The organism is Streptomyces longisporus (assembly GCF_039532765.1).
Classification (GTDB): Bacteria; Actinomycetota; Actinomycetes; order Streptomycetales; family Streptomycetaceae; genus Streptomyces; species Streptomyces longisporus.
The window spans coordinates 394,941-451,891 of record NZ_BAAASG010000002.1 but is presented as its reverse complement, the minus strand read 5'-3'; the positions used below and the strand labels follow the sequence as shown (position 1 = coordinate 451,891).

The following is a 56,951-nucleotide window of genomic DNA, read 5'->3' as shown; positions in this document are numbered from 1 at the left end:
GTGACCGCGGATGATCAGGATTCTGGTGGTGGACGACGACTTCCGGGTCAGCGACATCCACCGCGACTACGCCTCCCGCGTCGAGGGCTTCGAAGTGGTCGGCCGGGCGGCGACGGTGGCCGAGACCCTGGAGGCGGTGCGCACCCTGCACCCCGATCTGCTGCTGCTCGACATCTTCCTGCCGGACGGCAGCGGACTGGATGTGCTGCGGCAGCTCAGCGGGGACGCGGGCGGCGCCCGGCCCGACGCGATCATGATCACCGCCGACCGGGACATCACCTCGGTGCGGACCGCCATGAAGCTCGGTGCCGTGGGCTATCTGGTCAAGCCGTTCGGCGCCGCCGACCTGGCGGAGCGGCTCACCGCCTACCGCGAACTCCAGCACCGCGTGGACGCCCTGGGCCTCGCCCCACGGACCGACCAGGCCGACGTGGACGCCCTGTTCAGCGCCGCCCGCCCGCCGGCCGTGCCGCGGATTCCGGCCAAGGGTCACTCAGCACCGACCCTGGCCCTTCTCCACCAGGTGCTGCGGACCGCCCAGGAGTCCCTGTCCGCGGCCCAGGCCGCCGAACTCACCGGCGTCTCCCGCGCCACGGCCCAGCGTTACCTCTCGTACCTCGTACGGGAGGGTATGGTCCGGCTCGAACTTCGCTACGGAACCACCGGCCGTCCCGAACACCTCTACCGGATCGTCCGCTGAGCCGGGCGCCCGGGCCTGCTCACGTCCCGGGCAGCGGCCTGACCGTGAGGATCTGCTGGGCGTGTCCGACCGGGCCGTTGATGTCGTGCAGGACGCTGCTGGTCAGGCCCTGGCCCGACGGGCCGAAGGCGACCGTGGTGTCCAGCCCGGTCCAGGGTCCGCGTGGTTGGCGGTGCAGATGGACGGTCAGGTCGACGTTGGGGAACATCCACGCGGTGGGCGGCTGCCGGACGGCGATGCCGTTGGCGGTGTCGACCAGGGCGAGATACGACGCCAGCGGCGTGACCGGAACGCCGGCGACCAGGTCCAGCGGGGTGGAGATCCAGGCGGCCGTACGCCCGGGCCGGGGCGGTGCGACCGGGCGGACCTCCACGGAGTTGATGTAGCCGCCGGGCCAGACGTCGGCCATCGGCCACGGGGAGAGTGACTCGGGCGGGGCGAGACGGTCCTCGGAGCCACCCGCGACCGCGGAGGTGTCGAGGGCGGCCAGGAACCAGGCACGGGCCCGGACGACCGGGCGGCCGGCGATCCGTACGACGGCTTCGAGGAGCTCGATGGTCCGGCCGGGGCGGAGGGTCTCCACCTCGATCTCGCACTCGTCGAGGGCGAGGCGACCCAGGATGTCGTAGCTGATCCTGGAGAGCACCAGCCCGTCGTCCGGGCGGCCGGCCCGGTGCCGGTCGAGGGCGTGGACCACGAGCCCGCCCAGCGGACTGAAGTGCTGCTCGTCCGGCGCCCACGCTCCGCCTGCATGCGTCGTCGGCTTGTAACGATGATCGGCGATGGGCTCGTAGTAGCTGTCGGGGCTCAACGGGTGTTTCTCCTCAATGGGATTCAAGGGTACGGCGGGTTCAGAGGGTGTTGAGCAGTACGACGTACATGGCCGTGCCGGCGCCGACACTGAGGATGGTGCGACGGCCGAAGCCCAGATGCACGCCGACGGTGACGGCGACGGCGAGCAGCGCGTACCAGGCGCCGTGCGCGTCGCCCGTGATCGTGCCGTGCAGTGCGCTCACGGCCAGGACGGCGAGGATGCCGACGGGCATCCACACCGCCAGTCGCTGCACGATCGCCGAGCCGCGCAGCCGGCCCAGCCCGGCGCGCAGGGCGAGCGTGATGCTGAAGACGATCGCCAGGACGGCGACGAGATACGAGGTGCTGAGCACCGGCGGCCTCCCGTACCGTGCGGCGGGCGGTGACGGCATGGCGGCCCAACAGCAGGCCCACGAACAACAGCGGCGCGGTGAACATGGCCATGCCCGGCGTGACGACCAGGGCGACGGCGGCGCTCGCTCCCGCCAGCAGCAGGGACGGCAGCTCCTTGCGGGAGTGGAACGCGTCTACTGTCAGAACGGTGAACAGCGCGCACAGCGCGCACTCCAGGCCCTTGATGGGTGCCGGGAGCGCCGCGCCCAGGGCGACGCCGACCCAGTACGTCTCGCAAGCGATCTCCATGGCCAGCAGCCGGGGCGCCGACCGCTCGTGCTCGGGCAGGGAGGCGTTGATCGCGTACGCCTCGTCGATCATCGCGTAGACGGCGTACGCCTTGGCCACCGGGCGCCTGACGAGGTGGAGCGGGAACGAGAAGGCGTAGAAGACATGCCGGAGGGAGCTGGCGAAGGCGGCCAGGGACAGGGCGGGGGCGGGCCACCAGCGCAGTCCGGCCTGGATGATCAGCAGGCCGAGGGCTGTGCCGGAAGATGCCGAGGCCCGCGGAGAAGGAGTCACGGACGCCCTGGACCATCTGCGTCAGGCGGGCGCCCGGCGCCTCTGGTGTGCTCATTGCGCGCAATATCATGTCTGTGGATGCGATCGGCAAGGCAGTCATGTCGCCCGGCACCTGGTGGCCACCGGCCGCGCCGCCGGCGTGGTGCGCCGAGCTGGAGCGGGGCGGGCGGCTGACCGGCGTGGAGCTGGTCCAGCGGGTCGGGCTGACCACCGGGCCGTGTCTGCGCCGGGTCCAGCGGCTCGAGGCCGGTCCTGATCGACCTCAGCCTCGAAGCGCAGGACGCGGAGACGGTCGAGCGCTTCGAGGAGACTTTGGCACAGGCGGGGAAGTACGGGAGCGGCGGAGGCCGTTCGGCAGCCCCGACTACTTCGTCCGGGTGGCCGTCACGGATCTGGCCGGCTACGAGACCTTCCTGAGCCGGCGGGCATGACCATCCCCCGGATCAAGAACGTGACGTCGCATTTCACGATGAGGACCGTCAAGCCGGGACCGTAGTGGGGGCCGGCACCTTCGGAGGGGGACCCTGGGTCCACACCACCCGCAGGCTCGAGGCGGCTATCCGCCAGCCCTCGGCCGTTCTGACCAGTTCGGTGTCGGCATGGCCCGCCGAGATGAAGACGCTGCCTGTGCCGTCCGCCAGGACGTGGGTGCTCAGCTGCGCGCCACGGGTGATGGCCCGCTCGCCGTCGATCTCGATGACGGCGTTGGTGCCCATATGCACGGTCCGTTCGAACAGCGCCATGCCCTGCCGGACGCGGGCCAGCAGAGCATCGCGACCGTGGACGGTGCCGATGGGCATCTCCGCGGTGACGTCTTCGGTGTGGAACGCGCGAGCCCATTCCTCGTCGAAAACCCCCTCGTCCAAAGAACGCAGGTAGCGGTCCAGCAGATCGGTGATCTCGGCGCGGTCGGTCAAAGCCTGCAGCTGTCGCTGCATCTCTTCGATGTCCATGCCTGAAGACTGCTCCCTCAAGCGCACTTGAGGTCAACGTGTCTGATGGGATGCCGTGATGACGAGTTCTTCCCCCCGCATGAGTCCTTCTCCCCAAAGGTGGGCGCATGCCGAGCGGCTCGATGCCGCCCGCATGGTGGACGCCCTTGATGCGCAGGCCGGTGTCCGTTTGACTCTCGAAGGTGCCTGCCCGGGCGGACAGGTCGGCGCCGCCTACGTGCGCTGGACGGACGGTCACCGGTCCGTTCTGAAGTGGCGGCCCCACAGCAGCGCTGAGGAACTGCGGGCGGGACCGCTCGCCGTGACCGAGGCGCTGCGGCTGGCGGGTTATCCGGCTCCGGCCACCGAACTGGTCGCCCAGGTCGGCCATGCGGTGGTCATGGTGCAGGAGCTGCTGCCGGGCGGGAAGATCGACCGTCTGGACCACCGGAGCCTGGACCAGGTGCTTCAACTCAACGAGTTGCAGGCGGGCCGGCTCTCCGGGCGCACGGACATCCCCGCAGTGGACCTCCACTTGAACGAAGACGGTGCCGGCTACTGCCTGCACGGGCCGTTGCGCGAGCACAACCGCCGCAGTGCGGCGCTGGAACGCTGGATCGCCGCCGTCGGTGCCGACAGCCGGCCACGGTTGGCCGGGACCGACGCGGTGCACATGGACTTCCACCCGGGCAACATGCTGGCCGGCGGCGGGGCGATCACCGGGGTCGTGGACTGGGACGGCGCCGCGCGCGGTGACCGTCGATTCGACCTGGTCACCCTGCGCTTCGGCATCCATGCGCAGGAAACCGACCCGGGGGTGACACAGCGTCTCGACGCCGTCCTCGACTCGCTGCCCGAGGACGTCCTGCGGCCCGCATGGGCGCACATGAGCCTTCGCATGGTCGACTGGGCCATCAGGCACTTCACCCCCGGCGACGTGGAGCACTGGCTGGACCTGGCCGAACAACGCGTGAGCTGACGCCCCGAGGTGGGCCTGCGTAAGATCACGAAGGTCTGATTTCCGGTTGATGAGGAGGCCCGACGGCCATGACGGACAAGCGTGTTGTGGTGGTCACCGGCGGAGGCACCGGCATCGGCGCCGCAACCGCCCGGCTGCTGCGGGCCGGCGGACACGAGGTCGTCATCGCCGGCCGACGGCCCGAGCCGCTGCAGCGCGTCGCCGACGAGACCGGCGCGCTGCCACACGCCGCTGATCTCACGGACGCGACCGCCGTGGATGAGCTCGTCGAGGCCACGGTCTCCCGCTACGGCAGGCTCGACGGACTGGTCCTCAACGCAGGCGTCGGACGCAGCGGCGCGGTGGGGGATCTCTCGGACGAGACATGGGAGTTGGTGATGCGCACCAACCTGACAGGCCCCTTCCTGCTGCTGCGCGCCGCACTCCCGCACCTGCTCAAGACCCGTGGCTCGGTCGTTGCCGTCGCCTCCGTCGCGGCGTTGCGCAACGGGGTCGGCAACGCCGCGTACGCCACCTCCAAGGCCGCGCTGCTTCAGCTGTGCGGCTCGCTGGCCGTCGACTACGGCAGCCAGGGGCTGCGCGCCAACACGGTGTGCCCCACCTGGGTACGCACCGAGATGGCTGATCGTCGTATGGCCCGCTTCGCAGAGGAATCCGGACTGGGCGACGGCGTGGACGAGGCCTACGAGGAGGCGACGAAGCTGGTGCCCGCGGGGCGCCCCGGCGACCCGTCCGAGGTCGCCGAGGCGATCGCCTGGCTGCTCTCACCCGCGGCGTCGTTCGTGAACGGCGCCGTACTCACGGTGGACGGCGGGGTCTCGCTACGCGACGCGGGAACCCTGGCGTTCGACTTCAGCGTCGAGCGCCGCGACGCTGGTCGCTGACCGGCAGCGCTTTCGCGCCGGCGGTCACCTGAGCGGGGCCGATCAGAGGAGGAGCGTGCGTGAGCACTGAGGACAACGCGCCGGACGGACGGTCCGGCGTACTCGGCGGAGCTGCGCGGGGCGCGCTGGCGGGTCTGCGCATCGCCGACTTCTCCCGGGTCCTCGCGGGGCCCTACGCCACCATGCTGCTCGCCGATCTCGGCGCCGACGTGGTGAAGGTGGAGCGGCCGGGCACGGGGGACGACACCCGGGCCTGGCTGCCGCCGGCGGACCGGGACGGCACGTCGACGTACTTCCTGAGCGTCAACCGCAACAAGAGGTCCGTCACCCTGGACCTCGCGACCGAGGCCGGCCTGGAGCAGGCCCGTGCCCTGGTCGCCGAGTCCGACGTCCTGGTGGAGAACTTCCGTCCCGGCACGATGGAACGGCTGGGGCTCGGCCATCGCGAACTCCTCGCCCGGCACCCGGGGTTGGTCTACTGCTCGATCAGCGGCTTCGGGGCCGGTGCCGGCGCGGCGATCCCCGGATACGACCTGCTCGTGCAGGCCGTCGGCGGTCTGATGAGCGTGACCGGGGACGCGGCCGGGGAGCCGACCAAGGCAGGCGTGGCACTCGTCGACGTGATCACCGGTCTGCACGCCACGCTCGGCATCCTTGCCGCCGTGCGCCACCGGGACGCCACGGGGGAAGGGCAGCGCGTCGAGGTCAATCTGCTCGGCTCGCTGCTGTCGGCGATGGTCAACCAGGCGTCGGCGTTCGCTGTCGCCGGTGTGGTTCCGGGGCGCCTGGGCAATGCGCATCCGAGCATCGCGCCGTACGAGACCTTCCCTGCCGCGGATCGTCCCCTCGCGATCGCCGTGGGCAACGACCGGCAGTTCGCGGCGCTCGCCGGGACCGTCGGCGAGCCCGCTCTCGCCCTCGACGACCGCTTCCGCACCAACGCCGACCGGGTCGCCCATCGCACCGAACTGAGGGACATCCTGAGCGAACGGCTGGCCACGGCGGGCGCGGACCACTGGTCGTCGGTCCTGCTGGCCGCGGGCGTGCCCGCCGGGCCGGTCAACACCCTCGGGGAGGCCTTCGACTTCGCCCGGAAACTCGGTCTTCCCGGCATCGTCGACATTCCCGCCGCACCCGCCGACGGAGCCGAAGGCACGCCCTCCCGTCAGATCGCGAACCCCATCGCGCTGAGCGGGACACCGGCCCGGTACCGCCTGGCGCCGCCGCGCCTGGGGCAGCACAACGAGGAAATTCTCCACCGCACTGCTGACGAGGCCGCAACGCCGGACGAATCGGCCACCTGATTGTTCCCGACGCGGGCACCTCCGACAGCGCTGGGACGTGGCAAGCCACGGAATACCTGGCGGGTGTGCCAGGAGCGGTGTGCCGCCGCGACCGGCCGGACGCCGGGCCGCGGGCCGATGAGCGGACGGCCGGCGAGCTCGGTGACGTGTTCAGTAGCCGCAGAAGGCGCACTGGTAGTCGTAGGCGGTCAGCACCAGCTCCCCATCCGCCGGCCCCGCTGCCGCCGCCCCGGCGCCGTCAGGGCCTTTGTCTCCGCCGGCCGCCCGGTGGGCCCGGCCCGCCCGCAGTCCCCGCACTCCGGTGCCAGGGCTGCCGGTGCCGTGATCGATCCGTACCTCTGCCCGGGGTGCGGCTCCGCCTTCACTCGCCACGAGACCATCGGTCGGGTCGCCCTTGCGGTCAAGTGCACTCCAAGTCCTAGAGTCACGCTTCCGACCTGTCCCCGCCTGCGACGGAGCACCGCAATGCGCTATCGAGTCCTCGGCAAGACCGGCATCGAGGTCAGCACGCACTGCCTCGGCACGATGATGTTCGGGGCCGTCGGCAATCCCGACCACGAGGACAGTGCCCGCATCATCCATGCGGCCCTGGATGCGGGCATCAACTTCGTGGACACCGCCGACATGTACTCGGCGGGCGAATGCGAGGAGATCGTCGGCAAGGCTCTCAAGGGCAGACGCGACGACGTCGTGCTCGCCACGAAGGTGCACTTTCCGCTCGGGGAGGGACGCAACCGCAGCGGCAATTCGCGCCGCTGGATCGTGAAGGCCGTCGAGGACAGCCTTCGGCGGCTGGACACGGACTGGATCGACCTCTACCAGGTGCACCGCCCCGACCACACCACCGACATCGAGGAGACGCTGTCCGTCCTGACCGACCTGGTCAGGGCGGGCAAGATCCGGACATTCGGCTGCTCCACGTTCCCCGCCGAGGACCTCGTCGAGGCTCATCATGTGGCGGAGCGGCGCGGGCTGATGCGGATGCGCACCGAGCAGCCGCCGTACTCGATCCTCGCGCGCGGCATCGAACGGGCCGTGCTGCCCACCGCCCAGCGCCTGGGCATGGGTGTGCTGACCTGGTCGCCGCTGGCCTCGGGATTCCTCTCCGGGGCCTACCGCGCGGGCCGGCCCGTCGACCTCACCGCCGGCCGCGCCAGACTCACCCCGCACCGCTTCGACCCCGACGCCCCGGGCAACCCGGCGAAGTTCGCTGCCGTCGAACAGCTCGTCTCGCTCGCGGAGGAGATGGGCCGGACCGTGCCGGAGCTGGCCGTCGCCTTCCCGCTGGCGCATCCGGCCGTCACATCGGTGATCATCGGTCCGCGCACCATGGACCAACTCACCTCCTTGCTCAAGGGAGCCGACCTGCTGCTCGACGACGCGGTGCTCGACCGTATCGACGAGATCGTGGCACCCGGCACCGATCTCTACCGGGCCGACGGCGTGTGGCAGCCGCAGTCGCTCACCGAGCCCGCGTTGCGCAGGCGCCCCGCCGGGGAGCGGGCCGCCGCGGATTGAGAGGGCCGGACGTGGGTCGAAACCGCGTCATCGCCCCGGCGTACGCGGGCCTGCACACCGACCCGGGAGTCGTCGGGCCCGCACAGCGAGGCGTACTTGCGGCGGCGACCGCAACCGGCCCTGACGGTGTGGACGTCGGCACAGGACGCCGACTGGCTCGGGCAGCGGTCTAGGCGGTCCCGGCCTGCGACGTATCGGGAAGTCGGATCGTGACGACGAGGCCGCCGGTGGGGCGGGGCGTGAGGTCGAGGGTGCCGTCGTGTGCCCGGACGATGCTGTGCACGATGGCCAGGCCGAGACCGACGCCGGCGTGTTCGTCGGTGCGTACCCGTTCCGTTCCGCGCTGGAAGGGCTCGGTGAGGGTCGGTACCAGCTCCGAGGGGAGTGGCGGGCCGGTGTTCTCGACCCGCAACACGCCGGCGTCGTCCTGCGGTTCGGTGTGGACCGTCACGGTCCCGCCGACGGGCAGATTGTGCACGATGGCGTTCTGGACCAGATTCGTCACCATTCGCAGGATGAGCGCCGCGGAGCCCACGGTCCGGGCCGGCTCGCCGGTGACGTCGAGCGTGATCCGGCGCTTCTCTGCGAGAGGGAGCAGCGTTTCGGCGGCTTCTTCGGCCATGAGGGAGAGATCGACGGGTTCGGGGGTGAAGCTCCTGGCGTCGGCACGGCTGAGCAGCAGAAGGGACTCGGTGAGGTTGATCGCCCGCGTGTTGACGGTGTGGAGGCGCTCGATGAGTTCGCCCTGATCCCGGGCGGGGTCGTTGCGGGCGGCGTCGAGGAGTGTCTGGGAGATCGCCAGCGGAGTGCGCAGTTCGTGGGAGGCGTTCGCGGCGAACCTCTGCTGTTCGCCGACGTGGGACTCGAGTCGTTCGAGCATGGTGTCGAAGACGTCGGCGAGCTCGCGGAACTCGTCCTCGCGGCCTTCCATGCGGATCCGGTGGGACAGCGATCCGTTCGCGGCCGTCCGTGCCGCGTCCGCGATCCGGGTCAGTGGTACGAGCATCCGGCCGGCGAGGATCCATCCTCCCACCAGGCCGAAGACAAGGAGGAAGGCCAGTGCCGCGGCCGCGGCGGGGACGAAGCCACGCAGGGCATCTGAGCGGTTGAACCCGGTGATGATGACGACGCCGACCCGGTGCTGGATGGCTTTGGGGTCGTCGGTCCGGAGCCAGCGCAGCACGAACACCCACATCACGGCCAGCAGGAGAGCGCCGGCGAGGAGGAGGAATCCGGCGTAGCTGAGGGTGAGTTTCAGCCGGGCGCTGAGCCCTGGGCGTCTATTCATGAGTGCAGTCGGCCGGGGTGCCGGTGTCGATGCGGTAGCCGACGCCGGGCACCGTGGCGATGAGCCCAGGTGCGCCGAGTCGTTTGCGCAGGGCGGAGACGGTGATGCGGACGGCGTTGGTGAAGGGATCGGCGTTGTTGTCCCAGGCCCGCTCCAGCAGCTCTTCGGCGCTGACGACACCGCCTTCGGCAGCGACGAGGACCTCGAGCACCGCGAACTGCTTGCGGGTGAGTGCGACATAGCGTCCGTCGCGGAAGACCTCCCGGCGGAAGGGGTCCAGCCGCAGGCCCGCGATCTCGCGGACCGGGGGCCGGGCGTGCGCGCGTCTGCGGTCGAGCGCCCGCAGCCGCATCACGAGCTCGCGCAGCTCGAACGGTTTGGTCAGGTAGTCGTCGGCGCCGAGCTCGAATCCGGAGGCCTTGTCGTCGATCCGGTCGGCAGCGGTGAGCATGAGGATCGGGATACCGCTGCCGGAAGCGACGATGCGCCGGGCGACCTCGTCACCGGACGGGCCGGGGATGTCGCGGTCCAGCACCGCGAGGTCGTAGGAGTTGACGCTGAGCAGCTCCAGGGCGCAGTCCCCGTCGCCGGCGATGTCGGCGGCGATCGCCTCCAGCCGCAGACCGTCACGGACGGCTTCGGCCAGGTAGGGCTCGTCCTCCACGATCAGCACACGCATGGGTGCAGCCTAAGCAGCGGAACATATCGCCGACGTATGCAACGGTCCGCATACCGCTGTTCCGGACCTCAGGTGAGTTCCGGCAGGCCCCGGCGGACCGCCTCGGCGACCGCGGCCGCCCTGTTGTCGACACCGAGTTTGCGGTAGATGCGGACCAGATGGGTCTTGACGGTCGCCTCCGCCAGGTACAGAGCATCCGCGATGGAGCGGTTGCTGTGCCCGCCGGCCATCAACCGGACGACCTCTCTCTCCCGCTGCGTCAACTCCGGCGCGGGGCTGACGACCTGCCCGACGAGGTCGCCGACCACCTCCGCCGCGAGGCCCAGGCCGCCCTCGGCGGCGCTGCGCACGGCCCGGAACAGGTCCTCCGGCGGCCCCGCCTTGAGCACGTAGCCGCGCGCGCCGGCCTCCAGCGCACGCACGACGTCGGCCCGTCCGGAATAGCTCGTCAGCATCACCACCGGCATGCCCGGAGCCTCGGCGGCCAGCCGGCGGATCGCCTCGACCCCGTCGATGCCGGAATCCGTCCCCGCGAAACGCAGGTCCATTGCACGGCGGCACTCGGTTCGGACGTGCAGCTCTGCTGTAGTCGACGATCAGCGTCAGGTCGATGTCGGGGAAGCGGTCCTTGAAGGCGGCCTTGGTGCCGTCCTGCTGAGTCGGTGTGTCACCGCCGGCATAGACGACGAGCTTTCCGTCCTCCGCCAGAGCGGCCCGGTAGAGCTCGTCGAGCGACCTCGTCTCCTCCCGCCGGGACGATCGCCCCGACGCGGCGGCGGGAGAGGCCGACGCCGGAACCGCCGAGGCTCCGAAGGCACCGGCGCCTAGGGCGGCACCGGCACCCACGGCGAGGACACGTCGTCTGCTGGGGAAACTGGGCATGCCAAGAGACCTCTCTCAGGGGGTGGCGTGAAGGCCCGGTGCGCGCCACGGGCGTCGTCATTCTCGTGGGGCCCGATGGTGCTTCGCGTCGTCCGTGCGGAGCGATGAGGTCTCTCAGAGATGGAAGCCGTGTTCAACCGAACGGTTGAACACGGCTTCCAAGGCCTGCGGTCGGGAACGGCACCTCACCGCTGAGGGTTGCAGTCGTAGAGCGCGAAGGTGCCCGCGGTGCGGCGTCCGTAGGCGGTGGGCCGGATGCGGGTGCAGTGGGACTTCACCCAGGTGGTGGCGGGAGTGGTGGGGCGCTGGGTGGTGAGCAGCGCATAGCGCAGCTGGTCGGTGGTGACGAGGCTGCCGAGCTGCTGGGTGGTGGGAAAGGGGGTGCTGCCGGTGAAGCCGCCCATGACGAGGATGGGTTCGGACTTCGCGCGCAGCAGGGGCTCGGCGGTGTAGGCGGCCTGGGTGGCGAGCAGGTACTTCTCGCCGTGGCGGTGCGTGGTGAGGTAGTCGAGCAGGGCGGTGTCCCGGGCGTTGGGCTCACCGAGCCCTCTCCTTCGCGGAGCGTGGCGGGGATGCGCGTAGTACGACTTGCCGACCGGACCGGCCATCGGCGAGGTGGCCGCGCCCGCGTAGAGCGGGTTGAGGCCGGAGACGGCCCATCCGGCCGGTACGACCAGGGTGGCCGCGATCCCGGCGGTGAGGGCGGCGTGGACCCTCCGCGGGGAGGTGCGCGGCCCGCGGCTTGACAGGCCCACCACGCCGCACAGTGCGAGCATCACGGCGACCGGCAGCAGCCAGGAGACGAACCGGGTCGGCCAGTCGAGCACCAGCGCCCACGCCGCCGTCAGCGCGATCGCCGCCGGGAGCGCCAGGTGCCGCCGGCCGCCCACCTCGTGCTCCGCCTCCGGCTCCCATCCGGTATGCGCCTCAGGCTTGGGCTCGTGCTTCGCCTCGTACTCCGCTCGGAAGAGCGCGAGCCCGCCGCCGGCCAGCGCGGCGAGCGCCGGGGCGATGACGGCGGTGTAGTAGGCGTGGTTGCCGTTGGAGGTGCTGAACACCAGGGTGTGTACGGCCAGCCAGCCGCCCCACATCACAAATCCCGTGCGCAGCAGGTCGGTTCGCGGTTGGCCGGCGCGCCAGACGATGCCCAGGACCGCGGCGAGCACGGCGAGCGGCAGGAACCAGGCGACCTGCGGGCCGACGGTGTGGTTGATCAGCATGTTCCAGCCGGTGTTGCCGGTGGTGCGGCTGGCGGCGGTGCCCGCGACGGCACCGAAGGCGGTGGCATCGCTGCTGAAGCGGCTCAGGCCGTTGTAGCCGAAGACCAGGGCGAACGGATCGTTGTTGGACGTGCCGTCGAGGTAGGGGCGGCTCGCGGCCGGCGTCACCCAGGCGATCAGCACCCAGGAACAGGAGACCGCCAGGGAGACCGCACCGGCCAGCAGGACGCGCAGCGCCCGGTTCAACCGGGTTCCGGGCGCGGCGAGTTGGTAGACCGCGGCGAAGACCGGCAGCACCAGCCATGCCTGCAGCATCTTCGCCTGGAAGGCCAACCCGACCCAGACGCCGCAGGTGATCAGCGGCAGCAGCCGCTCGGTGCGCACCGCCTTCTGCAGCGCCCCGGCGGCCGCCACCAGGAGCAGGGTGAGCGCGGTGTCCGGGATGGTGGCACGGTTGAGCACCACGGTGACCGGGGTGAGGGTGAGCGTCAGCGCGGCGATCAGCGCGGCGAGCGGACCGGCCCAGGCCCGTACGATCCGGTGCAGCAGCCATACGGTGACGACGCCCTCGACGACCTGCGGAAGCGCGGCCGCCCAGGTGTGCGGGCCGAAGAGCCAGACGGAGACGGCGTCGGGCCAGAAGGCGCCGGGCAGCTTGTCGATGCTGATGGAGCCGCTCGCGTCGAGCCCGCCGAAGAAGAAGGCACGCCAGCTCTCGGACATCGACCGTATCGCCGCGCCGTAGAAGGGGTGGAGTGCGGCGTTCCCGATGCCCCAGGCGTACAGGACCGTGGCGACGACCAGCACCGCGGCGAGTGCCGGGCGCTCCCAGCGCGGGGTGTCTTCCGGCAGGCCGGAGCGGCGGCCGGGCTGCCGGCGGCCTCGGTGTGCTCCGGTGGGCCGGGCGGCGGGGATGGCGGTCATGGCAGTGGTCCTCGGATCAGCTGGTCAGGTGAGGCGGCGGTGCACAGGCGGCGGGATCAAGGCCGCGGGATCACAGGCGGCGGGCCGCCCGGAAGCCGCGGGCGTAGAAGTCGGTGCCGTCCAGCAGCGCGTGGCCCGACATGTCGCCCATGGTCGGGCCGTTGGCGGCGGAGCGGCTGGAGTAGAAGCGGTGCCGGCCCTGGTCGTCGAGGCCCATGTACATGCCGCAGTGGTCGATGAAGTCCGGCCGGTCCTTGATGATCGCGAAGAAGACCAGGTCGCCGGGTTGCAGGGCGCTCAGGTCGGTGGCCTGCTGCTTTCCGGTGTGCGCGATCACCACACGGCCGGGCCCGTGGGCGGCGATGGCGTACGCGCGGCGCGGCAGGCCGGGGCCCTTGGTGTTGGTGTTGTGCAGGGGGATGCCCATCCGGTAGCCCCACACCAGCCGTTGGAAGCCGGAGCAGTCGGCATCGCCGTAGCGGTCCTTCTCCGGCTGCACGCGCGTGCCGTCCGGGAAGGTCCAGGGCAGGCCCAGATAGTCGTAGAAGTCGGACTGTTCGTCGTGGAAGGCGAAGTCCAGCGGGTTGTTGACCGCGGCATTGCGCGGGCCGAAGTGTGCGGTGCCCGCGTAGCGCACGCCGGCGGCGTTGTGCTTGTCGGGCGCCCCGGCGCTGCTGTACTGGAACGCCACCGCGAAGACGTCCGGGCTGGTGTCGCCGAGCGCCTTGCGGAACCAGCTCCGGAACGAGGCGGACTTCTCCGTGCCCCGCTGCCACTCGTGCGGCAGCACCCGCACCCAGGCGTCCGTGGTCACCTTGGCCTCGGTGGTCCGCGGCTCGCTGAAGGTGCGGGTGGGGCCGGTGAGGACGGCCGTACGGGCTCCGTCGGTGAACGTGGCGAGCGTGCTGCCGTCGGCGGCGCGGACCACGGTGCGGGCGGGGGCGGACAGCCGCTCGAAGGTGTGGGCGCCGGTGGCGTGGGCGCTCGGGCCGGTACCCGTCTGGTCGGCGACCGTACCGCCGTGGTCGTCGCCGCCCTGCCTGAGGTGGTCCCAGGCGTACCCGCCCACCACCCCGGCGGCCGCGACGCCCGCGATCGTTCCGAGCACATTGCGGCGAGTGGGGTTGCTGCGTCGGCCGACGGGTTTGGAGTGCATGGCGATCCTCCTTGAAGTGTGAGGTGAGAGGCGGCTGGGCAGGTCAGCCGGTGGGCAGGGCGCCCATCAACAGGCCGGAGACCAGCACGACGTACGTGGCCAGCGTCACCGCCGTGGTCGAGATGACCGTGGCCGCCATGGGCTGCCGGACCATCTGGTAGGAGATCAGGCCGGGGACGATGAAGCCAAGGGTCTGTGACGTGTACAGCAACGGGAACTCATGGCTGAGGGCGAGCATCACGGTGGTCTGCATCACCACCGCGCACAGCACCACGGCGGCGAACAGCCGCTTGCCGTAGAGGATCACCGTGCGCTGCAGCAGCTTGGTCATGAAGTACGTGGCTCCCGCCACAACGACCATCAGCCCGGCCATCCGCACATCGGTGACGAGCGTGAGGGCGATCCAGCCCGGGGTGATCATCCCCCCGGGGGACAGGTTGGTGGTCAGATAGCAGACGAGCGAGAAGACCAGCCCGAGGGCGATCCCGAGTGCGGCGGTCTGCGGGGTGAGGTTGGCGGGGATCACGGGTTCCTCGTGGACTGGGGCGGATCGTAGGAGTGGTACCGGTCGTCGTGGGAGTGGTGCGGGTCGTCCGCGGTGCTCCGGTCCTCGGGCCGGCCATGGCGCGCGGCGAACCGGCGCGCGAGTTCGCGTTGCTCGGGGATGCGGAGGGCGTACGTCGGTGTCTCCAGCGGCGCCACCCAGCTGTACGGCTCCGGCTCGGGCGGCCTGGCCACCGAGACCCGCGGCCGCGGCAGGGCGATCTGCATCGTCTCCTGGTCCAGGCCGTCGCCGTCGGGAACGGCGTCGAACGGGTCCTCGGAGTCGTCCAGCGGCAGCTCGGCGAGGCACTCCAGGAACAGCTCGCCCTGACCGTGGATGTTGCCGATCGCCACCAGCGAGGACGCCGGGCCCAGTTCGGCGAGCATCGCCGCGGTGAGCTCCTCGGGGTCCCGGCGGTCGCCGCCGAGATCCACCACCCGCCCGGTGAAGCCGGCGGGAATCGCATCCCGGGCGCTCCGGGTCGGATGGCCGATCAGGAACACCGTCTCGGCGGCGAGGTCGGGGACGATGGCGCCCATCTGGCCGTTGCGCTCCACCCGGTCCGGGCGGCAGTTGATGACCACGCTGATCGGCCGTCTGATCGCGCCCAGATCCTCCAGCTGCTTCACGTTCATCAGCGTCGACTCGGGGTCGTTGGCCGCGAAGACGTTGGCGAACCGCAGCTTCTTGCCCTCGGGGGTGACGTAGCGCTCCACCGACAGCACGCCCGGGTCGGGGGGCGCGTCCCACATGCCCTGCATCGCGGTCTGCCGCTCCACGCCGAGCAGTTCGGCGACGGCGAGCGCGATCGCCACGTTCTCCTTGAAGGTGAACCAGCTGAAACCGCGCAGTTCGGCGTCGGTCACCGACTCCGGATCGACCGCGATCAGACGGCAGTTCCGCTTGTCGGCCTCTTCCTGGAGGATGTGCAGCCGGTCCTTCTCCGCCGTCACGCACACCCCGCCGACCGGCATCGAGCGGGAGAGCGAGCGGGCGACGTCGTCCAGCGTCGGCCCCATCTCCTCCAGATGGTCCTCGCGGACATTGCACAGCACGCCGATCGTGGAACGGATCAGCTTCTCCTGATTGGTCTCCTGCAGCGCCGGCATCACCGCCATGCACTCGATGACCAGCGCGTCCGGCCGGTAGGTCGCCGCCCGCCGTACGATGCCGATCTGCTCGACGATGTTGGAGATGCCGAACTTCCGGTAGACCGGTTCCTCGGTGGCATCCGGATGGATGAACCGGGCCGCGGTGCCGGTGGTCTTGGCCACCGTGACCAGGCCGCCGCCGCGCAGCGCCCCCGCACACAGCCGGGTGATCGAACTCTTGCCGCGGATGCCGTTGACCAGCACCCGCGTCGGTATCTGCTCCAGCGAGGCGAAGTGCCGCCGCTGCTCCAGGATTCCGGCGATCCACAGGCCGACGCAGCACAGCAGGACGATGACATAAAGGAAGAGCACGCCGATTCCGTCCTTCTACCGCTGGAGGGTGTTCTCACGCAGGGGCTGGGAGGGCACGGCGGCGGGGCCGGACCTGGCCGCCCGGTCGCGCTCCGCCAGGGCCTGGCGGATCAGCTCCAGGCTGCGGGTGACCGAGCCGATCTCGTCGTGGTTGACCGGATGCAGCACGGTACGGCGGTCTCCGCCGGCGAGCCGCTCGACGAGGACGGCGACCGCGCGCAGCGGCCGGACCACCACGACATGCAGCCAGCCCAGGCAGGCCGCGCCCACGGCGAGCCCCAGGATGCCGGCGAGCATGGTGCGCTGCTCGGCCTGCACCGCGGGGATCTGGAGCGCTGCCGCGGGCTCCGCGGTCACCACGTGCCAGCCCAGGCGGGCCGTCGGACCGCTCTGCGCCAGCGGCGCGGCGGCGTCGACCGAGGGACCGGAGGACGTCAGGTGCACCGCCGAGGTCGCCGTGCCCGCGGTTCCCGGGGCGCTCTGGGTGGAGCGGGCGAGACGGGTCAGGCCGGGGTCGGGCAGCGACTGGAAGGCCTGGTAGCCCACGCTGGCCGCCAGCACCTTCTCGTGGCTGTCCGTCACCCAGACGCTGCCCAGCTTCGGCCTGGGCAGCACGGAGTTGAGCGCCTTCACGTCGATCTCGCCGAACAGGACCACCCCGGCCGCCCTGGTCTTGCCCTTGACGGCCCGGACCTGCGTGTAGGCGGCGATCGCCGGGATGCGGCCCGAGGTGTTGACGGTGGTGATGCCGCCGCCGTCGGGCACGTGGACGAGGGTGCGCAGCGGTGTGTCGCCCACCCTCAGCGTGATCCCGCCCGAGCGGTCCAGGAGATACAGCGAGCGGTACTGCTTGTGATCGGCGAGGGCGCGCCGCAGGACCTCGGCCTGGGCGGCCCGGCTCCTGCCCGGCAGGCCCCCGGCCGCGGCGGTCAGGTCGGTGTACGACTGGTCGAGGGACTGCCGGATCCGGTTCGTCGCGATCTCGGTGCGTGCCTGCTGGTCGGCGAGGACCGGAGCGGGAACCGCGGTCGTGGTGTCCGCCCGGTTCAGCAGGGTGATCATCGGCACCGCCCAGAAGCCGACCACGACGACGCCGACCACGGCGAGCGCCCGGTAGCCCGGTCCGCGCCGGGCCGGGAACTCCTGCGGGCCGCTCTCGCCGAGCAGTTGCCGGCGCAGTGCGTCCAGCGCCCGCCCGATGCGGGCCAGTTCCCCGAAGCCATGCACCGGAACCGGCCGGGACAGCTCCTCCGACGCGGACGGCCAGTCCTGGGTAGCACCCCGGGCCAGGCGGCCGGCGGACAGATACAGCCGCAGCAGTGGCCGCTGCACGGAGAAGTACAGAGCGAGGCCGAGCAGCAGCGCGACACCGGCCAGCGATGCGGCGGCCTCGAGCGCGAAGCGCGAGTAGTCGGCGGTGGTGGTCGTGGCGGGCACCGTGTGGGAGGTGAGCACCACCAGACCGAGGCGGTCGGTGTCACCCGGGCCGGTCGTCGAGGCGACCTGGGCCCAGCCGGCCACGGTGCGTCGGCTGCCGGTGGTGGCACCCTGCAGGCTTCCCGAGGCGTCGGTGGCGGCCCCGGATGCGTGTGCCGCGCGGGCCGCCGCCGTGGACAGGCCGCTGTCGGCGGTGACCGACGACGCCTTGCCGTGGACGGCAGTGGCGAGTGCCGTTCCGCTCGCGTCCAGCACCTCGGCGGTGCGTCCGTCGCCGTAGGCCGCGACGGAGGGGAGCGCCTCGGAGACCACCAGCAGCCACTGCCGATCGGGCCGGTTCGGGGCCTGGTAGTCCTGGTCGGGGTCCTCCTGCTGGGCGGGCAGCGTGACCCTGGCGAAGTACAGCAGTTGCGGACTGCCGCCTGACGTCACCAGGCGCGGCGGAACCGTCCCGGACGCCGTCCTGGCGGCGTCCACCCCGGCCAGCGGCACCGTCCGGCCGCCGGCCGCCAGCAGCGTCCCGGTGTGCCGGTCGAGCAGCGCACTGCCGAGGACCGCTTTCCTGGCCGAGGTCAGCGCCTTGAGCGTGGTCACGGGGGTGGCTGTGCTCGTCGCCGGGTACGCGCTCGCGGTACGGCGCACCGTGCTCGCCTCGGCGTCGATCGCGGTGCGCATCGACTGCGCGGTGTCCGCGGCGATCTGCTGCTCGCCGTTCAACACGGCCTGCGGGACGGGCTCGGCGTGGACGCCGCCGAGGCCGATCACGGTCAGAACGGCGACGACGAGCAGAAGTATGACAAGTGAGGCGATGGGCGGGCGCACCCCGCCAAGCATCGGCATATCGGCGCGGCGGCGGATGCGGTGTCGGCGCGGCGCCCGGGGTGCGGAGGGCAGGGGAACGGGTCCTTCCTCAACTGGCGTCGAGCGCCCAAATGTTCGAGAGAGCGAACATCCTAGCTCCCGCCTGTCACGTAACCATCACACTTTCGCCCCATGTGACGTACGTGTTAATTCGAATTCACGGGAACGCCGAACGGCGGCCGTGCATGCCATCTCGGCACGCGGAAGGGCGGACCTGCAAGCAGGCCCGTCCTTTCGAACGCGTGCTCAGCTGTCCGGTCGACTCTCCGCTCAGCGGACGAAAGAGATCTCCGGGTACTTGGCGGTCGGCCCGTCGAGCAGGGTGCTGTGCTTGTGGCGCAGCGTCTGGTCGAAGAAGGCGGCGAGGTAGTCGCGCTGGACCTGGACCGCCCGGGCCGGGTCGATCGTGCCGTACTGCTGCTGGATCTGATCCTGGGAGAGGCCGAGCAGGCCCGCCTCCTGCGGCACCATCCACTCCTGGTCGCAGAACGACAGGTGCGCTGCGCCATGGAGCTTGATGTCGACCTTGTACCCCTTCAGATGCGACCACAGCGTGCGCCACGAACCGTCGTTGTTGCGGTTGTGGGTGCCGGAGCTGAAGAGCATGAAGGGGCGGTCCAGGTCCTTGCTCGGCGCCGTCCCGAAGAACTGGCCGTCAAGGTCTGCGCCGGCGGCGATGCGCTTGTCGAGCTGCATGGCGGTGTCGACCGCCCCGCCGCCCAGCGACCAGCCGAACATCCCGATACGGGACATGTCCACCGATTGCGTCAGACCGGCGGGGAGCGTCGCATGGCCGGCGTCCGGATTGCCGCCACTGCTGATCTTGCCGAGCGCGTTGATGACGAACTTGATGTCGGCCGCGCGCACCTTGAGCGTGTCGGAGGAGTGGGTGCCCGCCGGCATCGCGTTGAGTTCGAGCCGGTTGCCGGGGAACTGCACCTCGTTGGCGTCGTGGGTGTGGTCGACGGTGACGACGAGGTAGCCGCGGCTGGCCAGATCCTGGGCGAGCGCGGTGCCCTGCGCGCGGTCCGAGTGCAGCCCGGTCGAGTAGAGCAGGACGGGCAGCTTGCCGAGCGAGGTCTTCACCGGGGCGAGGACATGGCCCGCGGTCGTCGGCAGGGTGACCTGCTGCGGCGACATCCCGTGCGTGGTGAGGTAGTGGTTCCCGGAGATCGACGGCATCCACGGCGCCTGGTAGTGCCCGGACGTGGCGGTGGCCGGATACCAGAGCGAGACCATCACCTCGCGCTTGCCGCCCACATACGGATCCGTACGGGACGAGTCGACGAGATGCAGGCCGACCATGCCCACGCTGTTCGGCCCGGTCGGCGCGGGCATCTTGAGCTGCAGGGCGGACGCGGCCGTGCGGTTCGACGTGAACGCCTCCGGGTGTACCGACTTCTGGGCCAGCGGCCCCTCGTCGTTCTCGGGCGCCCAGTCCGGTTTCGAATTCGGCTCGGGCTCGTCGGGTGAGAACCCGGTGGCCGTGGGCGTGTCGGACGTCTTCCCGGCGGCCATCGCCGGCGTTATCCCCACACCCAGCGCGACGGCCAGTGCACCGGCCGAACCGACCGCTCTGGCGACGGCTCTGCTACGGGGCCGCGGGCGGCGGTGTTTCATGGAACCCCCTTGTTCGTCAGCGATCGTAGAACGCGCGATCGACTGCCGCATACCGTACAGCCACGGCCAGGGGTGTATTCACGCGCCCGGGTCACTGCCAGGCAGCAGGGGGAGCCTCACTGCGCGGCGACGCTCCCGGACGCCAGCACGTTCTGGTCGGCGGCCCAGGAGGCCAGGAGGCGCAAGCCGTCGTGGGAAGGGGTTTCGGGTGCGGCGGTCCACACGATGATGTGCTGGTCGGGGTCGGTGGCGCAGGTCAACGTGTGCCAGTCGAGGGTGAGTTCACCGACCACGGGATGGCGCAGCCGCTTGGTCCCCGTCGTCCGCAGGGCCACGTCGTGGGCGGCCCACCACTGGCGGAACTGCGGGTCACGCGCGGAGAGTTCCTCGACCAGGGCGGCAAGCCGCGGGTCGTCGGGATGGCGGGCGCTCTCCATGCGCAGCTGCGCGATGGCCAGCCGGGTGACCTCTTCCCAGTCCGCGTACAGCCGGCGCATGGCGGGCTCGGTGATCAGCAGGCGGAGGTAGAGCCGCTCCGGCTCCGGGATCTTTCCGAAGTCGGCGAACAGGGCGGCGGCCAGACGGTTCCAGCCCACCACCTCGGTATGGCGGCCGATCACGAACGCGGGGGTGTTGCTGAGATCGTCGAGCATGCGCTGCAGCTGGGGGTCCACCTGCCGGCGGTCGCTGCCGCGGTGGCGCACGTTCTTGCCCGCGAGCTCGAAGAGATAGGCGCGCTGGTCCTCGCTCAGGCGCAGCACCCGCGCGAGCTCGCTCAGCAGCGGGACGGACGGCTGCAGGCGGCCCTGCTCGACCCGGGTGTAGTAGTCGGTGCTGATCGCTGCCAGCACGGAGACCTCCTCGCGGCGCAGGCCCGGTACCCGCCGCGACTGACCGCTGTGGGGCAGCCCCAGCTCGGCGGGGTTGATCTCGGCACGGCGAGCCTTGAGGAATTCCCCGAGTTCGTTCAGATGAGGGTCCCTGCTCATGGACGACAGCCTGACACGGAATCGTGGACCATGGGGAGAGACGGATTCCTCCCTGGACAAACCCCGCAACGCCCTCCGGCGGTCCGAGGAGCAAGGCCCCTGGACCACCGTGGGCGCGCCACCGTCAGCTCAAGGCTTTGGTCACTTCCCGGGCCAGCGGGACGGCCGAGTACGGGTTCTGGCCGGTGTAGAGGGTGCGGTCCACCTCGACGTGCGGGGTGAACGGCTCGGTCTCGCGGTAGTCCGCGCCCAGCTCGGCCACCAGACGGTCCTGGAGCAGCCACTTCGCCCGGTCGGCGAGGCCGTTCTGGGTCTCTTCGGCGTTGGACAGCCCGGTCAGGCGGTAGCCGTGGAACGGGGACCTGCCGTCGGCGTCCACGGTGGACAGCAGTGCGGCGGGGCCGTGGCACACCAGCGACACGGGCTTGCCGGAGGCGAGCCACTCGATCAGCAGCCGGCCGGTCTCGGCGTCGTCCGACAGGTCCTCCATCGGGCCCCAGCCACCGGGGACGAAGACGGCGTCGTAGTCGGCGATCCCGACGTCCTCGATGCGCATCGGGTTCGCCAGTTCCGTCGCCTCGCGCAGCGCGCTCCGCATCCGCTCGGCGCCCTCCTCGCCGCCGTTGAACTCCGGCGTCAGGCTGAGCGCGTCCGCGGTCGGCGGGACGCCGCCCGGCGTGGCCGCGGCGATCTCGTACCCCGCCTCCTTGAAGACGGCGTACGGGCCGAGGGCCTCCTCGGCCCAGAAGCCGGCCGGCTGCCGGTGTCCGTCGGCCAGGGTCCAGTGGTCGGCGGCGGTGACGAGGAAGAGGATCTTCGCCATGGTTTCTCCCCGGGGTGGGCGCGGTCAGGCGGTCAGGGCCCGCTGGACGGTGTGGCTGTCGGCGGCCTGGAACAGGTGGGTGAGCCTGCCGTCGCGCACGGTCCACAGGTGGATGAAGCGGGCGTCCGACTCATGACCGGACTTGGACACGGCGTGGTAGTGGCCGCGGACGAAGACGTGCTCGCCGGCGTCGTAGAACTCCTCGGCGACCCCGCCGAAGGAGGTGAACTCGGGCGCGAGCCGGCCGAAGAAGTCGCTGCCGGCGCTCGCCCAGGTGTGGTAGACGCCGCCGTAGGGGAAGCCGGGGGTGATGTCCCAGACGATGGCGGGGTCGATGACCTCGGCGACCACGTCCGGTGCCATGCCGGAGTCGTAGAGCCGGCGGACGAGGGCGACGTTCGGGGATTCGGGCATGACGGGGCTCCGTAAGTGGTGGGGTGGGTCGGGACAGGTTTTCGGTCAGGCCGCGAGGGCGGCGCGGCCGGCGCGGAAGAACGCGGTCTGCCGCGCGACGCGGGCGCCGAGGCCCTCGGCGGTGGCGATGTCGGACTTGTGGACGGCATCCGGGCCGGCGTCGACGGGCGTCTGGGCACCGGCCCCGACGAAGTAGCCGAGGCGGTTGATGTCGTGCTCGCTGCCCGCGGTGGAGGCCCAGCCCGGCTGCACGCCCAGGCTGATCCAGTGCATCCCGTGCTGGGCGGCCATGGTGAAGAAGTAGCCCAGGGTGGAGGACTTGTCGCCGTTCTTGGCGCCCGAGTTGGTGAACCCGGCGGCGATCTTGTCGGCCCAGGTCTGGGTGTACCAGCGCTTGCTGGAGGCCTCGGCGAAGGCGTGGAAGGCCGCGGATGCGGTGCCCATGTAGGTGGGCGCGCCGAAGATGATCGCGTCCGCGGCGTCGAGCTGCGCCCACTGCTCCTCGGTGATGGCGTCCACGGGGACGGAGATCACGTCGGCGCCCGCGTCCGCCGCGCCGCGTGCAACGGCCTCGGCGATGACTGCGGTGTGGCCGTAGCCCGAGTGGAAGGCGACGGCGACAGTGGGTCGGCCGGAATCGGACATGGTGGTGGTGCTCCTCGAAAGGCGAATACAGGGGGATGGCTGCCAGCATGGCACCGGATGCGCACCTTGTGAGGGGGAGGAAAATTGCCCCGGTACGGGATTCTCCGAGGTGAACGGCCATGCCACCCCACGAAGAACCGCCAATGTTGTGCATTCCATTGACGGCAGCAAAAAAAGGGCCCTACATTCCTCGGCGTGTTCGCTCAGTGCACTGAGCATCTGTCCCGAGGAGCCGCACCATGCCTGCCGGAACCCGTACCCGCATTCCCCGCACCCGTCTGCGCATCGCCCTGACCGCCCTGGTCACACTGGCGTCCGCGGCGCTCACCACTCTCCCCTCACCGGCCGCCCAGGCCGACGCCCCGGCCGCCGGCCAGCTCACCGGCACCCTCTCCGACGGCGCCACCTGGATCGCGGACGTACCCGACCACTGGAACGGCACCCTGCTGCTGTTCAGCCACGGCTTCGGCCCCACCGTCGCCAGGGACGCCCCCACCGACGCCGTGCGCACCGAGCTGCTCGCCGAGGGCTACGCCATGGCCGGCTCGTCGTACGACCCCCATGGCTCGATGTGGGCCCTGAACAGCGCCGAACGCGACCAGTTCGCCACGCTCGGCGCCGTCACCGCGGAGATCGGAACGCCGCGGCGCACCCTGGCCATCGGCCAGTCCATGGGAGGGCTCGTCAACGCGCAGCTCGCCCGGGACGGCGGCGGGCGCATCGACGGTGCGCTCGGCCAGTGCGGTCTGGTCGCGGGCGGCACGGATCTGGACAACTACCAGCTGGACGCCGAGTACACCATCGCCCGGCTGCTGCTGCCCGGACAGGACGTGAAGCTCGTGCGGTTCGGCACCTCCGCCGAGGCGTCCGCCACCGCCGACCTGCTCACCAGGGCGGTCACCGCGGCGCAGTCCACCCCGCAGGGCCGGGCCAGGGTCGCGTTGGCCGCCGCCTTCCTCAACCTGCCCGCCTGGTCGCCCGGGAAGGACCGGCCCGCCGCGACCGACTGGGCGGGCCAGGAGGCGCAGCAGTACGACTGGTTCGCGCAGGGCATCCTGTCGTTCGTCGAGGGCGGCAGGTACGCCGTAGAGCAGTCCGTCGGCGGCGACAACTCCTGGAACCTGGGCGTGGATTACGCCCGTCTGCTGGCCGGCTCGGAACATGCTTCCCAGGTGCGTGCCCTCTACCGGGCGGCCGGTCTCGACCTGCGGGCCGAACTGCGCACGCTGACCGAGGGCGCCGCGATCACCGCCGATCCCGCCGCCGTCCGCACCGCGCAGCGGACCTCCTCCGCGGGCCAGGGCCTCGAGGTGCCCCTGCTCGACGTGCACACCACCGCCGACAACCTCGTCCCGGTGCAGCAGGAGAACCGCTTCGCCGCCCGCGTGCGTGCCTCCGGCGACGGCGCGCTGCTGCGCCAGGCCTACGTCGAGCGGCAGGGCCACTGCGCGTTCACCACCGCCGAGACCGTGGCCGCCCTGCACGCTCTCGAACACCGTGTCACCACCGGGCGTTGGGACGATGCCGCGACCCCGGCAGCGCTCCAGCGGTCCGCCACCGCGCTCGGTCTGGACGGAGCGGCGTATGTCCCGTACCGTCCGGCCCGCTTGACGGTCGGCCGCGACCGCCCGGCGGACCCCACCGGGCGCTGAAGCCGGAACCGCTGATGCCGCTCGGGGCACTGTCCCGAGCGGTCGCGGACTCTCGGAGGCGAGGCGGCCGTGCTCCCCAGCGGCTGACCATATCGATGTCCTGCTCCCGTTTGTGGTGGAGCCGTGATGGTCGGGTCCGGGTGGGCGGACCGACCGGACGGGTCACTACCTTGGTAACCAAGGGACAGGCCGTCCGCCCTGTGTGGGACGGCGCAGCCTTAACGGGGAGCAGGGATATGAGCAAGCGCGGCACGTTAGGCGGCAGCGCGCACGCCGACCGGGTGTTCCGGGTCCAGCGGGCGTTCACAGAGGTCGAAGGGCAGATGCACGGCCCCGGTGAGTTGGCGGAGGTGACCGGGCTTGACGACTCCACCGTTCACCGCATCCTCCAGTCGGGCGTCTATGACGGCATCTTCGCCCGCGAGGGGCACGGTCTGTACCGGCTGGGGGCCGGCGCCGCACGGCTTGGGCTGAAGTCCCTCGCGCACGCGCCCAACGAGCGTGTCGTGCACGCCGTTCTGGAGGATCTGCACGCGGCCACCGACGGAGGGCTGGCGTTCCTGTTCGCCCTGGCGCCCTTCGGAGGGGCCGGGAAGCAGTGCCTGGACATGGCTGTCGGCACGTCGGACCTGTCCGAACTCGGGATCACCCACAGGGCGTTCATGGAGGTCTGCCGGTCGCTGCGGACCGGAGCCGCAGGGCGGGCCATCCTCGCGTTCCTGCCGAAGGTCATCCAGGACCGGGTGCTGGCCGAGCCGGTCCCGGACGGGGCGGGGCCGGGCGCGTACCGCGACAACGCGCGGCTGCTGGCCTCCCTGGAGTCCGTCCGCAGGGACGGGCTCGCGGCCGACGTCGAGGAGTGGGCGGCGGGCTGGGTAGGCTGCGCGGCGCCCGTCCGGTGGGACGGGCTGATCATGGGGTCCGTGGCCGTGCTGAAGCCCGGGCACGACATGTCGGCGTGGCCCGGGCCCGCCGTACGGGCCGTGCAGCGGGCCGCCGCGCGCTTCACCCCTGCGGACGACGACGGGCCCTGGTCGGCGGAGGCCCCGGGCTCGTACTGAGCATTTCATTGTCCGACGTCCATTGAACGGTACGGCCGCGCAAATTCGCCGTACCGGAAATTCACCGGGCCTCGACCTCGGCGTACCCGCGACGGCTGCTCCTATTCGGGCGGATCCTCTTCTTCTCGCGTCGCGGGATTTCGCACCCGCCCGGGTGTTTCTCGCCCTGCGGGAGAGTCGCGGATTTCCTTGACATGGCACCGAGCGACCCTCGAATAATCGACAGCGAAAGGAGATCCCTGAAGAGATCCCAAGAGATCCGCCGAAACGGAGGAATGACATGCGGGACAGCGTCGCCCTCCTGCACGCCACCCGACGCGACGTGGAGCGCGGCCCCGGCTCCCGCGGTACCGAACAGCAGCACGCCCGCGGCAAGTTGACCGCGCGGGAACGGCTGGATCTCCTCTTCGACGCGGGGTCCTTCCACGAGGTCGAGCGGTTTCGGCGGCACCGGGCCACCGGGTTCGGACTGGAGCACCGCAGGCCCCACACCGATGGCGTCGTCACCGGCTGGGGCACCGTGCACGGGCGGACCGTGTTCGCGTACGCCCACGACTTCTGCATTTTCGGCGGATCGCTCGGCGAGGCCCACGCCACCAAGATCCACAAGATCATGGACATGGCCGTTTCGGCGGGCGCACCGCTGGTCTCCCTCAATGACGGCGCGGGCGCCCGTATCCAGGAGGGCGTCTCCGCGCTAGCCGGATACGGAGGAATTTTCCGCCGTAATACCAGGGCCTCCGGAGTGATTCCGCAGATCGCGGTGATGCTGGGCCCGTGCGCGGGCGGCGCCGCCTATTCGCCGGCGCTCAACGACTTCGTCTTCATGGTCCGCGGCACAGCCCAGATGTTCATCACGGGACCCGATGTGGTGCAGTCGGTGACGGGTGAGGAAATCACCCACGAAGAACTCGGCGGCGCGGACGTCCACGGCAGGCTCTCCGGCGTCGCCGGCTTCGTCCACGACGACGAGGCCGAATGCCTCGACGAAGTACGGCACCTGCTCTCGCTGCTGCCCTCCAACAATCGTGAGCTGCCGCCCGCCTATCCCTGCGACGACCCCGTGGAGCGTACGAACGACGGGCTCGTCGACCTCGTACCCGCCGACGCCAGCCGCCCCTACGACATGCGCGCGGTGATCAGGGAGGTCGTCGACGAGGGGGAGTGGCTGGAGACGCACGAGGGCTGGGCCACCAGCGTGCTGTGCGGACTGGCCCGGCTGGACGGGCAGACCGTCGGCATCGTCGCGAGCCAGCCGACCAGCCTCGCCGGGGTGCTGGACATCCACGCCGCCGAGAAGGCCGCCCGGTTCGTCTCCGTCTGCGACGCCTTCAGCATCCCCCTGGTGACCCTGGTCGATGTGCCCGGTTTCCTTCCGGGGGTCGACCAGGAGCACGGGGGCATCATCCGGCACGGCGCCAAACTCCTCTACGCGTACTGCAATGCGACGGTCCCGAGGATCTCGGTGGTGCTGCGCAAGGCGTACGGAGGCGCCTACATCGTCATGGACTCCCAGTCCATCGGCGCAGACGCCACCTATGCCTGGCCCGCCAACGAGATCGCGGTGATGGGCGCGCAGGGCGCGGCGAACGTGGTCTTCCGCCGGGAGATCGCCGCCGCCGACGATCCCGAGGAGACCCGCGCCCGACTCGTCAAGGAGTACAAAGCCGAGCTGATGCATCCCTACTACGCCGCGGAACGCGGGCTCGTCGACGACGTCATCGACCCGGCCGACACCCGGTCCACGCTCGTCAAGGCCCTGCGCGCGTTACGTGCCAAACACGCCGACCTGCCGTCCCGCAAACACGGCAACCCGCCGACGTGACCGGCCCCAGGACGCCGCTCGAAGCGACGAACGCGACCGACGCGACCGACACGGAAGCGGAGCGCATGACTCACCGGCTCAACCCCATCGACGAGGTCTTCCTCTCCATGGAAGGCGAAGTCGGCCTGATCCACGGCCAGTTCCTGCGGTTCGGAGGAAAACCGCCGCCGCTCAAGGAACTGCACGACCACCTCGCACAGCGGCTGCCCGGACTCCCCGGACTGACCCACCGGTTGACGTCTTCCAGTGGACGGCAGCGGCGTGAGCCGGCCGACGCCTTCGACCCCGCGGCTCACCTGGAAGAGCAGGAGTTCCCGGCAGGGACCTTGCTGGACGGGGTCCTGACCGCCCTGGTCCGTGAGCCGCTGCCGGTGAACGCTCCGCCCTGGTCGATGCGCCTCGTGCACGGGTACGCCGACGGGGAGTTCGGGATCTGCTACCGGGTCCACCACAGCGCCGAGGACGGCATGGGCGCGGCCCACGTCGTCTCCGCCCTGTTCGGCGACTGTGGTCCCGTGGACGGCCGGCGTGCCGCGGCGGGACCGAGGCCGCTCATCAGCGGCTCCATGCGCGAACTGGTCCGCGGCACGCTGAGCGTCGGCGCCGGTCTCGGCCGCGCGCTGGTGCCCGCACGGGCGTGGCCCAGAGCGCCGAAGCCCCGCCCCGAACGCCTCGGCGTGTGCAGCGCCGGCGCGACCTCGAACGAACTGCGGGAGCTGAGCCGCCGGTGCGGAGGCACCCTGAACGACGCGTTCCTCATGACGTTGTGGCAGGCGCTCAACGACTGGAGCGCCACGGGTGAGGGGCACCTGCGGTCGCGGCTGCGCACGACACCCGTTGCGGTACGGATGCCGCTGAGCACCCGACGGCCCGGCGAGGACGCCCTCCTCGGCAACCACCTCACCACCACGGTCGTCACCCTGCCGGCCCGCGGGACGCCCTTCGACGTCGCCTTCACCCAACTCGCAGGGCGCACCCGGCGGATGCGCGCCCACGGTCTGCGACCGGCCAGCCGGGCCCTGGTCGGGATCCTTCCTCCCGCCCTGACGCGGTGGACGGTCCGGCGACTGCTCAGCCCACAGGCGTCCCCGCTGTACGCCTCCAACTTCAGCCTGCCCACAGCGCTGTCCTTCCGGGGCGCCCCGGCGGTCGACGTGACCCCGCTCGGTGTGCTCCTGCCGGGCAACGCCCTGTCCGTGACGCTGCTCTCGCACGGAGAACAGGTGCGGATCAGCTTCCTGTACGACCGCGCGCTCCCCGAAGCGGAGCAGCTGGCCGGCCTCTGGCGCGCTGCGCTGGACACCCTGTCCGCCTCCGCCTAGCCCGGACCACCCCGCGCGCCTGCCCACCGTACGTTCGACGAAGGATCTTCTATGTCCGGTCGGTCACCTGCCCATGCAACCAGTCAAGCCGGTGGAAGTCGCGGCAACGCCCTGTGGACCCTGGTCGTGAGCGGACTCGCGGTGTTCATGGCCGCGTTGGACAACCTCGTCGTGATCACCGCGCTGCCCGCCATCCAGAAGTCCCTGGGTACGGATCTCCAGGACCTGGAATGGACGGTGAACGCCTACACCCTCGCCTTCGCGGTCTTCCTCATGTTCGGCGCGGCCGCCGGAGACCGCTTCGGACGCCGGCGGATGTTCCTGGCCGGACTCACGGTGTTCACCGCCGCGTCGGCGGCGTGCGCGCTCTCCGGTTCGCCGGGGGAGCTGATCGCCGCCCGGGCCGTGCAGGGCTTCGGCGCGGCCATCGTCATGCCGCTGACCTTGACGCTGCTGACGGAGGCGGTGTCCGAACGAAGGCGGGGCATCGCACTCGGCGTCTGGGGGGCGTTGAGCGGACTGGCGGTCGCGCTCGGTCCGCTGGTCGGCGGGGCCGTCGTGGAGAAGATCTCCTGGGAGTGGATCTTCTGGATCAACGTGCCGATCGGTGTCGTCGTGCTGCTGCTCGGACTGTGGCGGCTGGCCGAGAGCAAACAGCCGGGTGCACGGCTCGATCTGCCCGGCACCGTGCTGGTGAGCCTCGGCATGCTGGGCGTGGTCCTCGCACTGGTGAGCACCACCGACGACGGCTGGACCAGCGGCAAGGTGCTCGGCTCCCTGATCGCCGGAGCGGTACTGCTCGCGGCCTTCGTCCTGTGGGAACTGCGCTCCCCGTCGCCGATGCTGCCCATGCGGCTCTTCCGCAACCGCTCGTTCACCGCCGTCAACGTCACCAGCGCGCTGATGTTCGCGGCCATGTTCGGACTGGTCTTCCTGCTCACCCAGTTCATGCAGAACATCCAGGGCTTCTCGCCTCTGGAGGCGGGTGTGCGGATGCTCGCGTGGACGGCGATGCCCGTGGTGGTCGCCCCCCTCGCCTCCTTCCTGACCGCCTGGATCGGCAACCGGCTCGTGGTGGCCCTGGGACTGCTGGCCGAGGCCGTCGCGCTGGGCTGGCTGGCCTCGGTGTCCCACGTGCACACCGAGTACGCGGACCAGGTGCCCGGTCTGGTCCTGGGCGGCATCGGTCTGGGGCTGTTCTTCGCACCCGTCGCCGAGATGGCGATGAACGTCGTCAGCCCGCACGAACAGGGCATCGCATCCGGCGCCAACAACACCTTCCGCGAGCTCGGCGGAGTCCTCGGCGTCGCGGTACTGACCTCGGTCTTCACCTCGTACGGCGGTTACACCACACCCCAGCGGTTCGTGGACGGACTGGTCCCCGCCGCCTGGGTCGGATCCGCCTTCGCGGCGCTCGGCGTCCTGGCGATGCTCTGCGCACCGCGCCGCTCCAGGCAGCAGCAGTCGGCGGAGGCGTCCCGGGCACACGTCGAGCGGCAGGACGCAAGCGGGGTCCACGCACTTCAGGAGACCAGGAGCTAGCCGTCCCGGCATGCGAACTCACCGAAACACCACTGGGGGATCTGACATGTACGACGTCATCGTGGTCGGCGCGCGCGTCAGCGGCGCCTCCACGGCCATGCTCCTGTCGAGGGCGGGCCACCGCGTCCTGCTCCTCGACCGGGCCGTCTTCCCCGGCGGGAAGGCCGCGGCGACCAACCTGGTGCACCCGCCGGGCATCGCCCGGCTGAAACGCTGGGGGCTGCTGGACCGGCTGACCGCCACGGGCTGCCCGCCCATCCGCGAGTACGGACTGCAGAGCGGCCGGGCCCGGCTGATGGCCCCGCTGCCGGCCGTCGAGGAGGTCGACGCGGCGTACTCCCCGGACCGGGCCACGCTGGACCGGATCCTGCTGGAGGCGGCGCTCGAGGCCGGCGCCGAGTTCCGCGAGGACTTCTCGGTACAGGAGCTGTGCACCGACGAGGCGGGCACCGTGACCGGCGTACGCGGACGGTCGGGCGATGGCGCCACCGTCACCGAACACGCCCGCCTCGTCGTGGGCGCCGACGGCTCCAACTCCACGATCGCCCGGCTCACGGGCGCCGAGAAGTACGCCACCCGGCCCGTCCTCAACAAGAGCCACTGGGCCTACTGGGAAGGGCTGCCGCACGACGGCCGGGTGCGCACCCACCGGCACGCCCGCAAGCACACCTTCACCTGGCCCACCCACGACGACCTGACCATCGTGGGCGTCGCCCTGCCGACGCGGGACTTCAGGGCGAGCAGCGACGAGGAACGCGACCGGACCGTCATCGAGGCCTTCGAGGACGTGGACCCCGAGTGGGCCGCGTCGCTGCGCGAGACCAAGCGCGCGGGCCGCTGGATGACCGGTGCGGTACCGAACTTCCTGCGGCGCGCGCACGGGCCCGGCTGGGCGCTGGTCGGGGACGCCGGATACACCCGGGACCCGATCACGGCCGCGGGCATCACCGACGGTCTGCGCAGCGCCGAACTCCTCGCGGAAGCCGTCGAGGAGGGACTGTCGTCCCCGCCCGGCGCCGGGCTGCCGGCCGCACTCGCCCGGTACGGCCGCCGACGGGACGACCTGGTCACCGGCCACTACCGGTACACCTGCGAGCACGCCCTCATCGCCGACCACAGCCCCGAGGAGATCGAGTTCATCAGGGCGATGAGCCGCAGCGCCACCCACGGCCGGGACATGGTCGGCGTGTTCGCCACGATCGTGGACCCCGCACAGTTCTACTCGGCCGCCAACATCCACGCCCTGCTGGACCACCTGGAGCCCGGTCCGGACCTCGGCTGGAAACTGCGGATGGTGCGCTGGCTGGTGCGCGGGGCACCCCGGCACTTCGCCCCCGCCTCCCGGGCCGGCGACCGGCTGATCGCCAGAAACCTCGGCCCCATGGGGCGGTACCTGCTCGACGGCTCCCCACAGCCGGTGCACTAGCCACCCGCAACGAGCCTGCCACCCACGCTCACCAACCCCACCTCGTTCAGCAAGGGATCCATCAGCATGCCCGAAAACACCTCCACCGGCCCGATCACCGCGTTCGTCTTCCCCGGCCAGGGCGGCTTCGACGGCGCCGCCCTACGGCGGGCGAAGGAGACGTACCCGCAGGTCCAGCGCGTGTTCGATCGCCTCGACTCGGCGACGGACGCCCTGTTCTCACGACGCATCAGCGATGTCCTGTTCGGACCCGAACAGACCGACCTGCGAGGACTGCTCGCGGGTGACTCCTGGCTGTCCCAGGTGGCCATCTACGGCGCCGGGCTCGCCGCCTACGAGATCCTCACCGACCAGGGCGTACGGCCGGACGTGCTCGCGGGTCACAGCCTCGGGGAGATCACCGCCCTGGTGGCGGCCGGAGCCTTCTCGGCCGAGGACGGCGTGCGCATCGTCGCGCAGCGCGTGGCGGTCATCGAGCGCCACGAGGGGATCGACGGACGCATGGTGGCCCTGTCGGCCGGGGCCGACAGGGTCCGGATGCTCCTCGGCCTGCTGGACGACCCGCTGCTGGCGGTCGCCACCGAGAACCACGACGAACAGACCGTGGTGAGCGGTCCCGACGCGGTGCTGGACCAGGTGACGGCGATCGCCGCACAGCTGAACATCGGCGCGATCGAGATCGACGCGCCGTTCCCCTTCCACACCCCGGCGCTGGCACCCGCGGCCCCCGAATTCGAGGCGTTCGTCCGCACGTTGGACCAGCACCCACTCCAGCGGCCCGTGTACTCGCCGATCCTCCAGCGCCACTACGAGCCGGACGAAGCTCTCGCCGGCCGCCTCGCGGACCACTTCGTCCAGCCGGTCCGTTTCGCGGCGGCGGTGCGCACCCTGCACCAGGACGGAGTCTCCACGTTCGTGGAGGCCGGCGGACGTGCCGCCCTGTCCAAGCTGGTGACCCGGCTGACCCAGGGCTCCCACGTGCGCTCCCTGCCCACCCTCGCGCTCGACGACGGCGACCGGCTGGCGCTGGACGCGACACTGCGGGAGCTGCGCGCGGCGGGCCTGGCCGACCCCGACGGCATGTCCGGATCCGGGCCCGGCCTCGCGGAGCTGCTGGCCCCGACCGTCGACTCGGACCTCTTCGAGGCCTACTGGAAGGCGCACGGGCACGAGGTACGGGAGCGCGTGCGCAGGGATGCGGAGGCCTTCGCGGAGGAGGAGCGCGAGCAGGGCCGGGAGCAGGAGCCGGCCCCGAGCCCCGCGCCTGCGCACGGGGCCCTGGACCGCGACGAGGTCCTCGGCGAGCTGCGGGCCCTGTACGCGCAGGCGCTGGAGTACCCGGAAGAGGTCTTCGAGGGCGGAGCACAGCTGGAGGCCGAGCTCGGCGTCGACTCGGTCAAGCAGGTCGAGCTGCTCTCCCGGGTCTCCCAGCGGTACGAACTGCCGCCCCGCGAGGCGGACTTCCGGCTGGCGCCCTACAACACGCTCGACGCCATCGCCGACTTCGTGATCGCGGAGCTGGAACGGCATCCCGAGCCGGCGCCGGCGGGCTGATGCCGGACCGACACCACGGACACCACGGACGCGACCGATACGAAGGACACGGATTTCGATGAGGGACCTCACCGGCAAGGTGGCGCTGGTAACCGGCGGGTCGAGGGGGATCGGAAAGGCCATCGTGCGGGACCTCGCCGCACGGGGGGCCGACATCGTCCTCAACTACTTCCACTCGCATGAGCAGGCCAAGCGGACGCGCGACGAACTCGTCGCCGAGGGAGCCAGGGTCGATCTCGTACGGGCCTCGGTGGCCCGGCAGGAGCAGGTCGAGCGGATGTTCCAGGAGGTCGACCGGCTGCACGGCAGGCTCGACATCCTGGTCAACAACGCGGCGAACGGCGCCCTGCTGCCGCCGGACGAGATCACCGAGGACCACCTGGACAAGGCGATCGAGACCAACTACAAGGGCGGGTTGCGCTGTTCACGGGCCGCGGCACCGCTGATGGCGCGGGGCGGGGGCGGCTCCATCGTCACCGTGTCCGCGCTGGGCGGCTCGCAGATGGTGATGGCCAACTACTCGGCCTGCGCTCCGGCGAAGGCGGCCGCCGAGGCCGCCGCCCGCTATCTCGCGGTGGAACTGGCGCCCTCGGGCATCCGGGTCAACATCGCCTCGGCCGCCATGCTGAGCAGCGAGGTGGCGGACAAGTTCCCCGATGCCCGGCAGATGCAGGACGCCATCGCCAGGGCCACCCCGTGGGGGCGGCTCGGCAGGCCGGAGGAGTTCGCCGCGCTCGTCTCCTTCCTCGCCTCCGACGACGCCAGGTGGATCACGGGACAGGTCGTCCTGGCCGACGGCGGCCTCACCCTCGGCGCCGCCCTTCTCTCGCCTCCGACCAAGGCCGCAGAGGTGCCCGAAGCCGACGCTGAAGAACCCGTCGAGTTCGGTGACGATGCCATCGCGGTCGTCGGCATGGGCATGGCCGTCGCCGGGGCCAACAGCCCCGACGAGTTCTGGAAGCTGCGTACGACAGGCGACGAGCTCTTCGTCAAGGTCCCCCGCGAGCGCTGGCAGCACGACTGCTTCCACTCCTTGGACCTGACCGCCGAGGACAAGGCGTACGCCGAACAGTGCGTGTTCATCACGGACTTCGCCGCCGCCGAAGGGGCCCTCGAGGGCATGCCGGACGGCCCGGAAGAGGCGGAACTCACCACCCAGTGGCTGCGCCACAGCCTGGTGCAGGCGCTCGACGGCGTCACGCGCCGTGACACCGACAGGTGCTCCTTCGTGGTCGGCTACACCCCGGACGGCAGCCAGCACCTCGAAGAGGCGGGCGTCCTTGCGAGCGCGCACCGGCTGACGCACGGCATCGTCGACGAGCTGGGGGTCCCGCACGAGCAGCGTGACACCCTCCGCGAGGGCATCGACCAGGCCCTGACCGACCGGTACCGGCGCGGTGCCCGGTCCCCCTCGCGCTTCCTGCCCCACCGGGTCGGTGAAGTGGCCATGGACGGCGTCCTTCCGCCCTCCACCGAACTCCACATGGTGGACACCGCCTGCTCCTCGTCGCTGTACGCCGTCGACATCGCGGCCAAGGGCCTGCTGATGGGCAAGCAGGACATCGCCGTGTGCGGCGGAGCCTTCGCCCTGGCGCCGCGCGGCACCGTCCTGTTCTCGAAGCTCCAGGGACTGTCCAAGCGCGGCACCGTGCACGCCCTCGACGAGAGCGCCGACGGCGTGATCTTCGCGGACGGCGCCGCCCTCGTCGTACTCAAGCGGCTCAGCAGGGCCCAGCAGGACGGCGACCGGGTGCTCGGGGTGCTGCGGGCCTTCGGCTCGTCCTCCGACGGCAAGGGCAAGGCGATCTACGCCCCCAACGCGCAGGGGCAGGGCCTGGCGGTGCGGCGGGCCCTGGAGGGCGGTGAGGTCGACAGCGCCGACGTGCAGTGGATCAACGCGCACGCGACCGGTACGCCCGCCGGTGACCTGGAGGAGTTCACCACGCTGCGGGAGCACTTCGGCACCTCCGCTCCGACGGCCGTCACCTCCAACAAGTCGCTGCTGGGACACACCGGTTGGGCCGCCGGAGTCGTCTCGCTCATCGAGAGCCTCAAGGGCCTGGAACAGCACACCATCCCCGGCCAGTTCCGCCTCGACACCCCGCGTGCCGACTTCCGTCTTGCGGACACGCGGCTGGAGGTCAGCGCGGAGCCGAGGCACTGGCCCGAGGGCGGGCAGCGGCCCCGGCTGGCGGCCGTGTCCGGGTTCGGCTTCGGAGGTACGAACGCCCATCTCATCGTCTCCGAGAACCGCCCGCGCGCCGAGGCGGCCGAGGGGCGGACCCCGGCGACGAAGGCGCCCGCCACCGACAGCCGGGTGGCCCTCGTCGGCTGGTCGGCCCATGTGCCGGGCCTGGACGGGCGCGAGGAGGTGACCAGTTGGCTGAAGGGCGGCCGGCCGCCGCTGGACAGCTTCGGAGCGGACTACCCGGTGCCGCCGTTCAAGAAGGTCCGGCTGCCTCCCAAGACGATCCGCGCCCTGGACCGGTGCCAGCTGATGATCCTCGAATGCGCTCACGAACTCCGGGACAGGATGCCGGACTTCTGGAACGAACAGGCCGCGAAAACCGGGGTGTTCGTGGGGCACATGGGGCCGACCAGGGCCGCGATGCTGTACGCCAACCGGTGCTACCTGGACGACATAGGTGAGGCACTCGGCGCTTCGCACCTCGCCGGATCCGCCGAGGTGCCCGGGGTCCTCGACCGGCTGCGGGAACAGGTGCGGTCCATGATCCCGGAGTCCAACGAGGACTCGTTCCCCGGTCAGATGCCCAACATCATCTCCGCCCGGGTGGCGAACTACTTCGACCTCAACGGCTCCAACATGACGCTGGACTCGGGCTTCGCCTCGGCTCTGTCCTCGATCACTCTGGCCGGCCGGTATCTGCGGACCGGGGAGCTGGACTTCGCGCTGGCCGGAGGGATCAACGGCAACAGCCTCCCGGAGTACCGGTCCCTCGTCGGCGACCTGCTGCCGGAGCAGGAGGAGCAACTGGCCGAGGGTGCCTTCCTGTTCGCGCTGACCACCGAGGAACGGGCCCGGAGCCACGGCCTGCCCGTCCTGGCGTACGTGGACGAGACGCTGGACGAAGCGGCTGAGCACGAGGCGGTCGTGTGCGGGGCCGGAGCCCCGGAGAACGCCCGCTACCTGGGTGCGGCCGGAGGCCTGGCCGTCCTCAGGGCCCTGCACGGCCCCGCGGGGACGGTGACGGTCTCCAGTGCGGAGGAGGCAAGCGCCACCGGGCCCAGGCTCCGGCTGACCATCCCCGGTGGCGCCACCACCGGGAGCCCCGAAACCCTTCGTGACGGTTTCCGTTCGACCACCCACACCGAAGCCGGCGAGCCCCTGCGGGTCCGGCGTCGCGTCCCGGTGTGGGAAGCCGCGCCGTCCCGCCCGCCCCGTGAGCCGGTCCCGTTCCTGCCGGACGGCGCCGTCGTCGTCACCGACGCACCCGACCTGGTGGCCCGGGCGGCAGGCCCGGACTCCGCGCTCACGGTGCTGTCGACCGCACCGCTCGATACACCCCGTCCCGGCTGGCACCACCTGTCGCGGGTCACCCCCGAGGCCGTACGCGAGGCACTCTCGGGCACCGCCGGGCCGATCACCCGGCTGCGGATCCTGAGCGATCTCAGCCGCGCCGTGCCGCCGGACCAGGCCCTCGCCGCGGACGGCACACCCTCTCTGCTCGCCCTGCACGACGCCGCCTACCTGGCCCTCCAGTTCGGCTACGACGATCTTGCCCGGCCCGGTTCGGCCGTGACGATGCTGCTCCTCAGGGCCGTGCAGGACGGCACGCCGCACCCCTTCTCCGGTCTCTTCACCGGCCTCCTGAAGACCGCGGGCCTTGAACTGTCCGAAGGCGGCAGCCTCGCGTACCTCACCTCCGGCGGCGACATGGCGGCGGCGGTACGCAGCGTCGAGGAGGAGATCGGTGCAGCCCGCGACTTCCCCGTGGTCGTCGAGGACGACGGGGTGCGCGGTACCTGGCGGCTGCGGGACGAGCCGGTCACCCTGGACGAGCACACGCCCGTCGCACTGGACCGGGACTCCGTGATCGTCGTGGCCGGCGGCACCCGGGGGATCACCGCCGAGGTGGTCAAGTCCCTTGCCAGGGAGTTCGGTTCACGCATCCACGTCTTCGGCAGCAACGACCTCGACGCCCATCCGCCCTCCGTCTTCGCCGGTACCGACGAGGAGTTCGCCGCGGGGCGGGCCGCGTACATCTCCGCCGAACTCGCCAAGGGCGGCGGCCGGAACGTCGCGAGCATCACCAAGGAGTTCGACCGGATGCTCAACGCGCGTGAGTCCCGGCGCAACCTGCAGGAGATGGCCGCCGCGAGCGGCGCCGACCGGGTCGTCTACCGCACCTGCGACATGCGTGACGGCGCCGAGGTGGAGAAGGGCCTCGGCGAGGTTCTGCGGGAGCACGGCCGGATCGACCTGCTCATCAACGCCGCGGGGCTCCAGCGCTCGGCACTCATCAAGGACAAGGACTTCGCGGAGTTCATCGCCATCCGGGACCTGAAAGTGCAGTCGTATCTGAACCTGAAGTACGCGCTGCGCGACACCCCGCCGCGTCTGTGGTGCAACTTCGGCTCCCTGCTGGGCCACTTCGGGCAGCTCGGCGAAGCGGACTACGCCGCCGCCAACGACTTCCTGAGCAGCGCCGCGACCCACGCGGCGGCCACCTCCGGCCATCCGGAGGTCACCATCGGGTGGACGCTGTGGGGGAGCGTCGGCATGGGCGCGGGCGAGCTGACGAAGGCGTACTACGAACGGGCCGGCTCCTACAGCAGCATGCCGGTGCCCGAGGGCGTCCACCACTTCGTGCAGGAGCTGCACGCCCCCGTCCGGCGGCCCTCCGTCGTGCACCTGGGGGACGCGGAAGAGGCCACGGTGGAGAAGTTCTACCCCGGCTATCTGAGGGCCGAGGACCCCTCGGCATCCCCGGCCGCGAGGCCCGCGCCTCCCGGTTTCTTCCTGCGCCGCCTGGTGTCCTCCGACGACCGTTCCGCCGAGTTCGCCTGCCCCTTCGACCTGCGCACCGACGGCTATCTGGAACACCACACCGTGCGGGGCGAACCGACGCTGCCCGGCACCTTCGTCACCGAGATCGCGGCCGAGGCGGCCCGCCATCTGGTGCCCGGCCGGAACGTGATCGCCTTCGAGGACCTGAGGTTCGAGCACTTCCTGCGGGTGTACCGCGACGTCCCGACCGCGCCGAAGCGCATCACGGCAAAGATCGTCGAGGACGAAGGGGACACCACCGTCGTCCAGGTCCTCGTCTCCGAGGACGTGGTCTCCCCGGGCGGCGTCGGCCTGGTCGAGAACAGGCCGCACTTCACGGCCCGGGTGGTCCTCGCGGACACGTTCGCCCCCGCCCCGCGCTGGGAGCCCTGGGACAGCGCGGACGACACTCCCGTCCCCGATCCGTACCACCAGCCGGGCTCGCCGGTCTGGCTGAGCGGGCCGTTCGTCTCGACGACCGGCACAGCCATCCATCCCCTGGGCAAGCGGGGGCGGTACTCCCTCTCGCTTCCCTCGGACGACCCGGTGTGGCCGCGGTTCACCGTGCCGTGCGTGCTGCTGGACGGACTGGCCAGGGTCGGGGTGCTGGATCTGGTGGACGGCCGGCTGGTGCCGGTCGCAGCGCCCCTGTCGATCCGCCGTATCGACCTCTACGAGGAGACGAACGACCACATCCTGTCGACCGAGCCGGGCCCCATCGACCTGTACGCCACGCCCCGCGGGTTCGGCCTGTCCGCCGACCGGGTGGACAACCGGTTCGTCGCCGCACGTTCCGACGGCCGGATGGTCCTCCAGATGAAGGACCTCCGGGCGGCGCTGATCGGCTACGTCGACGCCCGCACGGGTGAGGCCGTGTCCGCCGACGGCGTCCGACCGCCGCGACCGACGTGATCCGCGTGACCAGGAAGGAACTGAAACATGCTGACGACTTCGCGGGAGTCGCCGCCTGTCGGCGTGCCCGCCGCCACCGGGGACCCGGCGGTGCAGCCGACCACCCGGATGGTGTGGCGGCCCGCCGCGCTCCCACCGCTCACCCCGGACACGTCGCGGCCGGCCGGGATGCGGGTCCTGCTGCTCGCCGACGACGACGAGAGCGCCGAGCGCGTCGAGCGCGAACTGACCGCACGCGGGGCACTGGTGCGGCGGCGCACACCCGCGACCGTCGCGCCCGCCCCCGACGACGGCCCGGTGGATGCCATCGTCGACCTCACCCTGGGCGGCGGGACTCCCGCGCACGGCACCGAGGACCTGACGGGCGTGTGGCGCGAACCGCTGCTGCGGACCGTGACCGCGCTGCGCGAGCAGTACGAGGACTGGGCCGCGGAGACCTCCGCACGGCGGCTGTTCTATCTGGCCGTGACCCACCTCGGCGGCGGGATGGGGCAGCATCCGGACGACGACCTGGCCCAACCGCTGGGCGGCATCTGGGCGGGGCTCGCCAAGACGCTGCACCGCGAGTTCCCCAACTGCAACGCGCGCATCGTGGACACCGCGCTCTCGGCGGCCAAGGACCTGCCCGGCGTCGTCGTGAGCGAGCTGGGCCGGACCGGGGAGATCGAGGTCGGCCACCGCGACGGACGGCGCCTCACCCTGTCTCCCGTCGCGGCCCCGGTCGGACCCCCCGCCGTGAGCCTGGGCCCCGAGGACTGCGTCCTGGTCTCGGGAGGCGGGCGCGGCATCGGCTGGGAGCTCGCCCGCACACTCGCCGAGCAGCATGGCACGCGGGTCGTCGTGACCGGCCGGGAGCCCTTCCCCTCCGCGGACGAACCGTGGTTCGGTGCGGACGCGGCCGAACTCAAGGCGTACGAGAAGGAGTTGTGGTCCGGCAGCCGCCGTGGTCGCCCGCTGCCCGAGATCCGCCGCGACATCGCCCGCGTGCGCCGCCTGTGGGAGCTGGCGGGCAACATCACCGGCGCGCGGGCGCGCGGACTGCGCATCGAGTACGTCCCGTGCGACTTCACCGACCTGGACCAGGTGCGCGCGCTGCTGGCGCGGGAGGGCGACGCGCTGACCGGCGTCGTGCACAACGCGGGCGTGGACACCGCGGCCAGGCTGCCCAAGAAGACGGACGACGACATCCTGCGGACGGTGGCGACGAAGATCGACGGCTTCGCCCATCTCTTCGGTGAACTCGCCGACAGCAGCCTGAAGTTCTTCTGCAACGTGGGCTCGCTCACCGGGCGGCTGGGCGGCATGGTCGGCCAGCTGGAGTACGCCGCCGCGAACGAGGCGCTCGCCCGGCTGGGCCGGTGGGCGGACCGCCGGACCGCCTACCCGGTGATGACGCTCGCCTGGCCGACCTGGGACCGTATTGGCCTCATCGCGAACTTCTCGGCGACGCGGCGCTACATGGCACCGCTCGGCGTCGCCGACGGACTCGCCAAGTGGCAGGCCGAGCTGCTGGCGGGCTCCGCCGGTGAGGTCACCTTCGTGGGACCGCTCGGCGACGCCGTCGACCCCGGCCAGGCCACCGGTTACCCGGTCGTGCCCGACCTGCCCGGATACGCCGAGGTGTACCCGAAGATCCACCACCTCGGCGAGGTGACCTCCTACGAGCCGCACGCCCGGCTGGTGTCGAGGGTCCGCTTCGACCGGGAGACCACCCCGGTGCTGACGGACTTCCTGGTGGACGGCGCCGAGGCGGTCCCGGTGAGCCTGCTGCTGGAGAACGCGCTCCGGGGCGCGGAGTGGGTCGTACCGCCGGACTTCCCGGAGCTGCGCCTCGACTGTCTGGAGGACGTCGTCGTCCCCCTGGACCTGTTGCGGCTCGACGGGCCGGTCACCGTCTGGGAGCGGGAGCTCCGGGGCGTTCACGACGGACGGTCCTGGACGGTCGAGGCCCGTTTCCGGCGCCCCGGCGGTGCGGGCCCGGAGGCGAGGGCGCGCATCGTGTACGCGCCGGGGGACACCCGCTCGCCCGCCCCGCCCCGCAGCAAGCTCACCCGGATGACCACCTGGCGCTCGGGGCCCGAGCTGCTGAACTGGCGTTCCGCGGTTGTGCCCCGCGCACGGTGGACCCGTACCGAGGAGGGCCGCTGGGCCGGCGAGGTGCGCCCCTGCGCGCCCAACGACCTGTGGGCGACAGCGGCCGTTCCCCGTACCGCCCTGGCCATGTCGGCACTGGAGAACGTGGTGCGGCTGTGCGCGAGACAGGGTGCGGGGATCTCGGTGGCGGTCGACCCGCTGACCGTCGGACGCATCACCGTCCACGGAGAGGAGAACGGGAATTGCCTCATCGAAGGAGATCCCGCGCTGGGCACCTGGAAAATCACGAGCGCTGCCTCCGGCGCCCGCGTCATGACGATAACCGGATTCGAGGGTCCGGTCGTGGGCGATTGAGGAACCGATCGATCACCGACACCTCACAGAACCCAAGGAACAGGAATGGAGCCACATGTCGAACACCTTGAAGAACAAGGCAGTTCTGGAACGCTACTACGAGGAATGCCTCAACAAGGGAAATCTCGACGTCATCTATGAGGGTGCCGCCGAGGACCACATCAGCCACGGGACGGCCCCGAATGGCGAAGAGGGTGTGGAACACCTCAAGGAATGGGTGCGGATCCAGCGCGCCTCCTTCCCCGACCTCCATGTCACGGTGGACGACTGGATCCTGGAGGGCGAGAAGGTCGTCAGCCGTTTCACCGCGCGGGGCACCCACACGGGCGAGCCCTACGAGGGGATCCCGGCCGTCGGGCGGGAGTTCGCCGTTCCCGGGATCGTCATCGACGAGTTCCGCGACGGGGTGATCGTGGAGAGCTGGTTCTCCCTGGATGCCTTCGACCTCGCGAAGCAGCTGGGTGCCTTCGGCTGAACGTGCGGCGGCACCGGCACCCCGCTGGGTGCCGGTGCCGGTCGAGGGTACTAGCGCTTGTCCGTGATGGGCTCGGCGTGGGCTTCGGCGTTGCCCGAGGCGGCGATCCGGTCGAGTGCCCGCTGCAGGACGACGGTGTCCTCCAGGGTGTGGATCTCGGTGATGCGCCCCCACTTGAGATACATGAACTGGGTCATGACGTTGTCGTAGCGGGTGCCGTCGGGCAGCGGGCCGCCGATCCGTACCCGGGTGGCCACCCTGGTCAGCCAGGGGCCGCCGGAAATGATGATTTCCTGCGGTTTGAATTCGGCCTCGGGAATGAGCCGGAAGACCCGCTGCCACCACAGGCTCATGGATTCGACGGTATGGCGCTCGCCGGCGAGCGCGTGCTCCCCGTAGAAGACGTAGGTGAAATCGGGTGCGAGTGTGTCCACCATGGACTGCCAGTTTCCGGAGTTGATGTCGGAGAACGCTTTGCGTAGCTTCGCGGCCACGATCCGGTGATACATGCCCGGCACCTTTCCGTAACGGCCCGCCCTAAACCGTGAAGAGGTAGATCGTGAACAACCGACCGAATCCCGTGCTGATCACGGGCTGTTCGTCAGGCATAGGCCGGGCCTGCGCGCTCCGGATGCACCGCGGCGGAATGCTCGTGTACGCCACCGCGCGCAGGCCGGAAACGCTCGCCCCGCTCGCGGCGGAGGGCATCCGCACGCTGCGGCTGGACGTCACCGACGAGGACAGCATGCGTGCGGCCGTCGACGCGGTCGAAGGGGAGCACGGCGCGGTCGGCACACTCGTGAACAGTGCCGGGTTCGCCGCCTCCGGTGCCGTGGAGGAGATCGAACTCGACCGGATGCGGCAGCAGTTCGAAACCAACGTCTTCGGACTGGCCCGCCTCAGCCAGCTGGTCCTGCCCGGCATGCGGGCCGCCGGCACCGGGACCGTCGTCAACATCTCGTCGATCTTCGGCCGTTACGCGGTCCCGGGCGGCGGCTTCTACCAGGCGTCCAAGCACGCCGTCGAGGCCCTCAGCGACGCGCTGCGGCTGGAGACGGCCGGCTTCGGCATCAGGGTCGTCGTCATCGAGCCGGGTCCCGTGCGCACCACCAACTTCGGCTCGACGTACGTCGACAACCTCCCGTCCGCGGGCGAGGTCTACGACGAGTTCCGCGAGCGCACCGCCGAATACTTCCAGGCGATCTACACCGGCAGCCGCCGCACCCTGGCCGGTACCTTCACCGTCCACGCCGACGACGTGGCCCGCGTGGTGGAACGCGCCGTCCACAAGCGGCGCCCCCGCGCCCGCTACACCGTCGGCTTCCTCGCCCGAAGCACCATCGCGCTGCGGCGGCTGGCTCCGGACGCGGTCTTCGACCACCTTTTCGTGCGGCGTGCCTTTCCGGTACCGCACGGCACGGCCCAGCCGCGCAGCCTGACCAGGTAAGGACCCTTGATGACCACCACATCCACGACGACGTCCACATCCACCACAGCACCGCGCACCGCCCCCGGCCCCAAGGGCGCCCCCCTCGTGGGCAGCCTCGGTCCGTGGCGCCGCAACACCGCCGAGTTCCTGCTCGGACTGCAGCGTGACTACGGCGAGATGGTCCGCATGCGGCTGGGGCCGATGACCGTCCATCAGGTCACCGACCCCGAGGCGGTGCGCAGGGTGCTGGTGGAGAACAACGCCAACTACGTGCGCGGGCCGCTCTACGAGCAGTTCGGCGTGGTCATGGGCAAGGGCCTGCTCACCTCGGACGGCGACTTCTGGCGCGGACACCGCCGGGCCGTGCAGCCGGTGTTCCTCAAGAACGCGGTCACCGACATCGTGCCCAACATCGTCGCGGCCACCGAGGAGATGCTCGACGAATGGGAGGCCAAGGCCGCCCGGGACGAGCCCGTGGACCTCATGACCGAGATGCTGCGGCTCACCCTGGTCACGCTCAGCCGCTCGCTGTTCGCCTACGACATCAAGCCCGCGTCGGCCGTGCTGAAGCGGATCGTCGACGACGTCGTGGAGGTCATGTTCCGGCGGGGCACGCCGTCCGAAATGCTGCCGTCCTGGCTGCCCACGGCCCGCAAACGCAAGATCGACCACATTCACCGGGTCTTCGACAAGGTGGTCGCGGACGTCCGCGAGAACCACGCGCGGACCGGGGAGGGCCCGCTGATCGCGCTGATGGAGCAGGCCGAGGACCCGGCGACCGGCGAGCCGTGGACCGACCGGCAACTGCGCGACGAGCTGCTCACCATCTATCTGGCGGGGCACGAGACCACCGCCGTCTCCCTGTGCTGGACCCTGCTGTCCATCGCCAACCACCCGCATGTGCAGGACGAGTTGGACGAGGAGATCAACGGCGTGCTGGGCGGTGCGACTCCGGACGCCGACAGGGCGGCCGAGCTGACGTACACGCGGATGGTGGTGGACGAGAGCCTGCGGATGTACCCGCCCATCTGGATCTTCCCGCGGGCCGCCGTCGGGCCCGACACCCTCGGCGGCTACGGCATCGAGGCCGGGTCGTCGATCCTGCTCTCGCCCCTGGCCTCGCACCACAACCCGCGCCACTGGGACAACCCGGTGGCCTTCGACCCGTACCGCTTCACCCCTCAGGCCGTACGGGAGCGGCCCCGCATGGCGTACCTGCCCTTCGGGGCGGGCCCTCGGCAGTGCGTGGGCAACAACATGGCGCTGCTCGAACTGCGGATCATCGTGGCGATGATCAACCAGCGGTTCAGGCTCAACCTCGTCCCGGGAGACTTGCTGCAGTACGGCTCCCCGGTGATCTCCCTTCGCCCGCTGCGGGACGTGATGGTGCGGCTGCGTCCGCGCGAGCGCAGGACGGGCGGCGCCTCCGCGTCACGCGTCGGCGCGCCGGCGGCCGAGTCGGCGTGCCCGTACCGCCCGGGGGACAGGTAGGCACCCGTTCCGGGACATGCCGCTCGTCAGGGACTTCGGCGGGTGTTGAGGCGGGCCGCCTGGCGAGTGAGGTGGTCGCGTTCGGCCAGGTTGGGTGCCTTGTGGGCCGCCTCGGCGTACAGCCGCGCCGCCGTCGTCAGGTCGCCGTCGCGTTCGTGCAGATACGCCGCCACGGCGGTATGGCGGGGCAGCGAGTCGTCGTCGAGGGCCGCGAGCGCTGCCAGGCCGGCGCGCGGTCCGTCGGCCTCGCCGACGGCGACCGCGCGGTTGAGGCGGACGACGGGGCTGTCGGTCAGGCGCGTGAGCTCGTCGTACCACTCGACGATCTGCACCCAGTCGGTCTCCTCGGCGGTGGGTGCGTCGGCGTGGAGCGCCGCGATGGCGGCCTGGGCCTGGAACTCGCCCAACCGGTCGCGGGCCAGCGCGCCCTGCAGGATCTCGACGCCCTCGGCGATCAGCTTCGTGTCCCACCGGGTGCGGTCCTGCTCGGCGAGCGCCACCAGGCTGCCGTCGGCCGCGGTCCGGGCGGCGCGCCGGGCGTGGTGGAGCAGCATGAGGGCGAGCAGCCCGGCCACCTCGGGATGGTCGAAGCCGGCTGCGAGCCGGCGGGTGAGCCGGATGGCCTCGGCGGCGAGGTCGACGTCGCCCGAGTAGCCCTCGTTGAAGACCAGATACAGCACACGCAGCACGGTGGCGACATCCCCGGGCTGGTCGAACCGCACGCCGGAGACGGTGCGCTTGGCCCGGCTGATGCGCTGCGCCATGGTCGCCTCGGGCACCAGATAGGCCTGGGCGATCTGGCGGGTGGTGAGGCCGCCGACGGCACGCAGCGTGAGCGCGACCGCCGACGACGGCGTCAGCGAGGGGTGGGCGCACAGGAAGTACAGCTGGAGCGTGTCGTCCACCGCGGACGCAGGCCCGGGAACCGGTTCTTCCTCGATGCGGTCCTCGCGCCGACGGCGGGCGGCGTCCGCCCGCCGCGCGTCGAGGAACTTCCGCCAGGCCACGGTCACCAGCCAGCCCTTCGCGTCCCGCGGAGGGTCGGTCGGCCAGACGCGGAGCGCCTCGACGAGCGCGTCCTGCACGGCGTCCTCGGCCGCGGCGAAATCGGCCCCGCGGCGGACGAGGACGGCGAGCACGTTCGGCGTGAGGCTCCTGAGCAGGGCCTCGTCGATCTGAGTCACTTGAAGGTGCATTCCGTGGTGGTGGACTGGGCGCCCAGGAACGGGCGCAGCTCCAGCCACTCGTGGATCGGCTTGCCGCCCGCACCCGGGGCGGCCGACAGCTCCCCGGCCAGCTCGACGGCGCGCTCGTGGCTGTCGACGTCGATGATCATCCAGCCGGCGATGAGGTCCTTGGTCTCGGCGAACGGGCCGTCGGTGACCGGGGGGCGCCCCTCGCCGTCGTATCGGACGAAGGTCCCCTCGGGGGCGAGCGCCTGGCTGTCGACGAACTCGCCGGTCGCCTCCAGCCGGGCCGCGAAGTCGCGCATGTACTGCACATGGGCCGAGATCTCTTCCGGGGTCCACTGCTCCATCGGCACGTCGTTGACCGCGGCCGGGGCGCCGCGGTAGTGCTTGAGCAGCAGGTACTTGGCCATTGTGGTTCTCCTCGGTTCGGTGCGCCCCATTGTGGTCGCGTTCACCCCGGGGACGGAGCCGGGCACGGGTTCTCGACATCGCCGGCCACCTTTTTCCGGCGAGTGAACAGTTCGTCCGGTGTCGGAGCTGCTGCCTAGGATCATCGGCATGGCACTGCGACCTGTTCAGGTGAACATCAAGGCTGTCGACGCTCGGGCGGTCGGCCGGTTCTGGGCGGAGGCGCTCGGCTGGCATGCCTACAGTCCCGGCGCGACCACTTACGTCGGACCGGGCGGCGGCCTCGTCTGGCCGCACCCGACCGCTGTCGGCATCGACGTCGTTCCCGTCCCGGAACGCAAGACGACGAAGAACCGTGTTCACCTCGACCTCGCCACCACCTCCGCGGCCCATCAGGCGGAGCTGATCGCGCGCCTTGAGGCTCTCGGTGCGACGCGCGCCGACGTGGGCCAGGGCAAGGTGCCGTGGACGGTCCTCGCCGATCCGGAGGGCAACGAGTTCTGCGTGCTGGAGCCCCGGGAGATCTACCGCGACACCCGGCCGATCGCCGCGGTGGTGGTCGACTGCGCGGATCCGCGGGCCATGGCCCGGTTCTGGGACGAGGCGCTGGACTGGACCCTGCACGAGGTGAGCGACGATCATGCGTCGTTGCGCTCCGCCGCGGGGGTCGGCCCGTATCTCGAGTTCCTCCGCACGCCCGATGTGAAAACCGTGCCGGACCGTGTCCATCTCGACCTGCTGCCCCACCCCGGTGACGACAAGGCGGCGGAGGTGGCCCGGCTTCGGGCCCTCGGCGCCACCGGCCTCGACATCGGCCAGGGCGACGTCCCGTGGACCTGCCTGACCGACCCGGAGGGCCACGAGTTCTGCGTCCTCGCCCCCACGGTCTAGCTCGTGGCGTCGGGCTTCCAGTCCTTGGCGAGGAGCCCGAGCAGCACCTCGTCCAGGAACTCGCCCATCACCCAGGCCGAGGAGCGCAGGACGCCCTCGCGGACGAAGCCGTTGCGCTCGGCGGAGCGCAGCATCGCCGCGTTGTCCGACAGCGTCTCGATCTGCAGCCGCTGCAGGCCGAGCACGACGAAACCGTAGTGGCACAGCACCGCGACCACGTCGGTGCCGTAACCCTTGCCACGGCAGGACGGCCGCAGGCCCAGCCCGATGTGCGCGGACCGGTTGTGGTTGTCGATGCCCCACAGCGTCGCGGTGCCGAGCAGGGTGTCGCCCTCCAACGCCACCACGGAGAACTTGACGCTCCCCTCCTTCAAGTCGTCCACGGCCAGCCGCGGGTCCTTGGAGCCGGGCGCGATCGGACGCCACGGCCCGCTCGCGGAGCGCGAGGAGTTGACCACGTCGTCGTAGAGTTCGGCCCGGAGTATCGGGATGTCGTCCTCGTGCCGGGCCCTGAGCCCGACCTTGCTGCCTCTGGGCACGCAGGCTTCCTACCCGACCGGCCTGGTCGGCGGCAATCCGATAAAGGACCTCAACTACCGCGTACGAGCCATGCGTTGACGCCGTGGCGGCCGGTGGACGCGACGCTAGCGCCGATGGTCATTCGCCTCGGCGCCAAGGGCGTTGAGCAGGGCCAGGGCGTCGGCGCCGGGCGAACCGGGCGGTGCACTGTAGAGCACGAGGTGCTGGTCGCGGTCGGTGAGGGCGAGCGCGTCGCAGTCGACGGTGATCTCGCCGACGGCGGGGTGGCGGAAGGCCTTGGTGAGCGTCGGCGCGGTGTGCACGTCGTGCCGTTCCCACAGCCGGGCGAAGTCGGTGCTGCCGGCGCGGAGTTCGTCGACGAGGCCGGTCACTGCGGGATCCGCCGGACAGCTCCCAGGATCGTCTCCTGGGGCCCGGTCAGTCGGTCGGCAGCGTCGGCTGGATGCGGCGCAGGAACGTGGCGTTGTCGGGGGTGTCCCGCATGCGCTCCAGGAGGGTTTCCAGGCCGGCCTGGCCGTCGCGGGACTGCAGGACGCGGCGCAGGCCGCGTACGGCGGTCAACTCGGCCGCGGACAGCAGGAGTTCCTCGCGGCGGGTACCGGACGGGTTGATGTCGACGGCCGGGAAGACGCGGCGGGCGGCGAGGTCACGGCTGAGGCGGAGCTCCATGTTGCCGGTGCTCTTGAGCTCCTCGAAGAAGTAGTCGTCGGCACGGGAGCCGGTCTCGACCAGCGCGGTGGCGAGGATCGTGAGCGAGCCGCCCTCCTCGGCCAGCCGGGCGGCGCCGAAGAACCGCTTGGGGCCGAGCAGCGCGGTCGCGTCGACGCCGCCGCTCAGCGTGCGGCCACCGGCGGCGGCCGCGTTGTTGTGCGCCCGGCACAGCCGGGTCAGTGAGTCCAGCAGGATGACGACGTCCTCGCCGGCCTCGACGAGCCGCTTGGCCCGCTCGATGACGAGTTCGGCCAGGGCAATGTGCTGCTTGGCCGGCCGGTCGAAGGTCGAGGCGTACACCTCGCCGCGCACGGAGCGCCGCATGTCGGTGACTTCCTCGGGGCGCTCGTCGAGCAGCACCACCATCAGGCGGCACTCGGGGTGGTTACCGGCGACGGCGGCCGCGATCTGCTGCAGCAGCACGGTCTTGCCGGTCTTGGGCGGGGCGACCAGCAGGCCGCGCTGGCCCTTGCCGACGGGTGCGATCAGGTCGGCGACGCGCCCGGTCAGGCCGGCCGCCGGGTGTTCCAGGCGCAGCCGGTCGCGCGGATGCAGCGGGGTGAGGTCGCGGAAGTGGCGGCGGCCGCGCAGTTCGTCGGGCGTGCGCCCGTCGACCCGTACGACCTCGGTGAGGGCCCGCCGGCCGTCGCGTACGCCTTCGACGAGGTCGCCCTTGCGCAGGCCGTGACGGCGGATCAGCGCGGGGGAGACCGAGACGTCGGAGGACGAGGCCAGCAGGCTCGCGGCGCGCAGGTGCCCCTTGCCGCCCGCGTCGATGTCGAGGACACCGGTGGTTTGCTGGGTCGTGGGCTCCTGCTTGACAGGGGGGTGTTCGAGAGTGGTGGTCATGGGAATCGGTCCTTTCGAGGACGGATGGCATGAGACATGCGGAAGGAAGGGGTGGGAGGCCGCGGAACGCAGGCGGACCAAGCGCCTTCGGCGGCAGGAACACACCTCGGGTACGGCACGGCCGTGCCGGCTGCGAGGCGGTGCTGGAAAGCCGGTGCGCCGACCGGGAACGGCGGGCGATGCGGCGAACTGAAGAGGAACTGACACCGGCGCCCTCAACGGGGGGCGTACACAGGTGCTGTCAGGACAGTACCACAAGGGGTACGGCGTCAAACCGCTCCTCTGCACCTGTCAACGCGTTGACGGCCTGGCTTGTTCCGCGCATCCGTCCCCACTCGACGAGATGTGGTCGGCCGCCGCCCGGTGCAGGCGGGAAGAACTGCGGATCGGTCACAGTTGGCGTGGGACGAGTGTCCGACGACGAGAAGGGCAAGTCATGCGCGCACTGATCGTGGACCCCGGGGCACCCGGAGGGCTGCGCCTGGGGGAGGCTCCTGATCCACGGCCCGCGCCGGGCCAGGTGCTCGTCGAGGTCCGGCACACCTCGTTGAACGCGGCCGAGCTGTGGTTCGCGCAGCAGGCGGCGCCGGGCGAGGTGATCGGCTTCGATGCGGCCGGCGTCGTCGTGGCCGCCGCGGCGGACGGCACCGGGCCCGCGCCGGGCAGCCGGGTCGTGGGCTTCGCGGAGGGCGGTGGATTCGGGGCGCTGCGGGCCATGGACGTGGCCGATGTCGCCGTCGTTCCGGACGGCGTCGACCTCGGCGAGGCCGCCGCGCTGCCGGTCGCCGCGGGTACCGCGCTGCGGGCGCTCGACCAGGCGGGGGCGCTGCTGGGCCGCCGGGTGCTGGTGACCGGGGCCTCCGGCGGGGTGGGCGGATTCGCGGTACAGCTCGCGCGGCTGGGCGGGGCGCAGGTCGTCGCGGTGGCCGGGTCCGAGGACGGGCGGCGGTGGGTCGCCGAACTGGGGGCGGACGAGGTGGTGGGCGGGGTCGGTGAGCTGACCGGGCCGCTCGACGTGGTCATCGACACCGTGGGCGGCGACCAACTCGCGGCCGCCTACGGCCTGTTGGCGTCGGGTGGCAGCGTGCAGAGCATCGGCTGGGCGTCGGGGAGGGAGGCCGTGCTGCCCGTCGGGTCGACGCTGGGCAGCCCTGCGCCGAAGGCGATCGTGTCGGTCTACAACGGCGGCGGACTCACCGACCGCCAGGACCAGTTGGGGAGGCTGCTGACCCTGGTGGCCGCCGGAAGGCTGCGTGTGCCGGTCGGCTGGCGCGGCCCCTGGGACAAGATCGCGGATGCCGTGGAGGCGCTCGGCAGCCGCAGTCTGCGGGGGAAGGCGATCCTCGACATCGAGTGAGTTCCATCCGCCCCTCATACGGCGCCGAGATGCATCTGAGCGCGCTCAGGGCAGGCATGCCGTTCGTGATCCTGCAGCCGATCCCGCTGCTGCCGGCGCTGCGGTCGGCGTGGTGCTCTGCGGCTGTGCCTCCCTGCTGGGCGCGCTGGTCACGCTCCTGCTGGTCCGTGGGAACACCGCACGCTCGGCGGTGGCCGCGGGCGAGCCGGCGGTGCAGGCAGCGTCGGCGCAACGGCAGGTGTGGGAGGCCGGGTCCGTGACCCCGGACTCTTCCCGTGTGCCCGATGTTCCCGTCAGGCGTTGGGGTCGAACGGGATTCCGGCGGGCATGGAATGGGCCAGGGCGTAGGAGAAGTCACCGTCCTTGATCTTGATGGTGGCGGCTCCGAAGTCCGCGCTCAGGAGCTTGTCGCGGAAGCCGTCGGGATAGCCGTTCCAGCCGACCAGACGGGGGTAGAACCAGCCGCCGGTGGCGTTCTCCGGCGGCTCGTCGTGGGTGTTGGCGAAGCGGAAGCAATGCGTCGAGACGCCGTCCTTGTGGTAGACGATCTTCGGGTGGGTGCCGTCGAAGCGCACCGACGAGCGGGCCGCCACCTGATAGCCGCTGTGCTGCGACACCGACACGTACCGGACCTCGTTGTCGCTGATCCACACGACCACGTGCTCCCAGTCGTGCCGGTGCCCGATGGCGGCAGGTCCCAGGGTGGCCTGGTCCTTCTCGAAGTAGCTTGCGTACATCACGGCGCACCAGCCGTTGTCGCACTTCTCGCGCGAGTAGGTGTTGGCGTTGGCCAGCTGGGCCATGTCGTGGCAGTGGCCGTTGACGTCGCCGCCCAGCTTCAGACCGGGGTTGATGGTGCCGTCGGCGCCGATGGCGGCGGTGGCGTAGCAGCCGTCGCGGTCGTAGTCGTAGGCCGGGGAGAAGGACTGCTCCAGGCCGTCGGCGTGCTGCGGCAGCAGCTGCAGGACGTTCGCGTGGGCACTCGCCGGGATCGCCACGACGAGTGTCAGCGCGCCGAGCGCACCGACGACGGCCTTCGTGAGAGAGGTCAACTTGCCCATGGCGGCTCCTGGTTGGACGGATCGCGTCAGCCTTGCAGCTGGTCCAGACCATGACAGTGTCCGCGGCAACCGTCAATACTTAAGGAAAGGGGTGAAGCTGTTGGCCGCAGGGGTGGGTCTCATCGTGAGACTGGCTATCGTGAGCGCATGAAGCGGACGTCGTTCTCGAACTGGCCGTGCTCGATAGCCAGAACCATGGACCTGGTGGGTGACGCGTGGACGCCCCTCGTGCTGCGCGAGGCCTTCTACGGGATCCGCCGTTTCGACGAGTTCCAGAAGGAACTGGGCATCGCCCGCAACACCCTGGCCGACCGGCTGCGCCTCCTCGTGGACGAAGGTCTGCTCGACAAGCAGCCCTACCAGGAAGAACCCGTGCGCCACGACTACGTGTTGACCGAAAAGGGACGGGACTTCTTCGGCGTACTGGCTGCGATGTCCCGGTGGGGCGACCGCTGGCTGGCGGAGGAGGCGGGCGCCCCGGTCGTCTTCCATCACGACGCATGCGGCCATGACACCGAGGCCGAGGTGGTCTGCGCCGAGTGCCGGGAGCCTTTGCTGGCCGAGGACACCTCCATGCGGATCGGCCCCGGCTATCCCGAACGGCTGCGGCAACGGCCGGACATCCGGCGCCGGTTCGGCGCGGCCTGACGGCCCCGACAGCACCAGCGGAACGCCCGAGGCCTCTTGACATCACCAGTCCTATAAAGCAACTCTGAAGGTCAGACCCCTTAACGACGAGGAGGCTGGCCGGTGTGAAGTGGACTGGAGCGCACTACACGGACAAACCCACCGTCGAGGTCCGGACCTGGATCGGCGCCCCGCCGGAGCGGGTGTGGGCGCTGGTCACCGACATCGGGCTGATGCCGAGCCTGAGCGACGAACTCCAGTCGGTCGAATGGCTCGACGGCGCCACCGGGCCGGCGGTCGGCGCCCGCTTCCTCGGCCGCAGCAAGCACCCCGCGTTCGGCGAATGGGCCACCACCTCGTACGTCATCGAGTACGAGCCGCAGCACGTCTTCGCCTGGGCGGTGCAGGACCCCGCCGAGCCCTCCGCGATCTGGCGCTTCCGGCTGCACGAGGGAGGCGGCGGCACCGAGCTCTCGCAGTGGATGCAGCTGGGACCCGGTCGCTCCGGTCTGTCCGTGGCGATCGACCGGATGCCGGAGAAGGAGCAGAAGATCGTGTTCGTGCGGATGCGGGAGTTCGAGCACAACATGACCGTCACCCTCGAGCACATCAAGAAGCTGGCGGAGGCCCGCTGATGCGTACCGCGACCACGATCGAGGCCTCCGGCGGTGAAGACTGGTCACAGCAGGCCGACTTCGTCGTCGAGGCCGAGAAGCTCGGCCTCGACCTCTGCTGGGTGGCCGAGGCATGGGGCTCCGACGCGCCCTCCGCTCTCGGCTACTACGCGGCTCGCACCGACCGGATGCTGCTGGGATCCGGCGTCCTACAGGTGGGCACCCGCACGCCGGTCGCCGTCGCGCAGACCGCGATCACCCTGTCCAACCTCTCCGGCGGACGGTTCCTGCTGGGCCTTGGGGCATCCGGGCCGCAGGTGATGGAAGGGCTGCACGGCGTCCCGTTCGCCCGGCCGCTGTCCCGGGTCCGGGAGACCGTGGAGATCGTGCGACAGGTGCTCGACGGCGGCAAACTCTCCTATTCTGGAAGGGAGTTCACCATCCCGCTGCCCGGCGGCGACGCCGTTCCCATGCGGCTGTCGACGCGGGCCGAACACGACATCCCCCTCTACCTCGCGGCCCTGTCACCGGCCATGCTGCGGCTGACCGGCGAGATCGCCGACGGCTGGCTCGGCACCAGCTTCGTGCCCGAGGGCGCTGCGGGGGCGTACTTCGCCCACCTCGACGAGGGCCTGGCCCTCGGCGGCCGCAGCCGCAGCGACCTGGACGTCTGTCAGGGCGCCGAGGTCGCCTTCGCCCCCTACGAGGAGGCACTCGGCGCGATGGTGGCGGGCCGCAAGAAGGAACTGGCCTTCAGCCTCGGCGGCATGGGCTCGGCGTCGACCAACTTCTACAACCACGCCTACAGCCGCCAGGGCTGGGCGGAAGTGGCGGCCGAGGTGCGCGAGCGGTGGCAGGCGGGCGACCGGGACGGTGCGGCCGGCCTGGTGACCGACGAGATGGTGCTCGGTACGACGCTGATCGGCACCGAGTCCATGGTCCGCGCACGGCTGCGGGTGTGGCGGGACGCGGGAGTGGACACCGTTCGTCTGTATCCGGCCGGGCAGGCCCTGGACGACCGGCTCGGCACCCTGGGCCGGGCCATCGAACTCGTGCGGGAGGTCGACGGCCCCGAGTGAGCCCGTCCAGGGGAAGGCTCGTCCGGGGTGTCGATTGCGGCGGACCCCGTTCGTCGGTGGGGTGTAGGAAGCTCATGACGACCGGGAGGACCCATGAAGTACATGCTGCTCGTCTGCGGCGACGACACCGCGGACGCCTCGGGCATGGCACCCGTCGAACCCTGGGTGGAAGAGCTCGGCGACCGCGGCGTCCGGCTGCACGGCCACCGGCTGGCCCTGCCCTCCGAGGCGGTCACCGTGCGGGTGCGCGGGGGCGAGGTGCTGCGCACCGACGGCCCGTTCGCGGAGACCAAGGAGTACGTCGCCGGATTCGACGTCCTGGAGTGCGACAGCCTGGAGGAGGCCGTGGCGGCCGCCGCCAAGCACCCGGTGGCCACCATCGGGGCCATGGAGGTGCGTCCGTTCTGGCCGATGTGGGACGAGGAGGACGAGGAGACGTCGATCCGCCGGCTCGACGCCGAGCTGACCGAGGCGGCCCGCGAGCGCGACGCGGAGCGGATGCTGGCCTGCTACGCGCCCGACGCCGAGATCTTCCACCTCGCCGACGGCGGGCAGCGGCAGGGCCTCGACGCCTTCCGCAAGGCGGTGGAGAACGAGTTCGCCGCCGTCACCGGGCCCGTCACCCGCGAGGTCCTGGAGCTGCGCATCCACACGGACGAGAGCATCGCGTTCGCCCACGCCCTCGTGCGCACGCGGGCCACCCGCACGGACGGCACCCCCCTGGACGACGTGCTGCGTGTGACCACCGGCTACCGCAACGCAGGTCTGCGCTGGCTGATCACCCACGAGCACCTCTCGCCCGCCCCGGACGCCCACCCGGCGAAGGACAGGCCGTGAAGTACGTGCTGTTCGTCTGCGCCCCCGCGGACGAGGAGGAGCCCGCCCCCACACGGGTCACCGCCCGCCTGCGGCCGCCCTCCGATGCCACCACCGTGTGCGTCGCGGGCGACGAAGTCCTCCTCGGCGACGGGCCGTTCGCCCGCACCGAGGAGTACATCGCGGGCGTGGACCTCGTGGAGGCCGACGACCTGGACGAGGCCATCGCCCTCGCCGCGCGGCACTCCGCCGCACTCGGCGGCGGCACCGTCGAGGTGAGGCCGGTACGGGAGTGAACGTGCCCGATGTCGAGGAGGCCGTCGTCGCCGCCTTCCGCGAGGAGTGGGGCCAGGTCGTCGCCACCCTCATCCGGGTGACCGGCGACTGGGACCTCGCCGAGGAATGCGCCCAGGACGCCTTCGCCCAGGCCCTGGACCGGTGGCGGCGCGACGGAGTGCCGCGCCGCCCCGGCGCCTGGCTGACCACGACCGCCCGCAACCGCGCCCTCGACGTGCTGCGCCGGGAGGCGGTGGGGGCGGCGAAACTGCGGGAGGTGGCAGTGCTGGCGCGCGACGAGGGACCGTACGACCCGGACTGCGACGGCGAGGACAGCGGTGTCCAGGACGACCGGCTGCGACTCATCTTCACCTGCTGCCATCCCGCACTGGCCATCGAGGCGCGGGTCGCCCTGACCCTGCGCACCCTCGCCGGACTGACCACTGCGGAGATCGCCCGCGCCTTCCTGGTCCCCGAGGCGACCATGGCGCAGCGCCTGGTGCGCGCCAAGAAGAAGATCCGCAACGCGGGCATCCCCTACCGGGTGCCGCCCGCCCACCTCCTGCCCGAACGCACCACCGGTGTGCTCGGAGTGCTCTACCTCCTGTTCAACGAGGGGTACGCGGCCACCACCGGCGGCGATCTCGTGCGTACGGACCTGTGCGCGGAGGCGATCCGCCTCGCGCGCGTGCTGGCCCGCCTGATGCCCGACGAGCCCGAGACGCTCGGCCTGCTCGCCCTTCTGCTGCTGCACGACGCGCGCAGGCACACGCGCGTGGACGCGGCCGGCGAGCTGGTGACCCTGGAGGACCAGGACCGCACCGCCTGGGACCGCGCCGAGATCGACGAGGGCGCCACCCTGCTGGAGACGGCACTGCGCCGCGGCAGCCCGGGCCCGTACCAGATCCAGGCCGCCATCGCCGCCTGCCACACCACCGCCGCCACGGCCGAGGACACCGACTGGGCCGATATCGCCGGGCTGTACGGCGAGTTGGCCCGCTTCGTGCCCTCCGCCGTGGTCCGCCTCAACCGGGCCGTGGCCGTCGGCATGTCCGAGGGCCCTGACGCGGGACTCGCCCTGGTCGCCGAACTGGAACACGAAGGAGACCTGGCCGGCTACCACCTGCTGCCCGCCACCCGCGCCGACCTGCTGCGCCGCAGCGGACGTACGACGGAAGCCGCCGAGGCGTACGAACGGGCACTGGAACTGGTGGAGAACGACGCCGAGCGGAGGTTTCTGGAGAAGCGGCTCGCGGAGTGTCGATCCGCGTAGGGGCCGTTCGTCGGTGGGGTGAAACAACCCCACGACACCGGAGGCCCCCGATGACCGCTCACGCCCCCCGCCCCAGCAGGTTTCGCCGGCTCCTCGCCTCGCTGCGGCGGGCACGCCCGACCAC

50 protein-coding genes and 5 pseudogenes (1 of these 55 only partly in view) are annotated in these 56,951 nt (G+C 71.2%); 28 read left to right on the top strand and 27 right to left on the bottom strand.

The window, feature by feature from the left end; genetic code table 11:
- On the top strand, positions 1-14 hold the 3' end of the coding sequence (locus ABD355_RS03705) for an ATP-binding protein (protein WP_344398563.1). The gene continues 1,654 nt to the left of window position 1, outside the view; 14 of the gene's 1,668 nt are visible here — the last part of the coding sequence; its start codon lies off the left edge, out of view; the stop codon is at positions 12-14.
- Positions 11-700, top strand: coding sequence for a response regulator (locus tag ABD355_RS03700; RefSeq protein WP_344398562.1), 690 nt, complete (start codon positions 11-13; stop codon positions 698-700). The genes ABD355_RS03705 and ABD355_RS03700 overlap by 4 nt, the downstream gene beginning before the upstream one ends.
- A 19-nt stretch (positions 701-719) precedes the next feature.
- On the opposite strand, the gene ABD355_RS03695 is transcribed toward ABD355_RS03700, so the two are convergent.
- Both ABD355_RS03695 and ABD355_RS03690 read right to left on the bottom strand, forming a co-directional pair.
- Positions 720-1,511 (bottom strand): thioesterase family protein, encoded by a 792-nt coding sequence (locus ABD355_RS03695; protein ID WP_344398561.1) that lies wholly within the window; start codon positions 1,509-1,511, stop codon positions 720-722.
- A 40-nt stretch (positions 1,512-1,551) separates the two neighbouring features.
- Positions 1,552-1,866: an AzlD domain-containing protein gene (locus tag ABD355_RS03690; RefSeq protein ID WP_344398560.1), complete on the bottom strand. Its 315-nt coding sequence runs from the start codon at positions 1,864-1,866 to the stop codon at positions 1,552-1,554.
- A 188-nt stretch (positions 1,867-2,054) separates the two neighbouring features.
- Between ABD355_RS03690 and ABD355_RS03685 the strand changes: the two genes are divergently transcribed.
- A complete protein-coding gene (locus ABD355_RS03685; protein WP_344398559.1) occupies positions 2,055-2,234 on the top strand; it encodes a hypothetical protein in 180 nt (59 codons plus the stop codon).
- Here the strand turns inward: ABD355_RS03685 and ABD355_RS03680 are convergent.
- Positions 2,165-2,428, bottom strand: a pseudogene (locus tag ABD355_RS03680) (AzlC family ABC transporter permease); the annotation flags it as partial. The gene ABD355_RS03685 and the pseudogene ABD355_RS03680 overlap by 70 nt on opposite strands.
- Between ABD355_RS03680 and ABD355_RS03675 the strand changes: the two are divergent.
- Positions 2,401-2,859 carry a winged helix-turn-helix transcriptional regulator gene (locus ABD355_RS03675; protein WP_344398558.1) on the top strand — a complete coding sequence of 153 codons (459 nt, stop codon included), beginning with the start codon at positions 2,401-2,403 and terminating at the stop codon, positions 2,857-2,859. The pseudogene ABD355_RS03680 and the gene ABD355_RS03675 sit on opposite strands and share 28 nt — an antisense overlap.
- A gap of 48 nt (positions 2,860-2,907) precedes the next feature.
- On the opposite strand, the gene ABD355_RS03670 is transcribed toward ABD355_RS03675, so the two are convergent.
- On the bottom strand, positions 2,908-3,381 hold the full coding sequence (locus tag ABD355_RS03670; RefSeq protein WP_344398557.1) for a nuclear transport factor 2 family protein: 474 nt from the start codon (positions 3,379-3,381) through the stop codon (positions 2,908-2,910).
- A gap of 58 nt (positions 3,382-3,439) precedes the next feature.
- Here ABD355_RS03670 and ABD355_RS03665 point away from each other — a divergent pair, with 58 nt between their 5' ends.
- From ABD355_RS03665 to ABD355_RS03655, 3 genes are all read left to right on the top strand, one after another.
- The gene (locus ABD355_RS03665) at positions 3,440-4,339 is read left to right on the top strand and encodes a phosphotransferase (protein WP_344398556.1); all 900 of its coding nucleotides are present in this window, start codon (positions 3,440-3,442) and stop codon (positions 4,337-4,339) included.
- Between the two features lie 68 nt (positions 4,340-4,407).
- On the top strand, positions 4,408-5,223 hold the full coding sequence (locus ABD355_RS03660) for an SDR family NAD(P)-dependent oxidoreductase (protein ID WP_344398555.1): 816 nt from the start codon (positions 4,408-4,410) through the stop codon (positions 5,221-5,223).
- Positions 5,224-5,282: 59 nt separating this feature from the next.
- Complete coding sequence (locus ABD355_RS03655) at positions 5,283-6,527, top strand: CaiB/BaiF CoA transferase family protein (RefSeq protein WP_344398554.1); 1,245 nt, start codon at positions 5,283-5,285, stop codon at positions 6,525-6,527.
- A 29-nt stretch (positions 6,528-6,556) separates the two neighbouring features.
- Here ABD355_RS03655 and ABD355_RS03650 read toward each other — a convergent pair.
- A pseudogene (locus tag ABD355_RS03650) lies at positions 6,557-6,688 on the bottom strand (phosphorothioated DNA-binding restriction endonuclease); the annotation flags it as partial.
- Positions 6,678-6,899: a hypothetical protein gene (locus tag ABD355_RS03645; protein ID WP_344398553.1), complete on the bottom strand. Its 222-nt coding sequence runs from the start codon at positions 6,897-6,899 to the stop codon at positions 6,678-6,680. The pseudogene ABD355_RS03650 and the gene ABD355_RS03645, both read right to left, overlap by 11 nt.
- A 93-nt stretch (positions 6,900-6,992) precedes the next feature.
- Between ABD355_RS03645 and ABD355_RS03640 the strand changes: the two genes are divergently transcribed.
- The gene (locus ABD355_RS03640; protein ID WP_344398552.1) at positions 6,993-8,045 is read left to right on the top strand and encodes an aldo/keto reductase; all 1,053 of its coding nucleotides are present in this window, start codon (positions 6,993-6,995) and stop codon (positions 8,043-8,045) included.
- Positions 8,046-8,214: 169 nt separating this feature from the next.
- On the opposite strand, the gene ABD355_RS03635 is transcribed toward ABD355_RS03640, so the two are convergent.
- From ABD355_RS03635 to ABD355_RS03570, 14 genes and pseudogenes are all read right to left on the bottom strand, one after another.
- Positions 8,215-9,333: a sensor histidine kinase gene (locus ABD355_RS03635; RefSeq protein ID WP_344398551.1), complete on the bottom strand. Its 1,119-nt coding sequence runs from the start codon at positions 9,331-9,333 to the stop codon at positions 8,215-8,217.
- Positions 9,326-10,012 carry a response regulator transcription factor gene (locus ABD355_RS03630; RefSeq protein ID WP_344398550.1) on the bottom strand — a complete coding sequence of 229 codons (687 nt, stop codon included), beginning with the start codon at positions 10,010-10,012 and terminating at the stop codon, positions 9,326-9,328. The genes ABD355_RS03635 and ABD355_RS03630 overlap by 8 nt, the downstream gene beginning before the upstream one ends.
- Positions 10,013-10,080: 68 nt before the next feature.
- Positions 10,081-10,560: pseudogene (locus ABD355_RS03625) on the bottom strand (LuxR C-terminal-related transcriptional regulator); the annotation flags it as partial.
- Between the two features lie 31 nt (positions 10,561-10,591).
- Positions 10,592-10,894: pseudogene (locus ABD355_RS03620) on the bottom strand (ABC transporter substrate-binding protein); the annotation flags it as partial.
- 185 nt (positions 10,895-11,079) lie between these two features.
- Entirely contained in the window at positions 11,080-13,038 is a 1,959-nt protein-coding gene (locus tag ABD355_RS03615; RefSeq protein ID WP_344398549.1) for an ArnT family glycosyltransferase, read from the bottom strand.
- 70 nt (positions 13,039-13,108) lie between these two features.
- Positions 13,109-14,194, bottom strand: a complete 1,086-nt coding sequence (locus tag ABD355_RS03610) for an NlpC/P60 family protein (RefSeq protein ID WP_344398548.1) — start codon at positions 14,192-14,194, stop codon at positions 13,109-13,111.
- Between the two features lie 43 nt (positions 14,195-14,237).
- Entirely contained in the window at positions 14,238-14,720 is a 483-nt protein-coding gene (locus ABD355_RS03605) for a poly-gamma-glutamate biosynthesis protein PgsC/CapC (protein ID WP_344398547.1), read from the bottom strand.
- Positions 14,717-16,201 carry a poly-gamma-glutamate synthase PgsB gene (pgsB, locus tag ABD355_RS03600; protein ID WP_344398546.1) on the bottom strand — a complete coding sequence of 495 codons (1,485 nt, stop codon included), beginning with the start codon at positions 16,199-16,201 and terminating at the stop codon, positions 14,717-14,719. The genes ABD355_RS03605 and pgsB overlap by 4 nt, the downstream gene beginning before the upstream one ends.
- A 15-nt stretch (positions 16,202-16,216) precedes the next feature.
- Positions 16,217-18,460, bottom strand: coding sequence for a HAMP domain-containing protein (locus ABD355_RS03595; protein ID WP_344398545.1), 2,244 nt, complete (start codon positions 18,458-18,460; stop codon positions 16,217-16,219).
- 309 nt (positions 18,461-18,769) lie between these two features.
- Positions 18,770-20,119, bottom strand: coding sequence for an alpha/beta hydrolase family protein (locus tag ABD355_RS03590; RefSeq protein ID WP_344398544.1), 1,350 nt, complete (start codon positions 20,117-20,119; stop codon positions 18,770-18,772).
- A 116-nt stretch (positions 20,120-20,235) separates the two neighbouring features.
- Entirely contained in the window at positions 20,236-21,108 is an 873-nt protein-coding gene (locus ABD355_RS03585) for a helix-turn-helix domain-containing protein (RefSeq protein WP_344398543.1), read from the bottom strand.
- A 124-nt stretch (positions 21,109-21,232) separates the two neighbouring features.
- Positions 21,233-21,931, bottom strand: coding sequence for a type 1 glutamine amidotransferase domain-containing protein (locus ABD355_RS03580; protein WP_344398542.1), 699 nt, complete (start codon positions 21,929-21,931; stop codon positions 21,233-21,235).
- Positions 21,932-21,955: 24 nt separating this feature from the next.
- Complete coding sequence (locus tag ABD355_RS03575) at positions 21,956-22,345, bottom strand: nuclear transport factor 2 family protein (RefSeq protein ID WP_344398541.1); 390 nt, start codon at positions 22,343-22,345, stop codon at positions 21,956-21,958.
- A 45-nt stretch (positions 22,346-22,390) separates the two neighbouring features.
- The gene (locus ABD355_RS03570) at positions 22,391-22,990 is read right to left on the bottom strand and encodes a flavodoxin family protein (protein ID WP_344398540.1); all 600 of its coding nucleotides are present in this window, start codon (positions 22,988-22,990) and stop codon (positions 22,391-22,393) included.
- 239 nt (positions 22,991-23,229) lie between these two features.
- Between ABD355_RS03570 and ABD355_RS03565 the strand changes: the two genes are divergently transcribed.
- The 10 genes from ABD355_RS03565 (at position 23,230) to ABD355_RS03520 (ending at position 42,215) form a co-directional block, all read left to right on the top strand.
- Positions 23,230-24,642 carry an alpha/beta hydrolase gene (locus tag ABD355_RS03565; protein WP_344398539.1) on the top strand — a complete coding sequence of 471 codons (1,413 nt, stop codon included), beginning with the start codon at positions 23,230-23,232 and terminating at the stop codon, positions 24,640-24,642.
- Positions 24,643-24,878: 236 nt separating this feature from the next.
- A complete protein-coding gene (locus ABD355_RS03560) occupies positions 24,879-25,703 on the top strand; it encodes an IclR family transcriptional regulator (RefSeq protein WP_344398538.1) in 825 nt (274 codons plus the stop codon).
- Positions 25,704-25,983: 280 nt separating this feature from the next.
- Positions 25,984-27,528, top strand: coding sequence for an acyl-CoA carboxylase subunit beta (locus ABD355_RS03555; RefSeq protein ID WP_344398537.1), 1,545 nt, complete (start codon positions 25,984-25,986; stop codon positions 27,526-27,528).
- A complete protein-coding gene (locus ABD355_RS03550) occupies positions 27,525-28,850 on the top strand; it encodes a wax ester/triacylglycerol synthase domain-containing protein (RefSeq protein WP_344398536.1) in 1,326 nt (441 codons plus the stop codon). Before ABD355_RS03555 ends, ABD355_RS03550 begins: the two co-directional genes overlap by 4 nt.
- Positions 28,851-28,901: 51 nt before the next feature.
- Positions 28,902-30,392: an MFS transporter gene (locus ABD355_RS03545; protein WP_344398535.1), complete on the top strand. Its 1,491-nt coding sequence runs from the start codon at positions 28,902-28,904 to the stop codon at positions 30,390-30,392.
- 46 nt (positions 30,393-30,438) lie between these two features.
- A complete protein-coding gene (locus ABD355_RS03540) occupies positions 30,439-31,818 on the top strand; it encodes an NAD(P)/FAD-dependent oxidoreductase (RefSeq protein ID WP_344398534.1) in 1,380 nt (459 codons plus the stop codon).
- 66 nt (positions 31,819-31,884) lie between these two features.
- Positions 31,885-33,372, top strand: coding sequence for an acyltransferase domain-containing protein (locus ABD355_RS03535; RefSeq protein WP_344398533.1), 1,488 nt, complete (start codon positions 31,885-31,887; stop codon positions 33,370-33,372).
- A gap of 58 nt (positions 33,373-33,430) precedes the next feature.
- A complete protein-coding gene (locus tag ABD355_RS03530) occupies positions 33,431-39,292 on the top strand; it encodes an SDR family oxidoreductase (RefSeq protein ID WP_344398532.1) in 5,862 nt (1,953 codons plus the stop codon).
- 27 nt (positions 39,293-39,319) lie between these two features.
- Positions 39,320-41,740 carry a KR domain-containing protein gene (locus tag ABD355_RS03525; protein ID WP_344398531.1) on the top strand — a complete coding sequence of 807 codons (2,421 nt, stop codon included), beginning with the start codon at positions 39,320-39,322 and terminating at the stop codon, positions 41,738-41,740.
- Positions 41,741-41,795: 55 nt separating this feature from the next.
- A complete protein-coding gene (locus tag ABD355_RS03520) occupies positions 41,796-42,215 on the top strand; it encodes an ester cyclase (RefSeq protein ID WP_344398530.1) in 420 nt (139 codons plus the stop codon).
- Positions 42,216-42,265: 50 nt separating this feature from the next.
- On the opposite strand, the gene ABD355_RS03515 is transcribed toward ABD355_RS03520, so the two are convergent.
- Positions 42,266-42,724: a nuclear transport factor 2 family protein gene (locus ABD355_RS03515; RefSeq protein WP_344398529.1), complete on the bottom strand. Its 459-nt coding sequence runs from the start codon at positions 42,722-42,724 to the stop codon at positions 42,266-42,268.
- 50 nt (positions 42,725-42,774) lie between these two features.
- Here ABD355_RS03515 and ABD355_RS03510 point away from each other — a divergent pair, with 50 nt between their 5' ends.
- Both ABD355_RS03510 and ABD355_RS03505 read left to right on the top strand, forming a co-directional pair.
- Positions 42,775-43,662 (top strand): SDR family NAD(P)-dependent oxidoreductase, encoded by an 888-nt coding sequence (locus ABD355_RS03510; protein ID WP_344398528.1) that lies wholly within the window; start codon positions 42,775-42,777, stop codon positions 43,660-43,662.
- A 9-nt stretch (positions 43,663-43,671) separates the two neighbouring features.
- On the top strand, positions 43,672-45,135 hold the full coding sequence (locus tag ABD355_RS03505) for a cytochrome P450 (RefSeq protein ID WP_344398527.1): 1,464 nt from the start codon (positions 43,672-43,674) through the stop codon (positions 45,133-45,135).
- 26 nt (positions 45,136-45,161) lie between these two features.
- Here ABD355_RS03505 and ABD355_RS03500 read toward each other — a convergent pair whose 3' ends face one another.
- Positions 45,162-46,310, bottom strand: a complete 1,149-nt coding sequence (locus ABD355_RS03500) for an RNA polymerase sigma factor (RefSeq protein ID WP_344399036.1) — start codon at positions 46,308-46,310, stop codon at positions 45,162-45,164.
- Between the two features lie 5 nt (positions 46,311-46,315).
- A complete protein-coding gene (locus ABD355_RS03495) occupies positions 46,316-46,735 on the bottom strand; it encodes a YciI family protein (protein WP_344398526.1) in 420 nt (139 codons plus the stop codon).
- A gap of 148 nt (positions 46,736-46,883) precedes the next feature.
- Here ABD355_RS03495 and ABD355_RS03490 point away from each other — a divergent pair, with 148 nt between their 5' ends.
- Positions 46,884-47,624, top strand: coding sequence for a VOC family protein (locus ABD355_RS03490; RefSeq protein ID WP_344398525.1), 741 nt, complete (start codon positions 46,884-46,886; stop codon positions 47,622-47,624).
- Here ABD355_RS03490 and ABD355_RS03485 read toward each other — a convergent pair.
- From ABD355_RS03485 to rho, 3 genes and pseudogenes are all read right to left on the bottom strand, one after another.
- The gene (locus ABD355_RS03485) at positions 47,621-48,163 is read right to left on the bottom strand and encodes a GNAT family N-acetyltransferase (RefSeq protein WP_344398524.1); all 543 of its coding nucleotides are present in this window, start codon (positions 48,161-48,163) and stop codon (positions 47,621-47,623) included. The two genes, ABD355_RS03490 and ABD355_RS03485, sit on opposite strands and share 4 nt — an antisense overlap.
- Positions 48,164-48,268: 105 nt before the next feature.
- Positions 48,269-48,550, bottom strand: a pseudogene (locus ABD355_RS03480) (MmyB family transcriptional regulator); the annotation flags it as partial.
- 31 nt (positions 48,551-48,581) lie between these two features.
- Entirely contained in the window at positions 48,582-49,724 is a 1,143-nt protein-coding gene (rho, locus tag ABD355_RS03475; protein ID WP_344398523.1) for a transcription termination factor Rho, read from the bottom strand.
- Positions 49,725-50,160: 436 nt separating this feature from the next.
- Here rho and ABD355_RS03470 point away from each other — a divergent pair, with 436 nt between their 5' ends.
- A complete protein-coding gene (locus tag ABD355_RS03470) occupies positions 50,161-51,081 on the top strand; it encodes a zinc-binding dehydrogenase (RefSeq protein WP_344398522.1) in 921 nt (306 codons plus the stop codon).
- A gap of 293 nt (positions 51,082-51,374) precedes the next feature.
- Here ABD355_RS03470 and ABD355_RS03465 read toward each other — a convergent pair whose 3' ends face one another.
- Positions 51,375-52,142 carry an NPP1 family protein gene (locus tag ABD355_RS03465; protein ID WP_344398521.1) on the bottom strand — a complete coding sequence of 256 codons (768 nt, stop codon included), beginning with the start codon at positions 52,140-52,142 and terminating at the stop codon, positions 51,375-51,377.
- A 147-nt stretch (positions 52,143-52,289) separates the two neighbouring features.
- Here ABD355_RS03465 and ABD355_RS03460 point away from each other — a divergent pair, with 147 nt between their 5' ends.
- The 6 genes from ABD355_RS03460 (at position 52,290) to ABD355_RS03435 (ending at position 56,827) form a co-directional block, all read left to right on the top strand.
- Positions 52,290-52,790, top strand: a complete 501-nt coding sequence (locus tag ABD355_RS03460) for a winged helix-turn-helix transcriptional regulator (protein ID WP_344398520.1) — start codon at positions 52,290-52,292, stop codon at positions 52,788-52,790.
- 104 nt (positions 52,791-52,894) lie between these two features.
- On the top strand, positions 52,895-53,404 hold the full coding sequence (locus ABD355_RS03455; protein ID WP_344398519.1) for an SRPBCC family protein: 510 nt from the start codon (positions 52,895-52,897) through the stop codon (positions 53,402-53,404).
- Positions 53,404-54,462 (top strand): LLM class flavin-dependent oxidoreductase, encoded by a 1,059-nt coding sequence (locus ABD355_RS03450; protein WP_344398518.1) that lies wholly within the window; start codon positions 53,404-53,406, stop codon positions 54,460-54,462. The genes ABD355_RS03455 and ABD355_RS03450 overlap by 1 nt, the downstream gene beginning before the upstream one ends.
- Positions 54,463-54,555: 93 nt before the next feature.
- Complete coding sequence (locus ABD355_RS03445; RefSeq protein WP_344398517.1) at positions 54,556-55,299, top strand: SgcJ/EcaC family oxidoreductase; 744 nt, start codon at positions 54,556-54,558, stop codon at positions 55,297-55,299.
- Positions 55,296-55,574 carry a YciI family protein gene (locus tag ABD355_RS03440; RefSeq protein WP_344398516.1) on the top strand — a complete coding sequence of 93 codons (279 nt, stop codon included), beginning with the start codon at positions 55,296-55,298 and terminating at the stop codon, positions 55,572-55,574. Before ABD355_RS03445 ends, ABD355_RS03440 begins: the two co-directional genes overlap by 4 nt.
- Positions 55,571-56,827, top strand: coding sequence for an RNA polymerase sigma factor (locus ABD355_RS03435; RefSeq protein WP_344398515.1), 1,257 nt, complete (start codon positions 55,571-55,573; stop codon positions 56,825-56,827). The genes ABD355_RS03440 and ABD355_RS03435 overlap by 4 nt, the downstream gene beginning before the upstream one ends.
- Positions 56,828-56,951 lie beyond the last annotated feature (124 nt).

Bases quoted from the DNA above. Each gene is read 5' to 3' on its own strand.
- ABD355_RS03700 (WP_344398562.1), top strand. From the start codon at position 11: ATGATCAGGATTCTGGTGGTGGACGACGACTTCCGGGTCAGCGACATC.
- ABD355_RS03675 (WP_344398558.1), top strand. From the start codon at position 2,401: ATGCCGAGGCCCGCGGAGAAGGAGTCACGGACGCCCTGGACCATCTGC.
- ABD355_RS03670 (WP_344398557.1), bottom strand. From the start codon at position 3,381: ATGGACATCGAAGAGATGCAGCGACAGCTGCAGGCTTTGACCGACCGC.
- ABD355_RS03665 (WP_344398556.1), top strand. From the start codon at position 3,440: ATGACGAGTTCTTCCCCCCGCATGAGTCCTTCTCCCCAAAGGTGGGCG.
- ABD355_RS03660 (WP_344398555.1), top strand. From the start codon at position 4,408: ATGACGGACAAGCGTGTTGTGGTGGTCACCGGCGGAGGCACCGGCATC.
- ABD355_RS03640 (WP_344398552.1), top strand. From the start codon at position 6,993: ATGCGCTATCGAGTCCTCGGCAAGACCGGCATCGAGGTCAGCACGCAC.
- ABD355_RS03635 (WP_344398551.1), bottom strand. From the start codon at position 9,333: ATGAATAGACGCCCAGGGCTCAGCGCCCGGCTGAAACTCACCCTCAGC.
- ABD355_RS03630 (WP_344398550.1), bottom strand. From the start codon at position 10,012: ATGCGTGTGCTGATCGTGGAGGACGAGCCCTACCTGGCCGAAGCCGTC.
- ABD355_RS03615 (WP_344398549.1), bottom strand. From the start codon at position 13,038: ATGACCGCCATCCCCGCCGCCCGGCCCACCGGAGCACACCGAGGCCGC.
- ABD355_RS03610 (WP_344398548.1), bottom strand. From the start codon at position 14,194: ATGCACTCCAAACCCGTCGGCCGACGCAGCAACCCCACTCGCCGCAAT.
- ABD355_RS03590 (WP_344398544.1), bottom strand. From the start codon at position 20,119: ATGAAACACCGCCGCCCGCGGCCCCGTAGCAGAGCCGTCGCCAGAGCG.
- ABD355_RS03585 (WP_344398543.1), bottom strand. From the start codon at position 21,108: ATGAGCAGGGACCCTCATCTGAACGAACTCGGGGAATTCCTCAAGGCT.
- ABD355_RS03580 (WP_344398542.1), bottom strand. From the start codon at position 21,931: ATGGCGAAGATCCTCTTCCTCGTCACCGCCGCCGACCACTGGACCCTG.
- ABD355_RS03575 (WP_344398541.1), bottom strand. From the start codon at position 22,345: ATGCCCGAATCCCCGAACGTCGCCCTCGTCCGCCGGCTCTACGACTCC.
- ABD355_RS03570 (WP_344398540.1), bottom strand. From the start codon at position 22,990: ATGTCCGATTCCGGCCGACCCACTGTCGCCGTCGCCTTCCACTCGGGC.
- ABD355_RS03565 (WP_344398539.1), top strand. From the start codon at position 23,230: ATGCCTGCCGGAACCCGTACCCGCATTCCCCGCACCCGTCTGCGCATC.
- ABD355_RS03560 (WP_344398538.1), top strand. From the start codon at position 24,879: ATGAGCAAGCGCGGCACGTTAGGCGGCAGCGCGCACGCCGACCGGGTG.
- ABD355_RS03555 (WP_344398537.1), top strand. From the start codon at position 25,984: ATGCGGGACAGCGTCGCCCTCCTGCACGCCACCCGACGCGACGTGGAG.
- ABD355_RS03545 (WP_344398535.1), top strand. From the start codon at position 28,902: ATGTCCGGTCGGTCACCTGCCCATGCAACCAGTCAAGCCGGTGGAAGT.
- ABD355_RS03540 (WP_344398534.1), top strand. From the start codon at position 30,439: ATGTACGACGTCATCGTGGTCGGCGCGCGCGTCAGCGGCGCCTCCACG.
- ABD355_RS03535 (WP_344398533.1), top strand. From the start codon at position 31,885: ATGCCCGAAAACACCTCCACCGGCCCGATCACCGCGTTCGTCTTCCCC.
- ABD355_RS03530 (WP_344398532.1), top strand. From the start codon at position 33,431: ATGAGGGACCTCACCGGCAAGGTGGCGCTGGTAACCGGCGGGTCGAGG.
- ABD355_RS03525 (WP_344398531.1), top strand. From the start codon at position 39,320: ATGCTGACGACTTCGCGGGAGTCGCCGCCTGTCGGCGTGCCCGCCGCC.
- ABD355_RS03520 (WP_344398530.1), top strand. From the start codon at position 41,796: ATGTCGAACACCTTGAAGAACAAGGCAGTTCTGGAACGCTACTACGAG.
- ABD355_RS03515 (WP_344398529.1), bottom strand. From the start codon at position 42,724: ATGTATCACCGGATCGTGGCCGCGAAGCTACGCAAAGCGTTCTCCGAC.
- ABD355_RS03505 (WP_344398527.1), top strand. From the start codon at position 43,672: ATGACCACCACATCCACGACGACGTCCACATCCACCACAGCACCGCGC.
- ABD355_RS03495 (WP_344398526.1), bottom strand. From the start codon at position 46,735: ATGGCCAAGTACCTGCTGCTCAAGCACTACCGCGGCGCCCCGGCCGCG.
- ABD355_RS03490 (WP_344398525.1), top strand. From the start codon at position 46,884: ATGGCACTGCGACCTGTTCAGGTGAACATCAAGGCTGTCGACGCTCGG.
- rho (WP_344398523.1), bottom strand. From the start codon at position 49,724: ATGACCACCACTCTCGAACACCCCCCTGTCAAGCAGGAGCCCACGACC.
- ABD355_RS03470 (WP_344398522.1), top strand. From the start codon at position 50,161: ATGCGCGCACTGATCGTGGACCCCGGGGCACCCGGAGGGCTGCGCCTG.
- ABD355_RS03465 (WP_344398521.1), bottom strand. From the start codon at position 52,142: ATGGGCAAGTTGACCTCTCTCACGAAGGCCGTCGTCGGTGCGCTCGGC.
- ABD355_RS03460 (WP_344398520.1), top strand. From the start codon at position 52,290: ATGAAGCGGACGTCGTTCTCGAACTGGCCGTGCTCGATAGCCAGAACC.
- ABD355_RS03450 (WP_344398518.1), top strand. From the start codon at position 53,404: ATGCGTACCGCGACCACGATCGAGGCCTCCGGCGGTGAAGACTGGTCA.
- ABD355_RS03445 (WP_344398517.1), top strand. From the start codon at position 54,556: ATGAAGTACATGCTGCTCGTCTGCGGCGACGACACCGCGGACGCCTCG.